This is a genomic window from Vibrio sp. 10N.247.310.23, from assembly GCF_041467155.1.
GTDB lineage: Bacteria > Pseudomonadota > Gammaproteobacteria > Enterobacterales > Vibrionaceae > Vibrio > Vibrio crassostreae_C.
The window spans coordinates 1-51,390 of the sequence record NZ_JBFSTZ010000033.1 but is presented as its reverse complement, the minus strand read 5'-3'; the positions used below and the strand labels follow the sequence as shown (position 1 = coordinate 51,390).

General features: G+C 44.1%; 42 protein-coding genes and 1 other annotated feature. Of the genes, 25 read left to right on the top strand and 17 right to left on the bottom strand.

What is annotated here, in order from left to right; genetic code table 11:
- Positions 1-230 precede the first annotated feature (230 nt).
- The 3 genes from vpsR to AB6D93_RS20805 all read left to right on the top strand — a co-directional run bounded on the left by vpsR (position 231) and on the right by AB6D93_RS20805 (position 2,985).
- Positions 231-1,565, top strand: coding sequence for a cyclic-di-GMP-binding transcriptional regulator VpsR (vpsR, locus tag AB6D93_RS20815; RefSeq protein WP_017062873.1), 1,335 nt, complete (start codon positions 231-233; stop codon positions 1,563-1,565).
- Between the two features lie 642 nt (positions 1,566-2,207).
- Positions 2,208-2,459, top strand: coding sequence for a hypothetical protein (locus tag AB6D93_RS20810; RefSeq protein WP_004735015.1), 252 nt, complete (start codon positions 2,208-2,210; stop codon positions 2,457-2,459).
- Positions 2,460-2,673: 214 nt separating this feature from the next.
- On the top strand, positions 2,674-2,985 hold the full coding sequence (locus tag AB6D93_RS20805; protein WP_004735016.1) for a DUF6482 family protein: 312 nt from the start codon (positions 2,674-2,676) through the stop codon (positions 2,983-2,985).
- A gap of 68 nt (positions 2,986-3,053) precedes the next feature.
- On the opposite strand, the gene mutH is transcribed toward AB6D93_RS20805, so the two are convergent.
- Positions 3,054-3,719 (bottom strand): DNA mismatch repair endonuclease MutH, encoded by a 666-nt coding sequence (gene mutH, locus AB6D93_RS20800; RefSeq protein ID WP_102332791.1) that lies wholly within the window; start codon positions 3,717-3,719, stop codon positions 3,054-3,056.
- Positions 3,720-4,335: 616 nt separating this feature from the next.
- On the opposite strand from mutH, the gene rppH reads away from it, so the two are divergent.
- Genes rppH through AB6D93_RS20775 form a run of 5 tightly spaced genes read left to right on the top strand, consistent with a single transcriptional unit; the run spans position 4,336 to position 9,646 of the window.
- Entirely contained in the window at positions 4,336-4,854 is a 519-nt protein-coding gene (rppH, locus tag AB6D93_RS20795) for an RNA pyrophosphohydrolase (protein WP_017059335.1), read from the top strand.
- A 2-nt stretch (positions 4,855-4,856) separates the two neighbouring features.
- Entirely contained in the window at positions 4,857-7,106 is a 2,250-nt protein-coding gene (gene ptsP / locus AB6D93_RS20790) for a phosphoenolpyruvate--protein phosphotransferase (RefSeq protein WP_017059336.1), read from the top strand.
- An 8-nt stretch (positions 7,107-7,114) separates the two neighbouring features.
- Complete coding sequence (locus tag AB6D93_RS20785) at positions 7,115-7,906, top strand: sulfite exporter TauE/SafE family protein (protein WP_017059337.1); 792 nt, start codon at positions 7,115-7,117, stop codon at positions 7,904-7,906.
- A gap of 57 nt (positions 7,907-7,963) precedes the next feature.
- Entirely contained in the window at positions 7,964-8,785 is an 822-nt protein-coding gene (gene lgt, locus AB6D93_RS20780) for a prolipoprotein diacylglyceryl transferase (protein WP_017059338.1), read from the top strand.
- A 9-nt stretch (positions 8,786-8,794) separates the two neighbouring features.
- Positions 8,795-9,646 carry a thymidylate synthase gene (locus AB6D93_RS20775; RefSeq protein ID WP_017059339.1) on the top strand — a complete coding sequence of 284 codons (852 nt, stop codon included), beginning with the start codon at positions 8,795-8,797 and terminating at the stop codon, positions 9,644-9,646.
- Positions 9,647-10,201: 555 nt separating this feature from the next.
- Here AB6D93_RS20775 and AB6D93_RS20770 read toward each other — a convergent pair.
- Entirely contained in the window at positions 10,202-11,347 is a 1,146-nt protein-coding gene (locus tag AB6D93_RS20770) for a Na/Pi symporter (RefSeq protein ID WP_017059340.1), read from the bottom strand.
- Between the two features lie 389 nt (positions 11,348-11,736).
- On the opposite strand from AB6D93_RS20770, the gene nhaR reads away from it, so the two are divergent.
- Together nhaR and AB6D93_RS20760 are read left to right on the top strand one after the other, a co-directional pair.
- A complete protein-coding gene (nhaR, locus tag AB6D93_RS20765) occupies positions 11,737-12,627 on the top strand; it encodes a transcriptional activator NhaR (RefSeq protein WP_017059341.1) in 891 nt (296 codons plus the stop codon).
- 100 nt (positions 12,628-12,727) lie between these two features.
- A complete protein-coding gene (locus AB6D93_RS20760) occupies positions 12,728-13,021 on the top strand; it encodes a metalloregulator ArsR/SmtB family transcription factor (protein ID WP_004735028.1) in 294 nt (97 codons plus the stop codon).
- 277 nt (positions 13,022-13,298) lie between these two features.
- On the opposite strand, the gene rpsT is transcribed toward AB6D93_RS20760, so the two are convergent.
- The gene (gene rpsT, locus AB6D93_RS20755; protein WP_004739529.1) at positions 13,299-13,559 is read right to left on the bottom strand and encodes a 30S ribosomal protein S20; all 261 of its coding nucleotides are present in this window, start codon (positions 13,557-13,559) and stop codon (positions 13,299-13,301) included.
- Between the two features lie 251 nt (positions 13,560-13,810).
- On the opposite strand from rpsT, the gene murJ reads away from it, so the two are divergent.
- The 6 genes from murJ (at position 13,811) to ispH (ending at position 21,671) form a co-directional block, all read left to right on the top strand.
- Positions 13,811-15,373: a murein biosynthesis integral membrane protein MurJ gene (gene murJ, locus AB6D93_RS20750; protein ID WP_032545655.1), complete on the top strand. Its 1,563-nt coding sequence runs from the start codon at positions 13,811-13,813 to the stop codon at positions 15,371-15,373.
- Positions 15,374-15,443: 70 nt separating this feature from the next.
- Positions 15,444-16,379, top strand: a complete 936-nt coding sequence (gene ribF, locus AB6D93_RS20745) for a bifunctional riboflavin kinase/FAD synthetase (protein ID WP_017062867.1) — start codon at positions 15,444-15,446, stop codon at positions 16,377-16,379.
- A 63-nt stretch (positions 16,380-16,442) separates the two neighbouring features.
- Positions 16,443-19,319 carry an isoleucine--tRNA ligase gene (ileS, locus tag AB6D93_RS20740; protein WP_017059344.1) on the top strand — a complete coding sequence of 959 codons (2,877 nt, stop codon included), beginning with the start codon at positions 16,443-16,445 and terminating at the stop codon, positions 19,317-19,319.
- A gap of 157 nt (positions 19,320-19,476) precedes the next feature.
- Positions 19,477-19,977 carry a signal peptidase II gene (lspA, locus tag AB6D93_RS20735; protein WP_004739521.1) on the top strand — a complete coding sequence of 167 codons (501 nt, stop codon included), beginning with the start codon at positions 19,477-19,479 and terminating at the stop codon, positions 19,975-19,977.
- Between the two features lie 149 nt (positions 19,978-20,126).
- A complete protein-coding gene (gene fkpB, locus AB6D93_RS20730) occupies positions 20,127-20,558 on the top strand; it encodes an FKBP-type peptidyl-prolyl cis-trans isomerase (protein ID WP_102332782.1) in 432 nt (143 codons plus the stop codon).
- 156 nt (positions 20,559-20,714) lie between these two features.
- Entirely contained in the window at positions 20,715-21,671 is a 957-nt protein-coding gene (gene ispH / locus AB6D93_RS20725; RefSeq protein ID WP_102332792.1) for a 4-hydroxy-3-methylbut-2-enyl diphosphate reductase, read from the top strand.
- Between the two features lie 139 nt (positions 21,672-21,810).
- On the opposite strand, the gene btsR is transcribed toward ispH, so the two are convergent.
- The 3 genes from btsR to AB6D93_RS20710 form a co-directional block, all read right to left on the bottom strand.
- Complete coding sequence (gene btsR, locus AB6D93_RS20720) at positions 21,811-22,542, bottom strand: two-component system response regulator BtsR (RefSeq protein ID WP_017070063.1); 732 nt, start codon at positions 22,540-22,542, stop codon at positions 21,811-21,813.
- Between the two features lie 105 nt (positions 22,543-22,647).
- On the bottom strand, positions 22,648-24,318 hold the full coding sequence (locus AB6D93_RS20715) for a sensor histidine kinase (protein WP_017080271.1): 1,671 nt from the start codon (positions 24,316-24,318) through the stop codon (positions 22,648-22,650).
- 261 nt (positions 24,319-24,579) lie between these two features.
- Positions 24,580-26,070, bottom strand: a complete 1,491-nt coding sequence (locus AB6D93_RS20710) for a carbon starvation protein A (protein ID WP_102332783.1) — start codon at positions 26,068-26,070, stop codon at positions 24,580-24,582.
- A 354-nt stretch (positions 26,071-26,424) separates the two neighbouring features.
- On the opposite strand from AB6D93_RS20710, the gene AB6D93_RS20705 reads away from it, so the two are divergent.
- Complete coding sequence (locus AB6D93_RS20705; protein WP_017059350.1) at positions 26,425-26,775, top strand: DUF2799 domain-containing protein; 351 nt, start codon at positions 26,425-26,427, stop codon at positions 26,773-26,775.
- A 103-nt stretch (positions 26,776-26,878) separates the two neighbouring features.
- Here the strand turns inward: AB6D93_RS20705 and murQ are convergent, their stop codons facing one another.
- Both murQ and AB6D93_RS20695 read right to left on the bottom strand, forming a co-directional pair.
- Positions 26,879-27,799: an N-acetylmuramic acid 6-phosphate etherase gene (gene murQ, locus AB6D93_RS20700; RefSeq protein ID WP_102332784.1), complete on the bottom strand. Its 921-nt coding sequence runs from the start codon at positions 27,797-27,799 to the stop codon at positions 26,879-26,881.
- Positions 27,800-27,844: 45 nt separating this feature from the next.
- Positions 27,845-28,960, bottom strand: coding sequence for an anhydro-N-acetylmuramic acid kinase (locus tag AB6D93_RS20695; RefSeq protein ID WP_102332793.1), 1,116 nt, complete (start codon positions 28,958-28,960; stop codon positions 27,845-27,847).
- 121 nt (positions 28,961-29,081) lie between these two features.
- Here AB6D93_RS20695 and nagZ point away from each other — a divergent pair, with 121 nt between their 5' ends.
- The 3 genes from nagZ to tyrA all read left to right on the top strand — a co-directional run bounded on the left by nagZ (position 29,082) and on the right by tyrA (position 32,636).
- Positions 29,082-30,071, top strand: coding sequence for a beta-N-acetylhexosaminidase (nagZ, locus tag AB6D93_RS20690; protein ID WP_102332785.1), 990 nt, complete (start codon positions 29,082-29,084; stop codon positions 30,069-30,071).
- Between the two features lie 246 nt (positions 30,072-30,317).
- Entirely contained in the window at positions 30,318-31,391 is a 1,074-nt protein-coding gene (locus tag AB6D93_RS20685; protein ID WP_017059354.1) for a 3-deoxy-7-phosphoheptulonate synthase, read from the top strand.
- Positions 31,392-31,508: 117 nt separating this feature from the next.
- Positions 31,509-32,636 (top strand): bifunctional chorismate mutase/prephenate dehydrogenase, encoded by a 1,128-nt coding sequence (tyrA, locus tag AB6D93_RS20680; RefSeq protein WP_017056144.1) that lies wholly within the window; start codon positions 31,509-31,511, stop codon positions 32,634-32,636.
- Between the two features lie 143 nt (positions 32,637-32,779).
- Here the strand turns inward: tyrA and AB6D93_RS20675 are convergent, their stop codons facing one another.
- The 3 genes from AB6D93_RS20675 to ettA all read right to left on the bottom strand — a co-directional run bounded on the left by AB6D93_RS20675 (position 32,780) and on the right by ettA (position 35,966).
- Positions 32,780-33,790, bottom strand: a complete 1,011-nt coding sequence (locus tag AB6D93_RS20675; RefSeq protein WP_029235086.1) for a M23 family metallopeptidase — start codon at positions 33,788-33,790, stop codon at positions 32,780-32,782.
- Positions 33,791-33,839: 49 nt separating this feature from the next.
- Positions 33,840-34,208 (bottom strand): PilZ domain-containing protein, encoded by a 369-nt coding sequence (locus AB6D93_RS20670; RefSeq protein WP_102332786.1) that lies wholly within the window; start codon positions 34,206-34,208, stop codon positions 33,840-33,842.
- 90 nt (positions 34,209-34,298) lie between these two features.
- Complete coding sequence (gene ettA / locus AB6D93_RS20665) at positions 34,299-35,966, bottom strand: energy-dependent translational throttle protein EttA (protein WP_017056147.1); 1,668 nt, start codon at positions 35,964-35,966, stop codon at positions 34,299-34,301.
- Between the two features lie 263 nt (positions 35,967-36,229).
- Between ettA and sltY the strand changes: the two genes are divergently transcribed.
- Together sltY and trpR are read left to right on the top strand one after the other, a co-directional pair.
- A complete protein-coding gene (sltY, locus tag AB6D93_RS20660; RefSeq protein ID WP_102332787.1) occupies positions 36,230-38,179 on the top strand; it encodes a murein transglycosylase in 1,950 nt (649 codons plus the stop codon).
- Positions 38,180-38,351: 172 nt separating this feature from the next.
- Positions 38,352-38,645: a trp operon repressor gene (gene trpR, locus AB6D93_RS20655; RefSeq protein ID WP_017059358.1), complete on the top strand. Its 294-nt coding sequence runs from the start codon at positions 38,352-38,354 to the stop codon at positions 38,643-38,645.
- 128 nt (positions 38,646-38,773) lie between these two features.
- On the opposite strand, the gene yjjX is transcribed toward trpR, so the two are convergent.
- The 6 genes from yjjX to AB6D93_RS20625 form a co-directional block, all read right to left on the bottom strand.
- On the bottom strand, positions 38,774-39,295 hold the full coding sequence (yjjX, locus tag AB6D93_RS20650) for an inosine/xanthosine triphosphatase (RefSeq protein ID WP_102332788.1): 522 nt from the start codon (positions 39,293-39,295) through the stop codon (positions 38,774-38,776).
- Positions 39,258-41,636, bottom strand: a complete 2,379-nt coding sequence (locus AB6D93_RS20645) for a bifunctional diguanylate cyclase/phosphodiesterase (RefSeq protein ID WP_102332789.1) — start codon at positions 41,634-41,636, stop codon at positions 39,258-39,260. The genes yjjX and AB6D93_RS20645 overlap by 38 nt, the downstream gene beginning before the upstream one ends.
- A 333-nt stretch (positions 41,637-41,969) precedes the next feature.
- Positions 41,970-43,145: a prephenate dehydratase gene (pheA, locus tag AB6D93_RS20640; protein WP_017059361.1), complete on the bottom strand. Its 1,176-nt coding sequence runs from the start codon at positions 43,143-43,145 to the stop codon at positions 41,970-41,972.
- A gap of 12 nt (positions 43,146-43,157) precedes the next feature.
- Positions 43,158-43,279: a sequence feature (Phe leader region), on the bottom strand.
- 110 nt (positions 43,280-43,389) lie between these two features.
- Entirely contained in the window at positions 43,390-43,725 is a 336-nt protein-coding gene (hpf, locus tag AB6D93_RS20635) for a ribosome hibernation-promoting factor, HPF/YfiA family (RefSeq protein WP_004735034.1), read from the bottom strand.
- A 424-nt stretch (positions 43,726-44,149) separates the two neighbouring features.
- Positions 44,150-45,574, bottom strand: a complete 1,425-nt coding sequence (locus AB6D93_RS20630) for a lytic transglycosylase F (protein ID WP_346393666.1) — start codon at positions 45,572-45,574, stop codon at positions 44,150-44,152.
- Positions 45,575-45,714: 140 nt separating this feature from the next.
- Positions 45,715-46,443 (bottom strand): outer membrane protein assembly factor BamD, encoded by a 729-nt coding sequence (locus tag AB6D93_RS20625; protein ID WP_017059363.1) that lies wholly within the window; start codon positions 46,441-46,443, stop codon positions 45,715-45,717.
- Between the two features lie 137 nt (positions 46,444-46,580).
- On the opposite strand from AB6D93_RS20625, the gene rluD reads away from it, so the two are divergent.
- From rluD to clpB, 3 genes are all read left to right on the top strand, one after another.
- Positions 46,581-47,555: a 23S rRNA pseudouridine(1911/1915/1917) synthase RluD gene (gene rluD / locus AB6D93_RS20620; protein WP_017059364.1), complete on the top strand. Its 975-nt coding sequence runs from the start codon at positions 46,581-46,583 to the stop codon at positions 47,553-47,555.
- A 2-nt stretch (positions 47,556-47,557) separates the two neighbouring features.
- Positions 47,558-48,298: a peptidoglycan editing factor PgeF gene (pgeF, locus tag AB6D93_RS20615; RefSeq protein WP_017059365.1), complete on the top strand. Its 741-nt coding sequence runs from the start codon at positions 47,558-47,560 to the stop codon at positions 48,296-48,298.
- A gap of 142 nt (positions 48,299-48,440) precedes the next feature.
- Positions 48,441-51,014, top strand: coding sequence for an ATP-dependent chaperone ClpB (gene clpB, locus AB6D93_RS20610; protein ID WP_017062851.1), 2,574 nt, complete (start codon positions 48,441-48,443; stop codon positions 51,012-51,014).
- Positions 51,015-51,390 lie beyond the last annotated feature (376 nt).

The following is a 51,390-nucleotide window of genomic DNA, read 5'->3' as shown; positions in this document are numbered from 1 at the left end:
CACTGAAGAGTGGCTTTTTCTGTTTTGGGGCTTCAAAACCTAGTCTGTACCGCACTCTTGATTCGAAAAATCGTTATTTCTGACATAGTCTTACTATTGAGACATAAAATCTAAGATAGTCTCACTACTATACGTCTCTGCGCTGAATACGCTCTCGCGGCATTTTGTCGAACGATGAAGCAGTGACTCGTATTAGTCTGATTTAAATAAAAATAGAATAAGGAAGAAGGATGGGAACTCAATTTAAGATGGATTCCTTACCAGGTTCTCTTATCGTCGTTGGTGGTGCGTACGAACCCTGGTTATCAGTGTTAGAACAAGTGGGTTGGCAGTGTACCCAGTGTGCAGATTTACGAAAAGCCGATGCCTTGATTGCTGATATTGGCCCATGTATTGGTATTGTCGATCTTAGTCATGATGAGTTCAGTCTCAACGGTATTGCTAACCTTGTGAGCAATAACAAGCAGGTGAGATGGCTCGCCTTTATCCGTGAATCTCAATTAAGCTCTGATACGATCTGCCAGTTTATCGTCAACTTCTGTATCGACTTTTTCACGGCACCAATCCCAGATGCTCAATTGCTGAGTACCATTGGTCACCAACTGGGTATGCTTAAGCTTGAGCAGAAGGTATGGCCAAACTACGGCATCAATAACAACATGGGACTGCTAGGCGATTCTGTGGCCGTGAAGCGCTTGAGAGACCAAGTAAAGCGTATTGGGCCGACTGATGTCAGTATCTTGATTTATGGCGAGAGTGGGGCTGGTAAAGAGACGATTGCACGCTCGATTCATCAAAATTCGTCGCGAGCACAGAAACCATTTTTAACGGTTAACTGTCGTGCCTTGTCTGAAATGAGAATAGAGGCCGAGGTGTTTGGCATATCAGCACAGTCAGCGACTGCGCCTTGTATGTTGGAAGAAGCCGATGGCGGAACCATCTTGCTTAATGATGTTTTAGCGATGCCACGCAATCAACAACTGAACCTGTTGCGCTTTCTACAAGAAGGTAAGATTGAAACTGCGAATGGACCTAAATCTGTCGATGTGCGTATTCTGGCCGCGAACTCCTCTGATATCGAGAAGGCGTTGATCGAGGGCGACTTCAATGAAGAGCTTTATCACTATATCAATGTTCTGCGTATTCATGTTCCAAGCTTAAAAGAACGTGTGAGCGATATTTCAGTACTGGCGAATCATTTTCTGCGTGAGTACTCGAAAGAGTTTAATGCTCAAGCGAAGAGCTTCTCAGACGATGCTATCCGTTCGATGAATCGATACCATTGGCCTGGAAATGTGCGTGAGCTGATGAATCAGATTAAGCGTGTTGTGTTGATGTCTGATGCTGTGATCATTGAGGATCACCAACTGGATTTACCAAAACAGAATGATGAGCGCCGCAGTCTCAAAAGTATCCGTGAGCGTTCAGAGCGAGATGCGTTGCTGATTGTTCTGGAATCTTATGGTGGTCAAGTATCGTTGGCCGCTAAGGAGCTTGGAGTTTCGCGTGCAACCATGTACCGATTGCTGAACAAACATAGCCTGATTTCTGAAGGTGTTGTTTAGAGCTCTCTATTCATTGATTCTATCCCGTTAGTGTCAATCTAAGAGCCACGCATGATGCGTGGTTTTTTTATATCCATTGCTGCAACTTCTCGTTGATCGTTGACTGCTGACAGATTGACAGATTGACAGATTGACAGATTTACAGGTTGATAGATTGAGCTATTAGAGGCTCGGTCTTTAAGAGAGATGTTCTGTGATTTTATATAATCATAGTGAATATGTTATATATAAAGTAATATGCAACTAATATTTTGGGTGAATCATTTGTTTTGAAATTGTTAATCAATTATCGGTTGAATAATATACTCACTTGGTTAGACTTTAACCGTGAAAGCAATGGTTTAACAAAGACTTATTTGCTTTTATTATCTCATTTCTTTTTGGATTTTTTAGTTAGTTTGGAGGCGCAAATGAAACATTTCGATTTTATACAGCATATTTGCGCGTCGTTTGATCCGTGTACTGACATGGTGACTGTTATGTCACAAACATCAGCCATGGCCGATCGAAACACCCAAGATAAACCTAACTAATAGATCCGTACCCTTATTTGGCTGCGGAAAAATAGCAGCTAAGTGAGAAGCCCTCATACTATTTAACACGCTATTTTTCCTCAGTTTATTTTACAACTGGAGAGTTATTATGCGTCACTCAGTATACTTAAAACTAGCAACAGTCCTTATCCGTGCAGACCTTCGTCGTGAAGAACGTGAATGGCAACGAAAAGTTCGTCGTAGTTCATACGATCTACCATGGAACAATACTCATTTATTGAGAGATATTGGCCTTGAAGCCGATGGTCGACCAATTGGTTTTTCTGAACCTGAAGTCGTTACGATTGAACGTCGAGTTCGTCACCTTCGTCGAGTCTTAAGCGCGCGAATACCGACGTAATCTTGTGGGGTGATAGCGCCTTTCACCCCTTAAGATAAATATCAGCGATAGTTGTGGCGTCGGAAGTGCAAGCTTTTGAACTAGAACTGGCCAAAAAAGAGAAGCACTTGCTTCTCTTTTTTGCTTTTTTAAGCCGTTATGTGTGCTTTTTTAAGTCGTTATCTAGTAAAGAAAAAGAGTTCTACTACGCTTTATAGAGCAAGGGAGGCTGGCTATGCAAAAGCATCAATTAGACATGTGGTTACATGGAGAGCACAAAGACTCGTATCAAACACCAAAGGTATACGTTATTGGCTGTTCCGATATCTCGGAATATCTATTAGCAGTGGAATATAAACACAAGCTAGAACCGGTAAAGCAAGACGGTGAGCCGCTTCACTTTGGATCCTTGGATCAAGTGAAAGAAGAGTTACTCCGGCTCGGCTTTGAAAAGGCGTATCTTCGCTTACACAACGCCTATGATGAGTTTGGTAATGAGCCAAGCCAAAGCTACTGTGATATTGAACTGGCGCTCAAACCTCATTAGAACTCGTTTCTTACTACCGACGGTTGATAACACACTGATCATCCTATCTTTGAAGTGCGTTAAGCGACCTATGCGTAGTGTGTCGTCAGCAATTTGTGGGTGAATTGAGTTCTTAGGTAAAAACCACGCGGTTTAGTCTTGATGGGCTTTCCACTTGCACCGTAGGCTTCCGTTAACACTCGGCTGTTGGCGGCTTTTGGTCGTAGATGCAGCGCTTCACCGTGCCTTGCTGTTATTTGTTCAACATTGCCTAACACGATCAATTCCATCAGTTCTTCCCAATCCCTTTTTAGAAGCTCGTTTTCAGCCTCGCTTGGTGTCCATAGCAAAGGGGATCCTACATGCCTCTCTGCTAGCGGGATCTCTCTTTCTCCCTCGACAGGGATCCACAACACCTTAGACAGCTTGTTTCGAACGTGGCTGGTTTCCCAAGTTATGCCTTGCACACCCATCAAAGGAGCAACACACACAAAGGTGGTTTCGAGTGGCTTGCCAGAGTAGCTAATCGGAATGCTTTTTAGCTCGATACCGAGCTTGGCAAAATCTTGTTCTGGCTTACTGCCTGCAGGTGCACCCAAGTGCCATTCCAATAGCTGCCCAACCCAGCCTTTATCACGCTTAAGGTCGTTTGGCATCACCATCTCAGCTTCGTCAGCGAGCTCTTTAAAGGTCATTCCGGCGATGGCATACGCGCGCTCTAACAGCTCTTGTTGTGTTTGTGGTTCTGGTTTCATAATAAAAGGCATGATCAAAAAAATGATTTTATCAGAAGTTATCACCAAATGACGACTGGTTAAGAAATGATCTCCTTGCGAGAAAAGGGATCAAACTCAGGGTTATCCACAGGACATAAAGGTAATTAATTGAAATATTAATTTAGTGGATAAATAAACAGGGGTTTATGGTGGATAAAATGCTTGCCAAATGGGGTTCAAAATGAATCTTTCACTTAGTAGTGTGGATAAACATCGGAGTGGTTGATCTTTAACCATGTCAGGTTTCTGAAAGATCTTTTACATTTCTAATGTTTTTTAAAACTAGAATGTTATTTTAATTTACTGATTTATATAATAATAAAATTATTTTGACTGATTTGTTGTTTTTGGTGTTGATGAATCTATGGATTAAAAAAAACGATTGCGGGTAATTCTTCACATAGTTATTCACAGAAAAGGTGAATAAATGTGGTCTATGTCTCACTATTGTGTGGGTAACTAGAATTTGAGCAAAACTTATCCATATTCCTAGTTATTATTCATAAATATAGCGCTTATCACGTCACTAAGTTTGCTCCGATTGGGGATATGTGGAAAAATCAGAGTAATTAAAAATTTAGATAGAGGTTGGCCAGTGATAGATGGCGATGGTTACCGATTAAATGTTGGTATTGTAATCTGTAACAACCATGGTCAGGTCTTCTGGGCTAAACGATACGGGCAACATTCATGGCAATTCCCTCAAGGGGGAATAGATGAAGGTGAGACTCCGGAACAGGCAATGTACCGCGAGTTGTATGAAGAGGTTGGCCTTACTAAAAAGGATGTAAAGATCGTCGCGACAAGTCGTCATTGGTTACGCTACAAGCTACCCAAACGACTGGTTCGGTGGGATTCTAAACCTGTCTGTATTGGACAAAAACAGAAGTGGTTCCTTTTGCGCTTAGATTGCGATGAATCGCATATCAATATGCAGCGTGGAAGTACACCTGAGTTTGATGGTTGGCGTTGGGTGAGTTACTGGTACCCAGTTCGACAAGTTGTTTCTTTCAAGCGAGATGTTTACCGTCGAGCGATGAAAGAGTTCGCATCTTTAGCAATGCCGTTTAAAGAGCGAAAAATAAAAGGAAAGCGCAAATTGCGTAGAGGTTAAGCATGCTCAGTCAACTAAGGGAAATAGTTGAACACGTATCAAGAGTTGAAGATGTGTCGACGGCTCTTGATATTTTGGTTAAAGAGACATGCAGTGCGATGCAGACGGAATGTTGCACCGTGTATTTGGCAAATAATGATATGCAGCGCCTTGAGTTGATGGCAACTCAAGGCCTGATCTTCAAAGGCAATAGCATTCACATTGGTTTTGACGAAGGTCTGGTTGGCCTTGTTAAAAGAAGTGCTGAACCTATCAACCTTGCACAAGCGTCTGCTCACCCTGCTTATAAGTTTTTTCCAGAGCTTGGAGAAAACGTCTATCACTCTTTTCTCGGTACTCCGATTATCCACCGCAAGCAAGTGCTCGGTGTATTGGTCATTCAACAGAAGACCCCACGTTTATTTAGTGAGATGGAAGAATCCTTCCTTGTCACGCTCTCTGCACAACTTGCCGTTATTGTGGCGCACGCCCAAACTCAAGGCCATTGGCTGTTAGAGCAACAGAAGCTACCGGCTACTAAAGGTATTGCAGCTTCATCGGGCGTGGCGATTGGTGACTTATGGTGGGACAACACTCAGCCTGAACTCACCGATGTTTATCCTGCTTCGACGCTCAATATAGAGAGAGAGCATGAGTTGTTGGCGGTAGCGGTTGAAAACGCCCTCAATGACTTTAAGCGCATGCGAAAGCGCTTAGATAGCGAAATCAATAAAGATGCGTTGGCGATCTTTGACCTGTTTACTCACTTACTCAACGATCCTATGCTGCGTAAGGATCTAAAAAGCCAAATCCAGAAAGGCGATAAAGCCGATTGGGCACTAAGACAGGTTGTAGAGAGTTATTCTAATCGCTTTGCTCGTATGTCGGACGTGTATCTTCGTGAGAGAGCACAAGACATCCGAGAGCTCGGACAAAGGCTGCTCTATTTCCTCCACAACTCTGAACATGAACTTCGCACGTTAGATAAGCCGATTATCCTAGTGGTTCGTGAGTTAACCGCTTCGGTATTAGCGTCTATTCCCAAAGAAAAGCTCTTAGCGGTGATTTCCTTGGAAGGGGCGGCGAACTCGCACGCAGCGATTTTATCTCGAGCGCTTGGCATACCTTCCGTCATGGGGGTAAACCTCAACCTAGCTCAAGCTAATGGCAAGCGAGCGATTGTTGATGGGTATAGCGGTGAGATCTTTATTGAGCCGACTAAAAGCCTGCTCAAAGAGTATCGAGGGCTGATTCTAGAAGAGAGTGAGCTCTCCTCTATGGTCAATCGCGAGCTGTACCTACCGGCAAAAACGCAAGACAACAAGCAAGTCGAGATTCTGCTTAATGCGGGTTTAAGTGCAGACACTAACATCGCTATCAACCAAGGCGTTGATGGCGTAGGGCTGTATCGAACTGAAATTTCTTTCTTGTTGCAGCAAAGATTCCCGTCAGAGGATGAACAATTCAAGCAGTATCGTTCTGTACTGGCAAGCTACCCAGAGAAACAAGTGGTGATGCGTACACTCGATATCGGTGGTGATAAGGCCTTACCGTATTTTCCTATCGAAGAGGACAATCCATTCCTTGGTTGGCGTGGTATTCGGTTTACGCTCGATCATCCTGACATCTTTATTATTCAGTTACGTGCCATGCTACGTGCGAGCTGTGAAAGCCATAACTTGAGTATTTTGCTGCCGATGATCTCTGGTGCACAGGAGTTGGATGACGCGCTACAGTTGATTGAACAAGCGTATGATGAAGTGCATGAGCTTGATAACCGAGTGCGTATGCCTCGCGTTGGTATCATGATTGAAGTGCCATCCATGCTGTACATACTGCCGCTGATTGCGCATAAGGTCGACTTTGTTTCAGTCGGTACCAACGACTTAACCCAATATTTATTAGCGGTTGATCGGAACAATTCACGAGTATCCGATGTCTATGAATCAATGCACCCTGCGGTGATCATGGCATTAAAACAAATTCATGATACTTGTAAGCAATATCAATTACCTGTTTGTATTTGTGGCGAGTTAGCCGGTGACCCGATGGGCGCGCTGCTATTGATTGGATTGGGGTATGAGACGTTAAGTATGAATACCTCGAATGTCGCAAGAACCAAATATTTGATTCGTCAATCGAACTTGGCTGAATTACAGGATTTGGCAAATAAGGCACTTTCAAAACCGTATGGTAGTGACATCTATAGTATGATGCTGAACTATTTCGAAGAGCGTGAATTTACAGGCTTCATTCGAGCAGGTAAAAAATAGGATTTAACGTGTCATATGAACTGATAGGCTTGTTAGCGGGCCTTGGTGCTATTGTTGGTGTTTTAGCAGGCTTGCTAGGCATTGGTGGTGGTTTGCTGGTTGTTCCTGCCTTACTGTTTTTGCTTCCTAAAGCGGGTATCCCCCAAGAGTTTGCGATGCAAATGGCATTGGCTACTTCGCTATCAACCATCATCGTTACGTCGGGATCGTCTGCGATTAACCATCTAAAGTTGGGTAACGTAGAGATGTTTGTCGTTAAATGGTTGATGCCAGGTGTGGTGATAGGTGGCTTCCTCGGCTCTTTCGTGGCCGATGTAATTCCAGCTCAATACTTACCAAAAGTCTTTGGTGTGATTGTTTTGGTGTTGGCGTTGCAAATGCTATTGTCGATTCGCTCCAAGAGCCAAAAATCGATGCCGGGTTCAGCTAAAACCGTGTTGTGTGGCGGCGGGATTGGTTTGGTATCAAGCTTAGCGGGCATTGGCGGTGGGTCTTTATCGGTACCTTTCCTTAACCATCACGGTGTGGAAATGCGTAAAGCCGTCGGCTCATCTTCGGTATGCGGTTGTGTTATCGCGATTTCGGGAATGCTAGGTTTCATTTGGCATGGATCTTCTGTCGATGATCTTCCTGCGTATAGCTTGGGTTATGTTTATCTACCGGCTTTGATCGCGATATCTTGTACCTCAGTTTTGACCACTCGAGTGGGTGCGAAACTGGCCACTCAATTGCCAACCCCTGTGCTGAAGAAATTCTTTGCGGTATTTTTAATGTTTATAGCAGCCACAATGCTGCTGTAGTGTCTTTTCTGTTAGTCATTGAGCTAACCGTTAATTAATTTAGATAGAGAGCCAAGTATGTCTCAGGGTTTTATCGAATTCCCAAATATCGATCCTGTTCTTATTGAACTAGGACCAATCTCAGTTCGTTGGTACGGCCTAATGTACCTTGTCGGTTTTATGTTTGCTCTTTGGTTAGCAAATCGCCGAGCTGATCAACCGGGTAGTGGTTGGACTCGAGAGCAAGTATCAGACTTACTGTTTGCTGGCTTTCTAGGTGTGGTGTTGGGTGGTCGTATTGGCTACGTACTTTTCTACAACTTTGACCTTTTCCTAGCAGACCCACTGTACCTATTTAAGGTATGGACTGGCGGTATGTCTTTCCACGGTGGCTTGCTGGGTGTTATCACCGCAATGTTCTGGTATGCGAAAAAGAATGGTCGCACCTTCTTTGGCGTGGCAGACATGATTGCACCACTCGTCCCATTTGGTTTAGGTATGGGCCGTCTAGGTAACTTCATGAACAGCGAGCTTTGGGGCCGTGTGACTGATGTGCCATGGGCGATTGTGTTCCCTAACGGTGGTCCACTTCCTCGTCACCCATCTCAACTTTACGAGATGGCGCTTGAAGGTATCGTGCTGTTCTTCATCTTGAACTGGTTTATCAAAAAGCCGCGTCCTCTTGGTTCTGTATCAGGGTTATTCCTAGCTGGATATGGTACATTCCGCTTCTTAGTAGAATACGTACGTGAACCTGATGCTCACCTAGGTTTGTTCGGTGGATTTATCTCTATGGGACAAATTTTGTCACTGCCAATGGTTATCATCGGTGTGCTGATGATGGTGTGGGCATACAAGCGTGGTCACTACAAAGACGAATTACCACAACAAACGAAGTAAGGAATTGGTGTGAAACAGTATTTAGATCTCTGTCAGCGTATCGTTGATGACGGTACTTGGATTGAAAATGAACGCACGGGCAAGCGTTGCCTAACCGTGATCAATGCTGACCTTGAATATGATGTTGGTAATAACCAATTCCCACTGGTAACAACGCGTAAGAGTTTTTGGAAAGCCGCAGTTGCTGAGCTGCTTGGCTATATCCGTGGTTACGACAATGCTGAAGATTTTCGTAAGCTAGGGACTAAAACTTGGGATGCGAATTCTAACCTGAATGAAGCATGGCTGAATAACCCTTACCGCAAGGGTGAAGATGACATGGGCCGTGTTTATGGCGTTCAAGGACGTGCATGGGCAAAACCTGACGGCGGTCATATCGACCAACTGAAGAAGATTGTTGATGATCTAACTAACGGTATTGATGACCGCGGCGAGATCTTAAACTTCTACAACCCAGGTGAGTTCCACATGGGATGTTTGCGTCCGTGTATGTACAGCCATCACTTCTCACTACTTGGTGATACTCTGTACCTAAACAGCACTCAGCGCTCTTGCGATGTACCCCTAGGCCTGAACTTCAACATGGTTCAAGTGTATGTCTTCCTAGCTATCATGGCGCAAATCACGGGTAAGAAAGCTGGCGTGGCTTACCATAAGCTAGTAAATGCTCATATTTACGAAGATCAACTTGCACCTATGCGTGATATCCAGTTAAAGCGTGAGCCGTTAGCTGGCCCAACATTCCATATCAATCCTCAGATTAAGTCTCTAGAAGATTTGGAAACATGGGTAACGATGGATGACTTCTGGGTTGAAGGTTACGAATGCCACGAAGCGATTAAGTACCCATTCTCGGTTTAATCTCACTCGCTTTGTTTGATTGAAAGGCTGCCTCTGTGCAGCCTTTTTTGTATCTAAGTTACAGTGACGAGTAATCGAGATTCGAAGAGCAGAGAAATCATATGCTGTGTGATGCTTTATGTTACTCGTATACTCTCAACGCGCATTGGCTCTTTCTCTTCGATACTCGCTTACACGCATCTCGAATCTTTTTTCGATTCATCATTCCCTAGACTGACGAAGGAAGGAGTTGGGAGTCTCTTTCGTGGTGTGTTTGTGGGATTCCCTATCACGCTCGTTCCTCGCTGTAGGGAATGACGGAAATATATAGATGCGGGTAAACGAGATGCGGGATACGAAGAGCTAGAACGGACTTCTTTGGTGAGTAATGCTTACCTTACCGATTTACTCTTATATCGTATCAGTTTCAGCTCTTGTCACAAGCTTACTCATATCTCGAATTTGATTTTAGCTCTTCGTTACTCGTTTACCCGAATCCCGTATCTGCTCTTAAAAAGAAAAAGCCCGCAACCTAGGAGGTAGCGGGCTTTGCTATAAGCGATGTTTATTTTGCTATTAAGCGGTAAGAGCTAACACGCTACCAGGCAGTACAAGGAATACCGCAACAAGGTAACCAGCCACTACAGCTTTGTTCTTCACAGCCATGTCTGAAATCATGTCTGCCGCTTTAACTGGAAGTTCACGTAGGAACGGGATACCGAAGATGAATACCGTTGACATGATGTTGAACACCAAGTGTACTAGAGCAATTTGTAGTGCGAATACTGCGAACTCACCAGACACTGCTGTAGCTGCAAGTAGAGCCGTAATACATGTACCGATGTTTGCACCCAGAGTGAATGGGTAAACGTCACGTACTTTAAGAACACCTGAACCTACTAGTGGAACCATCAAGCTTGTTGTCGTAGAAGAAGACTGAACAAGGATAGTCACGATAGAGCCAGAAGCGATACCGTGGATTGGACCACGACCGATTGCGTTCTTTAGAATCTCACGAGCACGACCAACCATTAGGCTCTTCATCAGCTTACCCATTACAGTAATAGCTACGAAGATAGTTGCGATACCTAGAGCGATAAGCATGATGCCGCCAACAGTGTCGCCAAACGTTGATAGTGGTTCTTTAATCGCACTTACAACAGGCTTAGTGATTGGCTTGATGAAGTTAAGACCACCCATGCTCATATCACCTGTTGCTAGCATCGGTGATACTAACCAGTGAGAAATTTTCTCTAGAATTCCAAACGCCATCTCTAGTGGTAGGAAGATAGCAACGGCTAATAGGTTAAAGAAGTCGTGGATTGTCGCACTTGCGAATGCACGTTTGAACTCTTCTTTACAACGAACGTGACCAAGGCTAACTAGAGTATTGGTTACCGTAGTACCAATGTTAGCACCCATGATCATAGGAATTGCTAGCTCAACAGGTAAACCACCTGCCACAAGGCCAACGATAATTGAAGTAACTGTACTTGATGATTGAATAAGCGCTGTTGCTACTAAACCAATCATTAAGCCTGCAACTGGGTGTGAAGCAAATTCGAAAAGAACCTTTGCTTGCTCGCCTGTTGCCCATTTGAAGCCTGTACCAACCATTGAAACTGAAAGTAATAGTAGGTAAAGCATGAATGCCAAGTTAGCCCAGCGTAGCCAACGAGTAGTGCTCGAGATAGGCGCTGCTGCAGTAGTAGCTTGGTTCATAATGTTTTCTCCATTGGACCGTTTAAGTCTGTGTTTGGTCTGTTTGTTTAATCTGAGCGTGATGTTAGAGGGGAAATATTTCAGTAATATTACATTTTGGTTTAGGTGCGACTTTTTTGTGATGATTTACTCTTTAAATATTCCAATTGCTAATGTGGTTGTTTTAAGTTGTTGTTTTAAATTGTTTTTTAATGGAAATTCTATAGGTGATATAGATCTTAAAAGTTAGAAAAAAATTGAAAATAATCGATGAAATATTACATTATGAAATCAGACACTTCGAAAAAATAAGTGGTAAATCTATGTTTGGTTAGGTTTTTCCGAGTTTGTTGAGTGGCGGTGTCATATTTGATATAAAAGGGTATCTACTCTTTTATTACGGCACATCTATGTCGCATCTCAACTACAACCATCTGTATTACTTCTGGATGGTTTGCAAGCAAGGCTCTGTTACTAAAGCTGCAGAAGCCCTATTCCTAACACCACAAACGGTAACGGGGCAGATAAAAGCCTTAGAAGAACGCATGGATGGTAAGTTGACCAAGCGTAATGGCCGAAGTGTTGAGCCTACAGAGCTTGGGCAACTGGTCTTTAAATATGCCGATCGTATGTTTGGCCTGAGTTACGAGATGCTGGACATCGTGAATTACAGCCAACACTCCAATATTCTGTTTGATGTTGGCGTCGCGGATGCGCTCTCTAAAAGACTCGTCAGTAAGATACTGATGTCGACCATCCCTCCAGATAACAGCATTCACTTGCGCTGTTTTGAATCGACCCATGAAATGCTACTTGAGCAACTCTCTCAACATAAGCTCGATATGATTTTGTCTGACTGTCCGGTGGACTCTAGTCAAAGCCCGGGCCTGTTCAGTAAAAAGCTGGGTGAGAGTGGAATGAGCTTTTTTAGTTCAGGTCAGGTTGAAGGGGTTAATTTCCCTGCTGTATTGGAGCAAAGAAAGCTTTTGATCCCTGGCAGCCGAACCTCAATGGGTCGTAAAGTGCTGCAATGGTTTGATAGACAAGGGCTTAAGCCAGATATTTTAGGTGAGTTTGATGATGCCGCATTGATGAAGGCTTTTGCTCGTTACCATCATGACGTAATATTTTTAGCACCGACGATTTATATGTCTGAAGTGGAAGACGACACATCACTGCAACTATTAGGCGGTATTGAAGAGTTAAAAGAGGAGTACTACGTCATATTTGCTGAGAGGATGATCCAACATCCAGCAGTAAAAAACGTATGTGACGCAGATTTTAGCAAATTGTTCGAGTGAGATAGTTTGTTAATGAATTGATATCGATTATCATAACTCCGCAATATGCCGGAAATACTGATAGCCCGTAGTTGGCGTAAAGGTTGTAGGGAGCCAAACTATGAACTTAAAAGAGATGGAGAAGAACTCAGCACAAGCTGTGATTCTACTCAAAGCCATGGCTAACGAGCGTCGCTTACAGATTTTGTGCCTATTACATGGCACTGAACTGTCGGTTGGGGAGTTGTGTGGCAAGTTGGAACTGAGTCAGTCTGCTTTATCTCAACATCTTGCTTGGTTGAGAAGAGATGGTTTGGTCGAAACTCGCAAAGAAGCTCAAACTGTGTATTACACATTGAGTAGTGAAGAAGTAAAAGCGATGATTAACCTACTGCATGGTATTTACTGCAAGTAGCTTATTGCTGGTGGGAGGGGGATTTCTTATCAGCGATAGAATGACACAAGGAAGTGTTAGCATTTCACATTGAACGTTAGTGTTTACCTATCTATCTACGTACCAATTTGCTTCTCTATTTATTTTTCTGATTGTTTGTTTTATCTATCTGCTTAAATTGTTTATCGGTCAGAAAAACGGCTGTTAGCACGTAAAATAAAAGCGTTACTCAAAATTTAGATATAAAAAAACCGGCCTAGGCCGGTTTTTTTCGTTTTGCGTTGTAATCAAATTTCTATTAAAGAGCTTTGATTGCAGCAGCGAAACGAGACTTATGACGTGCAGCTTTATTCTTATGAATAAGGCCTTTAGTCGCCATACGGTCAAGAAGTGGTGTAACTTCTACAAGAGCAGCAGTTGCAGCTTCTTTATCACCAGCTGCGATAGCTGCGATAGTCTTTTTCATGTAAGTGCGCATCATAGAACGACGGCTAGCATTGTGCTGGCGACGTTTCTCAGCTTGGATAGCGCGCTTCTTAGCAGATTTACTGTTTGCCAAGGGTCTAACTCCCAAAAACTTAGTTCGGTGACAATTTAAGGGCGAGGACTATCCCTCATTAGCGCTTAATTGTCAAATGATTTGTGCAAAAACCAATCGTAGCCAAACAAACTTTGGTATGGAAAGGTCATCGCGGTTAAGATGGCGGGGATTCTAACAGCATTTTTAGACCAATGCTAATAAATATGCTTCTTAGGACAGGATAGTATTTATCCTCGCTTGAAAGTAATCAACCAGTGTCAGAGGTTTCTGTGAGTAAACGACTATTAAAGTCAGGCCTGATTGTCAGCGCAATGACTTTTGTTTCCCGTGTATTGGGGCTAGTACGTGATGTAGTAGTAGCAAATTTGATGGGGGCAGGAGCGAGTGCCGACGTATTTTTCTTCGCTAATAAAATTCCTAATTTCTTACGTCGACTTTTTGCAGAAGGTGCGTTTTCTCAAGCGTTTGTTCCTGTATTAACGGAATATCACGCCGCAGGTGATAAAGATAAGACACGAGATTTAATTGCTAAGGTGTCGGGGACGCTCGGGGTTTTAGTTTCTATTGTCACCGTCATCGGGGTATTGGGCTCTGGCGTGATCACCGCGATGTTTGGTGCGGGTTGGTTTATCGACTGGCTAAATGATGGCCCATCAGCACCCAAATTTGAGCTAGCGAGCTTTATGCTCAAGATTACCTTTCCTTATTTATGGTTTATCACCTTCGTCGCTTTATCTGGTGCCATTCTTAATACATTAGGTAAATTTGCGGTCTCTTCTTTTACTCCTGTGTTCTTGAACGTGATGATCATAGGCGCTGCATGGTTTATCTCACCTAATTTAGAACAACCAGAAATTGGTTTGGCTATTGGTGTGTTTCTTGGTGGCTTAGTCCAATTCCTTTTCCAAATGCCTTTCTTGATCAAAGCGGGTGTGTTGGTTAAGCCGAAGTGGGGATGGAGAGACCCGGGTGTGGTTAAGATCCGCACATTAATGATCCCTGCTCTGTTCGGTGTATCGGTCAGCCAAATCAACTTATTGTTTGATACCTTTATTGCCAGCTTCCTCGCAACAGGCTCTATCAGTTGGTTGTACTACTCAGACCGACTGCTTGAATTTCCTCTCGGTTTATTCGGTATCGCGATTGCGACTGTGATTCTTCCTGCTTTGTCTCGTAAACACGTAGATGCTCAAGGGGAAGGGTTCGCGCATACCATGGATTGGGGCGTGCGCATGGTGTTGCTGCTTGGTATTCCTGCGATGTTAGGTCTTATCGTTTTAGCTAAACCCATGTTGATGGTGCTATTTATGCGTGGTGAGTTCTCTCCACACGATGTACAGCAAGCATCGATGTCATTGGTAGCTTACGCATCAGGCTTGCTTAATTTCATGCTGATTAAAGTTTTAGCTCCGGGCTATTACTCTCGCCAAGATACCAAAACACCGGTTAAGTACGGCATTATCGCTATGGTGACCAATATGGTGTTTAACGCGATCTTTGCTTATTTTTATGGCTATGTGGGTTTGGCGATTGCGACGGCACTGTCTGCCTTTGTGAATATGGCCTTGTTATATCGAGGATTGCACCTTGCGGGTGTGTATCAATTAACTAAGACAACCTTGTTGTTCAGTGCCAAATTAATTATCTCAGGTGTGGTGATGGTAGCGGCTATTTTATGGCAGCTGGATAATATGCAACATTGGCTTGAATGGAGCTTTAGCCAGAGAGCGCTGACATTAACTGGCTTGATTGGACTTGGTGGCTTTGTTTATATTGTTTCGGTACTGATTTTAGGTATCCGAGTAAAACATTTAAAAGCAGCGACAGATTAATACTGATTAGTATATAATCCGTCGGTTTCACACAATAAATGATGCAAATAACAGGTTTTAGCTGATCATAATGGAACTGATCCGAGGTATACACAATATTAAAGCGCAGCATCATGGCTGTGTATTAACCATAGGTAACTTCGATGGTGTTCATTTAGGACATCAAGAGGTTTTGAGTCAGGTTTCTAAACAAGCTGCAGCATTAGGGCTACCTTCTGTTGTTATGACGTTTGAACCGCAGCCTATGGAGCTGTTTGCCCGAGATAGAGCGCCAGCACGTTTAACTCGTTTACGAGACAAATACGTGCAACTGAGTAAGCTAGATATCAGTCGCTTATTGTGTGTTAATTTTAATCAGTATTTTGCAAGTTTATCCGCGGAAGCATTCATTAAGGATCTTTTGGTTGATAAGCTTGGTGTGAAGTTCTTGGTGGTTGGTGACGATTTTTGCTTTGGTAAAGGTCGTACCGGTAATTTCGCTATGCTCAAAGAGGCGGGCGAGAAGTACGGTTTTGAGGTGGTCAGCACCCAAAGCTATTGCTTAAACCAATTACGAGTAAGCAGTACTGAGATACGAAATGCATTAGCGGTCGATGACTTGGCTGCAAGTGCTACCATGTTAGGACGTGATTACAGTATTAGTGGTCGAGTGTCCCATGGTCGAAAACTAGGGAGAACTATCGGTTTCCCTACCGCTAATATTCCATTAAAGCGTTGTGTTTCTCCTGTATCGGGAGTGTATGTTGTTGAAGCTTTGGATATCGACGGTGTTCCTGTCGGTGGCGTTGCTAATATTGGACAACGACCAACAGTTAATGGGGTAAGGCAGCAATTGGAAGTGCATTTTTTTGACTTTAAAGCCAATTTATATGGTAAACAGTTAGAAGTACGACTTTTGCACAAACTGCGCGACGAGATAAAATTTGAATCGTTCGACGCACTAAAGAATCAAATAGAATTGGATGCTGAAGCCGCAAGGGTGTGGCTGCTTCAGCTAAAGAATTAATCGGATGATTCCACCGATTAACATAATGTCTAACTTCGCCCAATATAACGGAATTAAGAATCGATGAGTGATTATAAAGATACCCTGAACTTACCAGAAACAGGGTTCCCAATGCGCGGCAATCTGGCAAATCGTGAGCCAGAAATGCTGAAGCGTTGGTACAAAGAAGATCTTTACGGCGAAATCCGTAAGGCAAAGAAAGGTAAAAAATCTTTCGTACTGCATGATGGCCCTCCATACGCGAACGGCGATATTCACATTGGCCACGCGCTGAATAAGATTCTTAAAGACATTATTATCAAATCTAAGACCCTTTCTGGTTTTGATGCACCGTACATCCCTGGTTGGGACTGTCACGGTCTTCCAATCGAGCTAATGGTTGAGAAGAAGAAAGGTAAGCCTGGTCAGAAGATTTCGGCGGCTGAATTCCGCGAAGAGTGTCGAAAGTACGCTGCGGGTCAAGTTGAAGGTCAGAAAGAGAGCTTCAAACGTCTTGGCATCATGGGCGAGTGGGACAAACCTTATCGCACTATGGATTTTGGCACAGAAGCGAACATCATTCGTTCTCTTGGCAAAATCGCAGACAAAGGTCACCTTCTTAAAGGTTTCAAACCCGTTCACTGGTGTACTGATTGTGGTTCTGCTCTGGCTGAAGCTGAAGTTGAATACAAAGATAAAGTTTCTCCATCTATCGATGTGAAATTTACAGCAGCTGACGAAGCGGCGCTTCTAGAGAAATTTACTCTAGCTGAAGGTCATGCGGGTCAAGGCGAAATTTCTATCGTTATCTGGACAACAACACCATGGACTCTGCCCGCTAACCGCGCAGTATGTCTACGTGATGATCTTGAATACGTGCTTATCCAAGTTGAAGCGAATGGCGACCAGCCTGCTCAACGTATCGTTGTTGCTTCTGAACTAGCAAAAGACGTAATGGATCGTGCAGGTATCGAGCACTTCCACAACCTTGGTTTTGCTACAGGTGCTGATCTTGAGCTTTCTCAGTTCAACCACCCGTTCTACGACTTTACTGTTCCTGCAGTTCTTGGCGATCACGTAACAACAGATTCAGGTACTGGTGTGGTTCACACTGCGCCTGGTCACGGTCAAGAAGATTTCGTGGTTGGTAAAAAGTACAACCTAGAAATCGCTAACCCAGTTGGTTCTAACGGCGTTTACCTGCCAGATACAGAGCTATTTGCTGGTCAGCACGTATTCAAAGCGAACGACTCTGTTTTAGAAGTTCTAAAAGAGAAAGGTGCACTTCTGCATCACCACGCTTACGAGCACAGCTACCCACACTGTTGGAGACACAAAACTCCAATCATCTTCCGCGCAACACCACAATGGTTCATCTCTATGGATCAAGCTGGCCTACGTGCTAAAGCACTAGAGTCAATCAAGAGTGTTGAGTGGTTGCCTGAATGGGGTCAAAGCCGTATCGAAGGCATGGTTGAAGGTCGTCCTGAGTGGTGTATCTCTCGTCAACGTACTTGGGGTGTGCCAATTGCTTTGTTTGTTCATAAAGAAACAGCAGAACTTCACCCAGAAAGCCCAGCGCTTATTGAAAAAGTTGCGAAGCTAGTTGAAGAGAAAGGCATTCAAGCTTGGTGGGATGTAGACGCTGCTGAACTTATGGGCGCAGAAGACGCTGATAAGTACGAAAAAGTAATGGATACGCTAGACGTATGGTTCGACTCAGGTGTTACGCACTTCTCTGTTGTTGATTCTCGTGAAGAGTACAACTTCCCGAACGAAGAGCGCACTCACAGTGCTGATCTTTACCTTGAAGGTTCAGACCAACACCGTGGTTGGTTCCAGTCTTCTCTAATTTCATCTATCGCGATGAAAGACGAAGCACCGTACAAGCAAGTACTAACGCACGGTTTCGTAGTGGATGGTAACGGCCGTAAGATGTCTAAATCTATCGGTAACGTTGTTGCTCCTAAAGACGTAACCAACAAGCTAGGTGCAGATATCCTGCGTCTATGGGTTGCTTCTACAGACTACACGGGTGAAGTTGCGGTTTCTGATGAAATCCTGAAGCGTTCAGCGGATGCTTACCGTCGTATTCGTAACACGGCTCGTTTCTTCCTAGCGAACTTGAACGGTTTCAACCCTGAAACTGACCTAGTTCCTGCTGAAGAGATGGTTGCACTTGATCGCTGGGCTGTTGGCCGTGCTCAAGCTGCACAAGAAGAGATTGTTAAAGCATACGGCGAGTACAACACTCACGGTGTGACTCAACGTCTAATGCAGTTCTGTTCTATCGAAATGGGTTCTTTCTACCTAGACGTAATCAAAGACCGTCAGTACACAGCGAAGCAGGGCAGCCATGCTCAACGTAGCTGTCAAACGGCGCTTTACTACATCGTAGAAGCTCTAGTTCGTTGGATGGCACCTATCATGTCGTTCACTGCAGATGAAATTTGGAACGAAATGCCAAGCTCTTTACCAACTGGAGAGCAGCGCGACACGTTCGTATTCACAGGTGAGTGGTTCGAAGGTCTATTTGGTCTTGCAGAAGGCGAAGAGCTAAGCAACGAATTCTGGACTGAAATCCAGTCTGTTCGTGGCGCAGTGAACAAGCTTCTTGAAGATGCTCGTAAAGAGAAAACGATCGGTGGTGCACTGCAAGCTGAAGTTACTCTATACGCTGACGATGCACTAGCGGCTAAAATCAACAAGCTAGAAGATGAGCTACGTTTCGTACTTATCACCTCTGCAGCTGTTGTTAAGCCACTGAGCGAGAAGTCTGATGCAGCGCAAGCGACAGACGTTGCTGGTCTATTCGTTGAAGTTGCGGCTACTGAAGCTGAGAAGTGTGACCGTTGCTGGCACCACACTCCAGATGTAGGCACTATCGAAGGTCACGAGAAAGTTTGTGGTCGTTGTGTGTCGAACATCGACGGTGAAGGCGAAGTGCGTAAGTTCGCATAACGACTCAGAGAAAGACTGAACTTTTTGTAAAAATCATAGCCCCAGTATCAACTGGGGTTATTTTTAGTTATAGGAAATGTGTTTAACCAAGTTGGTAATCAAGGTCACGTAAGGTGACTAACAATGAATACCAACTTCGTAAATACTAGGAATAGAAATGAGTGAAGTTTCGTTAAAACAATCTGGTGTACGTTGGTTATGGCTGGCTCTATTGGTCTTCTTGGCTGATATCGGCATTAAACTCTTTGTCATGGACAATATGGGTTATGGTTGGGCAAACCGTATTGAGGTGCTGCCATTCTTTAACTTTTTGTACGTGCATAACTACGGTGCAGCGTTTAGCTTCTTGAGTGATCAAAGTGGTTGGCAGCGTTGGTTATTTACGGGTATCGCATTTGCGGTAACAGGTATGCTGACGTACTGGATGAGCAAACTACCAGCAACAGAGAAGTGGAATAACATTGCTTATGCGATCATCATTGGTGGTGCAGTAGGTAATGTGTTTGACCGAGTCGTACATGGCTTTGTTGTCGATTACTTAGACTTCTACTGGGGCACTTACCACTGGCCTGCATTTAACTTAGCGGATATGGGAATCTGTATCGGTGCTGCGATGATCATCTTAGATGGTTTCCGTAAGAAAGACGAAAGCAAATAGCTTGCTTCAAAGTCAGTCTATGACTCACAGAATAGAATAGCCCTAAGCGCTGTCGGTTGATTCCGACGGCGCTTTTTTTTATGCTTCAGTCAACAAGGAAGCAAAGCACAGCGCATCCTCAAATAATAAAGAAGTCTAAGGAAAGTAACGTGGCAGCAATTAAAAATGATTCAGCAGTAACTCTACATTTTACGATTAAAATGAAGGATGGTTCAGTTGCCGATAGTACGGAGAACATGGGCAAACCAGCGAAGTTCGTCATGGGTGATGGCAGCCTAAGTGAGAACTTTGAAGCGTGCTTACTTGGACTTGAAGCCGGCACTGAAAAGTCTATCGAACTGAAGGCGGAAGACGCGTTTGGTATGCCAAACCCAGATCATATTCACTATATGGATCGTGCTAAGTTTGTTGGCGACTCTGAAGTTGAAGTGGGCACTATCATGGCATTTTCAGGTCCTGACGGTATTGAAATTCCAGGTATTATTACTGAGATCGCAGGTGATTCAGTGACGGTTGATTTTAATCACCCACTCGCTGGTCAAGACGTTAGCTTTGACGTCAATATCTTAACGGTAGAATAACTCTCTTAACGTTAGAATAGCTGTCTTCACGCTAGAATAAGATAGCCTTACAGCTGTGATCTCACCCAGAGCTTCACTGTCTAGACGCTTCACTGTAGAATGCGAACCTCGCTGACGGCGAACTCTATAGAAGCAACCTTAGTACCGCGGTAAATGATGAGCAATGAAATGAAAATAATGTTAGCTAACCCTCGTGGCTTTTGTGCCGGTGTCGATCGTGCGATCAGCATCGTAGAGCGTGCACTCGAAATGTATCAGCCACCGATCTATGTTCGCCATGAAGTGGTACACAACCGCTTTGTTGTTGAGGGGCTCAAGCAGCGTGGTGCTATTTTTGTCGAAGAACTGAGTGAGGTGCCAGACGACAACATCGTGATCTTTTCGGCTCACGGTGTTTCTCAAGCGGTTCGTAAAGAAGCGAAAGAGCGTGAGTTAACGGTATTTGATGCGACGTGTCCTTTGGTGACTAAAGTTCATATGGAGGTTGCTCGTGCGAGCCGCAAACATATGGAAGTGGTACTGATTGGCCACGTAGGTCACCCTGAAGTGGAAGGCACTATGGGTCAGTACGCGAGCCAAACTGGTGGTATGTACTTGGTTGAAAGACCAGAGGACGTACAGAACCTCGTGGTGAATGATCCAAGTAACCTGCACTATGTTAGCCAAACTACGCTATCAGTAGATGAAACTGCAGATGTGATTGAAGAGCTACGTCGAGTGTTCCCTGAGATTCAAGGCCCACGTAAAGACGACATCTGTTACGCGACTCAAAACCGTCAAGACGCTGTGCGTGAGATGGCGAATGACGTTGATGTGGTGATAGTGGTTGGTTCTAAGAACTCATCGAATTCAACTCGTCTAAAAGAGCTAGCTGAGAAACTAGGCACACCAGGCTACCTAACTGACTGTCCTGAAGACATTCAAACCGAGTGGGTTGAAGGGAAAAAGAAAATCGGTGTAACAGCCGGTGCTTCTGCTCCTGAAGAGCTGGTAAACCAAATTCTAGATCGTATTCGTGAGCTAGGTGCGACTGACGTTGAAGAGATTCAAGGTCGTGAAGAGAACATGTTCTTTGAAGTACCAAAAGAGCTACAGATTAAGCAAGTCGACTAATCTCTATTGATTGGTGACAAGATCGATGCGTAACACTATCGATTTGCAAACACTATTGATTTGTAAACAGCAGGAAGCCAACGTTGATACGTTGGCTTTTTTGATCGTGCTTTGGAACAAGGCGTCTAATTCTAACGCGTTACTGGAGACCGAGTTGCTCTTTTAAAGTCTTTAAATAACGACGACTCACCGGGACTTCAAAGCCAGTCAGGGTAATGATCTCTGCTAATCCATTTTCTAGCAGTTTGATCTCTTGGATCGATTTTATGTTGATCAAATACTGTCGATGACAGCGGATCAAATCGGTCTTTTCTTCCAAGATCTTTAGTGTTAACTGTGAGGTTGCGGTTTGCGATGAGCTACGAACATGCACACCACTGATATCGGAATAGGCGCACTCTACCGTTTGGCTTGCCATGATCACAATGCGGTTATGACCAATACATGGGATTTGCTCTAAGTGACAGGGAGCAATCGCTGAGATGTTCTGTTCTGGTGCTTTCTGATTTTGTTTGATGACCTTATTCAGGCGACAAACGCTCTTGTTTAATCGACAAGGCTCGACTGGCTTAAGTAGGTAATCAAAAGCGTTATCTTCAAAGGCTTGAATCGCATATTGGTCGTAGGCGGTGACGAATACCACGTAGGGCATGGTATCTGGGTCAAGCATGCTTAACAGCTCAATCCCAGTAACCTGCGGCATTTGGATATCCAAATACACGACATCAGGCTTGAGTAGGTTGATCTGTTTCAGTCCTTCGATCGCGTTACTCGCTTGGCCTATGATTTCCACTTCTCCGGTTTCGGTCAGCAGCTCAATCAGCTCTTCGCGAGCAAAAAGCTCATCATCGATAACTAGTGCCTTTAACATCCTACAATCTTCATCTTGGTTCTATCCCTGCTTGGTTCACGCTTATCTTTTAAATGTCTGCTTCTAAATGTTTCAACTCGGAGCGATCCGTCTCCGAAAATACCATTATTTGAGTATAGGTATGATAAAGCTCATTCGAGTAAATTGCTGTGGTTGAGATTCTATTTTTAGTGCTGAATCTTGTCCAAAGAAATTAGTGAGTCGTTTATCAACAATTTCCATCCCTAATCCTACATGATCTTGAGATGGCTTCTGATAATTACCTGCATTGTCTTCAACGGTTAACTTGAACCCACCCTCGAAAGCCTCGCTAGAGATCTTTACTTTACCGCCTTCCAACATATTAGATATCCCATGTTTGATGGCGTTTTCTACCAGCGGTTGCAGGGTAAAGCTCGGCAATTGAGATTCATATAACTGCGGGTCGATATCCCATTCCACTTCTAGTCGATCGGTAAAGCGTGCTTTCTCTATGGTCAGGTAAGCGTTGACGTGTGCCAGTTCGTCTTTGAGCTTCACGGTGTTAATGTTCTGCTTTAGGTTGCTTCTAAAGAAGTGAGACAGGTGTTGAATCAACTCTCGAGCTTTATCTGGGTCACGACGTGTTACTGCGCTGATAGTATTAAGCGCATTGAACAAGAAGTGCGGGTTCACTTGAGCGTGCAGCAGTTTGATTTCTGCTTGTGTCAGTAGCGTTTGCTGCTGCTGGTAGTTGCTAAATAGGATCTGGCTCGATAATAGTTGAGCGATACCTTCACCCATCGACATATTGATAGTTGAGAATAGTTTCAGCTTTGGCTCATAGAGCTTGATGGTGCCGACCACTTCGTTACCCGCGCGCAATGGAATAATCAACGCAGAACCCAATTTACAATCCTGCGACAAGGAGCATTGGTATGGGTTCTCTTTGCCATCAAGGTAGATGATGTCGTTCTGTTCCATCGAAGTGAGCGTGCTTTGCGATGAAATCGGGGTGTTCGGAATATGGTGTTCATCACCAATACCAACGAACGCGAGGATTTTCTCTCGGTCGGTAATCGCTACCGCCCCTACGTTGGTCTCTTCATAAACGATACGTACGATTTTTTGTGCGTTATCGGAATTGAACCCACCATGCAAAATACCCACCGAACGTTCGGCAATGGTCAGTGCGCGGCGTGAGAAGGTAGCCGAGTACTTTTCGAAGATGGTTTTTCTGTCTTGGATGATGCTCATGAACAGTGCTGCACCGACCGAGTTAGCGATGATCATTGGCGCCGCAATATCGGAGACCAGAGCATAGGATTGTTCGAAGGGTTTTGCGACCGCCAGCAGAATCAGCATCTGAATGATCTCTGCAAACAGGGTTACCGAGAAAACCACTAACGGATTAAACAGTTGGCTGGCTTTGTTCTTTCTCACGAGATAAACGTGTAACAGGCCGCCAATCAAGCCTTCTGCTGTGGTTGAAATCGCACAAGCCAAGTCTGTGAAGCCGCCTAATGAGTAACGGTGAATTCCACCAGTAAAGCCGACGGCAAAGCCAACGACAGGGCCGCCAAACAGACCTCCCATTACCGCACCCATCGCACGCGTGTTGGCGATGGCATCATTGATCTGCAGTCCGAAATAGGTACCCATAATGCAGAACAGGGAAAACAGAACGTAGCAGCTGATCTTATGGCTTAAGCGAGATGAGATGCTCAACAAAGGGAGAATCAGTGGGGTTTTACTCAGCATGTAAGCAATCACTAAGTAGACGCAGGTTTGTTGCAGCAGAGAGAGAATGAGTTCCATATTTTCACCTATTGAGACGCTTGTTAAGTGTAAAGCTCATTGCTTGGTAACGGTAGCTTTGCTTGTGTTTTCGTAGGTTATATTCGCTTCCCAGAGTCGAAAGCACTAACGCCTGAAAACACTAAAGCCCATCACAGAGGACGGGCTTTAGTCTTAATTTCCACGAATCACTGGGTGATACGGGAGCAAGCGAAGTGTGTTTGGCTTGTTCTTTTGTCTCTCTATGAAGACGTGTCTCTTGTTCTCAAGAGTCTGAAAGAACTAGGCGGTTTTGGTGACGCCTTTTGCTTCTTTTTCTTCTTCATCAGCAAGGTCGATATCGCCTTTGCCTTTTGAAATTTTGATAACGTAAGCCGCAATTCCGAATGCACTCACCACGCCGATGATGGTTGAAAGCTGCATTGGTAGACCGAAGCCCAGTTGGCTGTTGTTCAGGATGAATGTGATACACACAGATGTCATGAACACAGCTGGAACCGTTGTTACCCAGTGCAGTTTATTGTGACGAAGTAGGTAAGCCGAAGCTGTCCATAGCATCATGACTGCTGTTGATTGGTTAGCAAAACCGAAGTAGCGCCAGATGATACCGAAATCAACTTGAGTCAGGATGCCACCGATAACGAACAGTGGTAACGCCATTAGTAGACGGTTACGCAGTGTTTTCTGTTCCATGTTGAAGTATTCAGCAAGGATAAGACGGCTTGAACGGAACGCTGTGTCACCAGAAGTGATTGGTAGGATAACCACGCCAAGGAAAGCAAGGATACCGCCAAATACACCCAGTAGACCAAATGAAGCGCTGTATACTACGTTACCTGGGCCGCCGTTTGCAATTGCGTCAGACAGAGACTCAACCGAACCGAAGAAAGACAGAGCAAGTGCACACCAGATTAGAGCGATGATGCCTTCACCAATCATTGCGCCGTAGAATACGAAGCGACCGTTCTTCTCGTTTTCCATACAACGCGCCATCAGAGGAGACTGAGTGGCGTGGAAGCCAGAGATAGCACCACATGCGATAGTGATGAAGAGAGCAGGCCAAAGTGGTAGGTCATTCGGGTTCATGTTGGTGAACATGTCGCTGATCTCAAAGCCCCCCATGATTTGGTGTTTGTCAGATAGACCAATCGCAGTGATTAGGCCAACAGACATAAAGATAAGCAGTGCACCGAACAGTGGGTAGAAGCGACCAATGATTTTATCGACAGGGACAATCGTTGCGATGATGTAGTAAGCAAAGATGATAACAACCATCGTAGTTGCAGACATCGCGAAATCAGTTTGGTCGTTCACTAGGTTAGTGATCATACCTGCTGGAGCAGATACGAATACCACACCAACAAGAAGCAGTAGAACAATGGCAAAGATGTTCATAAAGTGTTTTGCGCCATTGCCTAGGTAACGTCCAGTGATGGTTGGAACCGAAGCTCCGCCATTACGGATAGATAACATACCTGAGAAGTAGTCGTGTACTGCACCTGCGAAGATACAACCTAGAACGATCCAAAGCATTGCTGCTGGACCATAAAGGGCACCCATGATAGGGCCGAAGATTGGACCTACACCTGCGATGTTAAGCAGCTGAACTAGGTAAACCTTTGGTGTCGACATTGGAACGTAGTCCACGCCATCTTGCTTAGTGTGAGCAGGTGTTTGGCGTTTTTCATTGATACCGAAAATCTTCTCGATAAAGGTTCCGTAAATAAAGTAGCCACCAATGAGTGCTGCGACACAGGTAAGAAACCACATCATAATTTGTTATCCCTGAATGTATTAATTAAGTCAGGGTGTATATTAAAGGAGTCGATGAGAAGAAACTTCCGCTACGAGAGTGAGTGGTCGAATAGCCAATTTAGCGGTGTTATAACTGATTTAGTGGTTTGTTCACTGTGCTGAGTGGCCGATATTTCTATCGAGAGGCCTATTAGCTCTATAGAGAGGTTGTTTGAGTTGGCTTAACGGCGACTATTGATTCTGAGTGGTCGGAATGAACCTAAAGTGGCGAACATTAGACAATAAGTGGACATCTATAGGCGTTCAGCGGAGAATCACCACAAAGGCAGCGCTTCGTCAGAAAGTGGTGAAGTAACAATATAAAGGATTGAAATGAAAAAAATAATCGTACTATTCGCCGTGGCATTTAGCCTTGCAGGATGCAGCGCCAATGTTCAAGATTTAGCAGCTGAAGGCAATTGGCAAGAGATTGGCTATCGTGATGGTATCAAAGGCCACACTCAGCGTTCGTATTCAGAGATGACTGAGCTTGGCGCAGTCGATCAAGCGAGTTACACAGAAGGTTATCACCTAGGTGTGACTGAATATTGTAATCCGAACCATGCTTATCAGATTGGTTTATCTGGTCAGGTGTATGAAGGCGTGTGTTCTGGTACGGAAGACGCTCAACGTTTCCGTATGGAATGGCAACGCGGCTGGGACGAGTTCTCAAACGACTACTAAGCCCAAGCTAGCGATGATAAATTAAAACTAAAAAAGACCAGTACCGCGTGTGTACTGGTCTTTTTGTCGGTAGCCGGAGTAACACTCAACAGCAGAGTCTAGGTTACTGGTTATTCTCTACAGCTTTTCTTAAAAAGCCGTTTTGCTTATCAAGCTGAGCCTTGGCTAACTCTAAATCTAGCCCTGTTAGAATCATCAAAATAGATAACTTCACATCGTAATCAGTCGCTTTAAGTGTCGACACCGCCAGTGCTTTATCGCACTCCGTTGCTTGGATAACGATACGAGCGGCGCGGGCAACCAACTTTTCATTGGTCGCTTTTACGTCGACCATAAGGTTTTGGTAGCTCTTACCAATGCGAATCATGCTGGCAGTGGTCAGCATATTAAGCACCAGCTTTTGTGCTGTACCTGATTTGAGTCGTGTTGAACCAGTCAATGCTTCTGGGCCAACCACCGGGCTAATTGCGATTTGAGCGATTTCAGCAATTGGAGAGTCAGGGTTACAAGATAATGCAACCGTTACTGCGCCAAGCTGATTGGCATAGTTGAGTGCACCAATCACGTAAGGTGTGCGACCGCTCGCAGCAATACCTACCACGACATCATTTTCTGTAAATTGAATGGCTTTCAGGTCTTCAATACCGAGAGTCAGCGAATCTTCCGCTCCCTCTTTGGCTTTTAAAATCGCTTCTGGTCCGCCAGCGATTAAGCCGATAACCATTTTGTCTGAAACACCGAAAGTCGGAGGGCATTCTGATGCATCTAAAACACCCAATCGACCACTGGTGCCTGCGCCCATATAAATCAGTCGACCACCGTTTTGAAAGGCATGAGCAATTTTATCGACCGCTTTCGCGATCTGTGGCAGTTCCGCTTCAATCGTCAGTGGGACTTGTTTGTCTTGTTGGTTAATCTTTTCAACCACTTCGAGAGAGGTGAGCAGATCAATATCCATAGTGTCAGGGTTTCTCCCCTCCGAAACGAGGTGCGAGAGCGCTGATATGAGAGCGTCGTTACTCATAATGATCCTTAAATGGTGATTCTAAAATGATGGTTCTAAAGTTGTTTAGTCAGCTCGATAGAGAACGCCTAGAGAGGCCGCTCTGCTTGCGCCAGTCACTTCTGGTAAATTGCTTGGCAGTTTATGAACATGACGCTGAGCAAGCCACGCAAAGGCCATTGCTTCCATGTAATCGGCATCCACGCCTTTACTGGTGGTTGAGTCAACCTCCCAACTTGGAAGCAGTTCAGACAGCCTCTTCATCAACAATGGGTTTCTTGTACCACCGCCACACACATACAGTGCAGGCTGGTTACCCAAGCGATAAGTCTCCACTTCATTGGCTATCGTCAATGCGGTGTATTCACAAAGCGTGCGCTGAACATCTTCTACTGCAAGATCTTTAAATTCTGTTAATTGTTGCTCTAGCCAAGGTAGGTTGAATAGTTCTCTACCAGTACTTTTCGGTGGCATTTGAGATAGATAAGACTCATTTAACAACTGTTCGAGTAAAGCTTGATTGAGTTGACCTTTAAGCGCAAATTGCGCATCACGGTCAAACTTCTCACCCGTGTGTTTATCAACCCAAGCGTCCATCAACATATTGCCCGGACCTGTATCATAACCAAGCGTTGGCTGATTAGGGCGCAGCACTGAAATATTCGAGATACCACCAATATTCAACACCACAACCGAGCTGTCTTGCGGGTGGAAAATCGTATGGTGGAAGGCGGGGACTAATGGCGCACCTTGTCCGCCTAATGCCATGTCTTTACGTCGAAAATCGGCAACCGTTTGAATCTGTGTTTTAGCGGCAATGATGTTGGCATCACCCAACTGCATGGTAAATGGCGAATCGCCTGTTGGCTGGTGGAACACTGTTTGACCATGATTACCTATCGCAGTTACAGAAGGTGCTGGTGTGCCTGACTTTTCGAGAAGTTGCAGAACCGCATCAGCAAACAGATGGCCAAGCTGGTGGTCGAGTTCGCCAATGGCAATCAAATCGGTTTTCTGACCAATACAGACTTCAAGTAGACGCGCTTTGAGGTCGTCAGGCATTGGGAACTCATCATGAGCAAGCAATGTGATGCGCGTATCTTCAATCGACACTAAGGCAGTATCAACACCGTCCATACTCGTCCCTGACATCACACCGATATACAGTTCTTTATGATCTATTTCTAAGCTCTTGCACTGCATTCTTAAAGTCTTCCACAGATTGGTTTAAAAACATTGTAAAGCAAATTTAAAGAGAATAATCTCGGGAAGTTTATGAAATTAGGTTTAATAAGGGATAAATATGGGACCGTTGTGGGTTGATGTTGCAGGCTACGAGCTGACAGCTGAAGACAGAGAAATTTTAGAGCACCCAACTGTTGGTGGTCTCATCTTATTTGCTCGAAACTACCACGATAGCAAACAGTTATCGGCGTTAAACAAAGAAATTCGTAAGGTAGCGAAACGTCCTATTTTGATTGGTGTTGACCAAGAAGGTGGTCGAGTTCAGCGCTTCCGCGATGGCTTTTCAATTATCCCAGCTGCTCAAGAATTCGCGACTAAGAATAACGGTGAACATTTAGCAGAACAGGCTGGCTGGCTGATGGCGGCAGAATTGATTGCCCACGATATCGATCTGAGCTTTGCGCCAGTATTAGACAAAGGCCATGACTGTAAAGCGATTGGTAGCCGAGCGTTTGGCGAAGATATTGATACTATTGTTCGTCATAGCAGCGCTTTCATCAAAGGCATGAAGTCGGTTGGCATGGCGACGACAGGCAAGCACTTCCCTGGACACGGTGGCGTGATTGCTGACTCACACTTAGAGACGCCATATGACCCTAGAGACGACATCTTTGAAACAGACATGGCAATCTTCAAGGCGCAAATTGAAGCTGGAATATTGGATGCCATGATGCCAGCTCACGTGGTTTTCTCTCACTATGATGATCAACCTGCGAGTGGTTCACAGTATTGGCTACAGAAAGTATTGAAGCAGCAGCTTGGGTTTAAAGGCTTGGTATTCTCTGACGATTTAACGATGGAAGGCGCTGCCATTATGGGCGGACCAGCCGACAGAGCGAAAGCGGCCTTGAATGCAGGTTGTGACATGGTGTTGATGTGTAATAAACGAGATGCACAAATTGAAGCTCTGGATCACTTAGCGATTCAAGAGGTGCCTTTAGCCAACTCATTGCTTAAAAAACACAGCTTTGATTTGTCGACACTTCACTCGGATGCTAGGTGGAAAAAGACCTCAGAGACGATTAAGCGAATGCTAGGCAGTGAGTGATAAATAAACACATTATAATTTTAGATAAGGCGATATGATAAATATCGCCTTTTTTGTATGTGTGATCCGTGGTTTAAACCTATTTATCTCTTAGAGTGAGTTAAATTTAATATGTAAAATAAAATTTACACCCAATGTTTTTTATTGTTTACACTTGCAATCGATTTTTTAGCTGTTATTGTGTTTTTAAAGATTGTTAACCCAAACGGAAATGTTGGGTGTAAAAATAAATATACAGGTTGAGTTATGCAGAAAAGTGAATTAAGCAATGTCAATATCATCGACGAACAGGTACTGATTACTCCTGAGGAGTTAAAAGCAAAACTGCCTTTGAGTGATAATGCTCGTCGTTTCATTCAAGAGTCTCGTCAAACTATCGCAAACATCATTCATAAGAAAGATCATCGCATGCTTGTTGTATGTGGCCCATGTTCTATCCATGACATTGAAGCTGCGAAAGAGTACGCGAAACGCCTTAAAGCCTTATCTGAGCAACTTAGCGATCAACTGTATATTGTTATGCGTGTTTACTTTGAGAAACCTCGTACCACTGTAGGTTGGAAAGGTTTGATCAATGACCCGCATCTAGACGGCACTTTCGATATTGAGCATGGTCTGCATGTGGGTCGTGAGCTACTTGTTGAACTCGCTGAGATGGAAATTCCATTGGCGACTGAAGCATTAGATCCAATCAGCCCGCAATACCTAGCAGATACCTTCAGCTGGGCGGCAATTGGCGCACGTACGACTGAATCTCAAACTCACCGTGAGATGGCAAGTGGTCTTTCAATGCCAATCGGTTTTAAAAACGGTACCGATGGCAACCTAGGCACTGCAATCAATGCAATGCAGGCGGCTTCTTCTAGCCACCGTTTCATGGGTATCAGCCGCGAAGGTCAAGTTGCACTACTAACAACGCAAGGTAACCCAAATGGTCACGTGATTTTACGTGGCGGTAAGCAGACGAACTACGATTCAGTATCGGTACACGAATGTGAGCAAGAGCTGGGTAAATCTGGCTTAGAGGCAGCGCTAATGGTCGACTGTAGCCACGCGAACTCTCGTAAAGATTTCCGTCGCCAACCTTTAGTTGCAGAAGATGTGATTCACCAAATTCGTGAAGGCAACAAATCGATTATCGGCCTTATGATTGAAAGCCATATTAACGAAGGAAACCAATCTTCGGATATACCTCTCAATGAGATGAAATACGGCGTTTCTATTACCGACGCGTGTATCAATTGGGATTCAACTGAGGCACTATTAAAACATGCACATACGGAATTAGTCCCGTTCTTAGAGAACCGCTTGAAAGGTTAGTCAGAGTTTAAATTTAAGTGCCTCATCTAATGAGGCATTTTAAGATCTGTTGCTAGCGAACCTACGTGATTGTGGGCTTATAGATTGGCACGGGCTTATAGATTAGTAAGGAATAAAATGGCCGTTGAACTGAACGAATTACGCGACCAAATCGATGCTGTCGATAAACAAATGTTGGATTTACTGGCTCAACGCCTTGCTCTAGTAGAGAAAGTAGGCGAAGTAAAAAGTGAACATGGTTTACCTATTTATGTACCAGAGCGTGAAGCTGCGATGCTGGCATCTCGTCGTCAAGAAGCTGAGAAAATAGGGGTTCCACCACAGTTAATCGAAGATATTTTGCGTCGTACTATGCGTGAGTCTTATGCCAGCGAGAAAGATTCTGGCTTTAAGTGTCTTAACCCAGAGTTACGTTCAGTGGTTATCGTTGGTGGTAATGGTCAACTTGGTGGCTTGTTTGGTCGTATGTTCAAACTGTCTGGCTACGAAGTAAAAATCCTTGGCAGCCAAGATTGGGATAAGGCCGACGAAATCTTAGATAATGCTGGGCTTGTGGTTGTTACGGTTCCAATTCACCTAACGGAAGGTGTGATTGCGAAGCTAGGTAATCTACCAAGCGATTGTATTCTATGTGATTTGACGTCAATTAAATCTAAACCTCTACAAGCAATGATGAACATGCATCAAGGCCCAGTAGTTGGATTGCACCCAATGTTTGGCCCTGATGTTCCTAGCCTTGCTAAGCAGGTGATTGTTTACAGTGATGGTCGTGGTTCTGAAAGTTACCAATGGCTACTGAATCAATTTGGTATTTGGGGCGCGAGCCTTTGCCAGATGGATGCAGCTGAACACGATCACGGCATGACCTTGATTCAAGCACTTCGTCACTTCACCTCTTTTGCTTACGGCTTACACCTGAGTAAAGAGAACCCGAATATTGATCAGCTTCTGAAGCTAAGCTCACCAATCTACCGACTTGAGATTGCGATGGTTGGTCGTCTATTTGCTCAAGACCCGAACTTGTACGGTGATATCATTCTGTCTTCGGATGAGAATATAGAGATGATTCGACGCTTCCATAGCTGTTTCGGAGAAGCGTTAGAAATCCTAGATGGCAAAGATAAGGCTAAGTTTGTTGAGAGCTTCAACCAAGTGAGTGATTGGTTTGGTGACTACTCACAACAATTCTTGCAAGAGAGCCAAAGTCTTCTAAAACAAGCACATGACTCGATTCATCGTGGTTAATACTGATTTGAAATCATAAAAAAGAGCGACCATCTGGTCGCTCTTTTTGTTTGTGCTGAACGCTATGAAAGCATTTTGCCTACAGTAGACTAAAAGCAATTAGACCATCATAGGCCAAATCAACAGGTCTTAGCTATTAACAACTAGTTAGTCGTGATAGGTTTTTTGCTATCTTCACTCGATACGGTGTCGATGGTCGAGCTAATGTAAGGCACGTTAGTCAGGTTGATCTGCAAGCGAACCACATTATCAATCAGCTGAACTAGTGGGCCCCACTTAACCTTTTTCTCTTTCTCGAACACGTAGTTGAAGTTTTCCGGTGTCCAATCCATCAAGTATTGAGGGTTCAATGAACGACCAAGGAAGCGTACTTCATAATGCAAGTGTGGGCCGGTTGAGTTACCTGAGTTACCACAGCTCGCAATCACATCGCCTTTACTCACAAACTGACCGCTACGTACCTTGAACTTCTGTAGGTGCGCATAAGAACTCATGAAACCAAACGAGTGACGCATAGTAATAAAGTTGCCGAAGCCTTTTTTACTTGGGCGTACCGTTTCAATGACTCCATCTGCGGGCGCGACAATATCTTCACCACGCTTACACGTTAGATCGATACCAGTATGTACATGGCGTTTCCCTGAAATAGGGTTAGTGCGGCTACCATAAGAAGAAGATATACGTTGATAAGCCATCGGACTGTCGTTTGGAATCAAGCGGAACATTGTGGCTCTTACTGCTGAATCGACTGCAGCCGCATCAATGCGATCTTCTAAAGAAATATCATCGGTAAGCAGATCTTCATCAGCAAGACCCAGTACTGATTCCACATCGAATACACGCTTACCAAGTAGCTGAATCGTGCCTTCTTTCTCGGTCAGTGTTTGCGATAGCGAATGGTTGGTTTCTACTTGCTCAGCATAAAGAAATTCTGTTTGTTCTTTTTCAACAATCAGTGTTTCAATCAACTGTTGGGCATCACCCGCTTGCAGTGCGAGTTCTTGTTTACTCTCGAAGTGCATGTACGCCGCTCCGCCAATCAATAGCGGTACTGAAAAAATGGCAGTAGTGCAAATGAGCACGGCTTTACGGCCGAAGTAAAACGTCTGTTCCCCCTGACTGGAGGGAATAGTAATGGATAGTTTTTTAGACATGGTTCTGTATTAACTAAATGCTTCTAATAGAAAAAGGGTAATGGAGATGTCACTTACTACCTAAGTCGGTAAGGTGTTCAATCTCTCTATAAAGCAGTTCATCGTCGCCAACATTAAGCTCCACAAGTCGCTTAAGGTGGCTGATACTATCAATATCTAAATGCTCTATGCGTAAACGCATTGAGGTATTGATGGTAGAGACTATCGTTGCTTCTAACTGAATATTGATATCACTGTTTTCGAGCTTAAAGCTCACTTGAACAGGGACATCATGGCTAAGTTGTTTTGATTCATTGCATTGAATGAGTAAACCATGGAGTGATAAGTCTTGCACTGAGCCTGATATATTTACTTGTCCTTGTGAGACCTCAGTAGGGACTTGATAAATAACTCGTGAAAATTGACGTCTTTCAACCATAAGTAATCTCTCTATATCGATGCATTACACGTAAGCCAGATATATCAAAGGCCGCTATTATCGCGGCCTTTGTTCAAAATACAAGCTTATTTACTTAGCTATACGCTTGTACTTGATACGGTGCGGCTCTGCCGCTTGTGCGCCTAGAGTCTGCTTAAGCCACTCAGTGTACTCAGTATAGTTACCTTCGTAGAAGTTAACTTGACCTTCATCACGGTAGTCTAAGATATGGGTCGCAATACGGTCAAGGAACCAACGGTCATGCGAGATAACCATTGCACAGCCCGGGAATTCAAGCAGTGCTTCTTCAAGAGCACGTAGCGTTTCAACGTCAAGGTCGTTGGTAGGCTCATCGAGTAGCAGTACGTTACCGCCCGCTTTTAGCAGTTTCGCTAAGTGAACACGGTTACGTTCACCACCAGAAAGCTCACCGATGATCTTCTGTTGGTCGTTGCCTTTAAAGTTGAAACGAGAACAGTAAGCACGCGCAGGGATTTCGAAGTTGTTGATCTTAATGATATCAGCGCCTTCAGAGATCTCTTGGAATACTGTCTTAGTGTCGTCCATGCTGTCACGGAACTGATCAACAGAAGCAAGCTTAACGGTTTCGCCTAGTTCAACTGTACCTGAATCTGGCTGTTCTGCACCGCTTAGCATCTTGAATAGTGTTGATTTACCTGCACCGTTGGCACCAACGATACCGACGATTGCGCCCTTAGGCATGCTGAACGATAGGTCGTCGATAAGAACGCGATCACCAAACGATTTAGTCAGGTTGTTCACTTCAAGAACTTTATCACCTAGACGCTCACCTGGCGGGATGAACAGTTCGTTGGTTTCGTTACGCTTCTGGTATTGGCCAGTTGTCAATTCTTCAAAACGAGCCATACGAGCTTTAGACTTAGCTTGACGGCCTTTAGGGTTTTGACGAACCCATTCAAGTTCTTTCTCGATTGTCTTTTGACGTGCGCTTTCGCCCGCTTTTTCTTGCTTAAGACGCTCGTCTTTTTGCTCTAGCCAAGACGTGTAGTTACCTTCCCATGGGATACCTTCACCACGGTCAAGTTCTAGAATCCAGCCAGCTGCGTTGTCTAGGAAGTAACGGTCGTGGGTAATCGCCACAACAGTACCACTGTAATCAACAAGGAAGTGCTCAAGCCATGCTACTGATTCTGCATCCAAGTGGTTGGTTGGTTCATCAAGAAGCAGCATGTCTGGCTTTTCAAGAAGTAGACGACAGATAGCAACACGACGACGCTCACCACCTGATAGGAATTCAATTTTCGCATCCCACTCAGGAAGACGAAGTGCATCAGCAGCACGCTCTAGAGCAGTCTCTAAGTTGTGACCGTCTTTTGCTTGAATCAGAGCTTCTAGTTCGCCTTGCTCTTTTGCCAGTGCATCGAAGTCTGCATCTGGTTCTGCGTAAGCTGCGTAAACCGCATCAATACGCTTAAGTGCGTCAGCAACGTCAGAAACCGCTTCTTCTACGATTTCACGAACAGTTTTTGATTCGTCTAGCACAGGCTCTTGTGGTAGATAACCTACTTTAAGGCCTTGTTGTGCACGTGCTTCACCATCAATATCAGTATCAATACCAGCCATGATACGTAGTAGGGTAGATTTACCTGAACCATTTAGACCCAAAACACCGATTTTAGCGCCAGGAAAAAAGCTAAGAGAAATGTCTTTAAGAATTTGACGCTTAGGTGGAACAGTTTTGCTCACCCGAGACATGGTATATACGTATTCAGCCATTGCCGATCGATCCTAATTATTGTTCAAAATTGTCTGCTATTTTATACCAATATCCTCAAAGATGTTACTCCTAGGGCAGAAAAGCCACTCTTGAACAAATCCTTACCTATTATTGTCACATTGGTCATTAAAACTATATTTAATGGGCTTCTGAGGCGAAGTGTTAAATATTAATAATATTTACACTCAAATCCTTTACATTTGATGTGATGTCGGGCGTAAATAGACTTCACGTATTCATACACGCACTAAGGAAAGAGCGAATGTTTTTCCGCATTGGTAATACGAAAATTGCTGTGGCTGCATCGGCAATTTTGTCTTCGGTTTCACTGGCTCCGGTCGCTATGGCTAGCAATGCATCCGAGCTTGAAATGCAGCGTGACGTTTATGACAAAGCGCAAGAGGTTTTAGACAGCCGTGATCTAAAAGCTTACTCCGCGCTGCGTAACAAAATTCAAACATACCCTTTAACACCTTACACCGATTATCGGGCCTTTCTGATTGGCTTAGGTGATCGCACACCTGCTGAGGTCGATGCTTTCATTGAAGAGAACAAGGCATTGCCTTTATCCAATCGAATGCGCGCACCTTATTTGGACTCATTGGCTTCTCAAAAACAGTGGAAGACGATCCTTGAGTTTCAAACCAAAGAGCCTGTCAGTGAAAAATACCAATGTATTTATTATCGAGCGCATTACGAGCAAGGTAACCAAGAGCTTGCCTTTAAAGGAGCTAAACAACTTTGGTTGAGTGGTAGTGGTGTTGATGACGCTTGTGACCCTTTATTTAAAAGCTGGGATCAAGCTGGGCTAAGAACTGATGAGCTGATTCTGGATAGAATGCTGCTAGCGTTCGAGGGCCGTAACGGTAAGTTAATGAGCTATCTGATTAAGCAATTGGATCATGATGAGTCAATTGCTCAAGCGAAGCAGATGAAGGCGTTGTACAACAAGCCTGAAAATGTACTCGCGTTTGCTAAAAAACATCCAGCGAATGAACTCTACCAAGCTCAAACCGAGTTTGCTTTCGAGAAGCTAGCAAGGAAATCATCAAGCAGTGCTCAAAAGGTGTTTGATGATGTCATCAAGGCTCAGAAGTTTTCGAAAGAGAAATCTCAAGAGCTCGCTGATTACCTAACGTTTCGTCTGATCAACACTGACTCTGAAGAGTTAATGGTGTGGCGCGACAAAATGCTCGCGAGTTCATCAAAGCAAGTTCTGCTGGAACGACGTGCTCGCTTAGCAATTCAACATGCCGATTGGACGGGTTTGAAAGAGTGGATAGCGCGCTTGGATGATAAACATCAGGCTTCGCTTCGTTGGCAATATTGGCAGGGCAGAGCTGAAATCGCGACGGGCGATACTGACAAAGGCAATAAGCGACTGTCAGATATCTTGGGTCAGCGTAATTTCTACAGTGTGGCTGCGGCTAAGCAGTTAGGTAAGCCAGTTCAATATCCAACATCGACACTTAAATACAATGCTGAAACAGTGAAGCCATTCGACACCTCTTTGGTGCGTATTGGTGAACTGATTGACCGAGACAAAATTGCGGCAGCGAAAAGTGAATGGCGCTGGTTACTGACCAATGCAGATAAAGAGCAAAAAGAGATGCTTGCCGCTTACGCTGCGACACAGCGTTGGAATCACTTTACCGTAACAGCGAGTATCTCTGCGAAGATGTGGGATAACATTGCGCTGCGCTTCCCTGTAGCTCATAAGTGGTGGTTTAACTTCTACGCTGAAAAGCACGATCTCGATCCAATCACTTTGATGTCTTTAGCAAGACAAGAGAGTGCGATGGATTCAGAAGCTCGCTCTCCAGTTGGCGCGCGTGGCATTATGCAAATTATGCCCAAGACGGCGCAATACACAGCGAACAAACATAAGATTAAGTATCAGGGCAGCGATGATCTTTATGATGTCGGCAAAAACATTGAGATTGGCAGTCACTACTTAGATGGTTTACTCGCTCAATATGATGACAACCGTATCTTTGCGTTTGCGGCTTATAATGCTGGACCTAGCCGTGTGAAACAGTGGCGTTCACGCAGCGATGAAAAGCTCGATGCCTTTGCATTTATCGAAATGATCCCATTCAAAGAGACACGTGGCTACGTTCAGAATATCTTGATGTTTGAGACCTACTATCGAGATATCTTGGGTGAGAAAGGGACGTTTTTAGCGCCCCATGAGGCAAAAACGAAATACTAAGCCTTCGGCATTTGGCCCGAAACTGAGTAAGAATAAAGGCAGTGAGTGCTAACCATTTCCACTTACTGCCTTTTTACATTGGATCGCATCAAGTGTTTCGGTATAAAGTGTTAAACGCTTTCAATCGTTAAGCGACTCTTTAAAGTCAGAATTTAAAAGTAAGTGTAGAGATATGGCATCACAACCTGAATATGATAATTGGCAACAACTGATGGACTTGGTAAAGACGGCTGTCGAAAAAGATCAGCACGAGCTGTTGTTGACTATGATGATGACACCAGACGAGCGAGATGCTCTGGTTGCTCGAATTAATATCTTCTGTGAGCTGATGAAAGGCGATATGTCTCAACGACAGGTGAGTCAAATGCTGGGCGTAGGCGTAGCGACGATAACCAGAGGCTCAAATGAGCTAAAGGCCAAATCTGAGCAAGAGAAAGTCGTGATCGCCGACCTATTGCTAAAGTAATAATGGAATTAAGCTATCACGCGATAGTATGAATACGAATTCGATAAAAAACGCTAACTGGATGTTAGCGTTTTTTGTTTCTGAAGATTGTTCTTGGAATCTTTTGAAGTTTAAGGAAGCCTCAAATACTAAATAGGAAAGTGTTCAGGATTCACAAATGGGATCAGAGCCAAAATTAAAGCTTGATGATAGACCGAACTGCGTGACAATTGGTTATGTGTCAGTAGGCCAATGGCACCACCTTTCTGTTTGATATTGTCGGTACCAAACACTTCATCCATCACATCCCCTAACTCGTTTGCATACTCTAGTTTATCAAGCACAACAGGTGGTAGCATTAAGCTTGCAGAGCGAGACTCGCCACGTTGACCATTTGCTTCAATTATCATCCAAGCAAAGGTAACGTTGCCTTCAATTCCAGATTCTAACCCAACATGAAAATCTGCATTTGGCAGTTCTTGGATTGCATTGTTAACGCGATTTAGAGCGCCTTGATAAGTCTCATCATTGCTCATCGGTTGATCGGACACTCCACTAGGGACGCTGATACCTTTGAATTCGAATTCAGAATCAGGAAAGGCAGAAAGGAATGCACTTTTAACGGCGTTTATTTTAGCTGGGTTCAGCGACGCAATGACGACGGATTTCATGTATTGGATTCTTTTTGTTGTCGATTAAATTGAGTTGGTGTAGTCGATACCATTCGTTCAGTTCTTCCAATGGCATCGGTTTACCGAAGTAATAGCCTTGCAGCATATCGCACTGCGCATCTTGCAACCAGTGATGCATGCTTTCGGTTTCGATGCCTTCGGCTGTGACCTTTTTGCCTTGAGCATGGCATAGCCCGATAATCGGTTTTACTATGTTCTGATTATCGGTTTCAATTAAGGTGTCTAAAAAGACTTTATCTAGTTTGATTTTTTGAGTCGGATACTGCACCAGTTGAGTGATCGAAGTATATCCAGATCCAAAGTCGTCAATCGCTAATCGATAGCCCATTAGTGAGAGTTGGTTGAGCAACGGAAAGCCTTGTGAATCTGAGTAAAAGGTTTCAGTGATTTCAAAATCGATTAGGCTTGGTGGAATTCGATTTAACTCCGCGTGTTCTTTAATGAAACCCGCAAGATGAGTGGTTTCAATGCCAGCAGAAGATAGGTTGATCGACAATTGAATTGAGTGATCAAATTGAGCCTGAAGTCGATGGAATGAAGCAAACGCATTCTGTATTACCCAGCGGTCAACATGTTCAAACAGCCCGGTTTGTTCGGCTATTGGAATGAACTCATCTGGTGGAACCAAACCAAGTTGCTTTGAATTCCAACGCAATAACACCTCAACGCCAATAACATCAGTCCCGGTGGAATCCATGTAGGGCATGTAAACGAGCCTGAATTCATCATCAAAATTCTTACCTCTAAGCGCACGTTCAATATCTGCTTGGCGCTGAATGGCTTTGTCTAAATCCCGTGAATAGTCAGCAAATTGGTTTTTACCGGCACGCTTGGCTTGGTACATCGCAGTATCCGCGTTGGACAGTAGCTTCTCGATTGAGTTGCCATCATTAGGGTAGGTCGCAATACCAATACTGACCGTGATCGGAAAGCTGCCTGATTCGGTGACAAAACCTTTTTGCAGTGGAGTCAGTAAATCATTCGAGAATCGATGCGCGACATTTCCTCGGTGACTAGGAGCGTTAATGTAGACAACGAACTCGTCTCCAGAAAGTCGGGCTGGCATACAATGAGCGTCGAACTCCTCTTTATAGTGACGACAAATATCTGAAGTACGCTGAGCAAAAGAGACCAGAATCGAGTCGCCGATTTGATGTCCGTATTTGTCGTTCACAAACTTGAAGTTGTCCAAGTCAAAATAGAGAACCCAGGTTTCGGTATTCGAACTCGGTTTTGGCAACGATTGCTGAACGAAGGTTTGAAACTGATGCCTATTGGCTATTTGGGTTAACTGATCATTTTCGGCCAAGAGCTTGGTCTGTTGGTAGGTGTTATCTAACTCTTGGTACATGTCATAAAAACGCTGTGATAGGCGGCCAAGCTCATCACGAGTGCCCAAGCGTTCGATGTTCTTACGTTGTTTTTTTTCGACTTGCTGTAGCTGTCGATCGAGCCGCGTTATTGGAGTAATCACAGTGCGAGACAGAAGCATGAGTAGCAGAGCGACAGTCACAAACGCAGACAGGGCAAACGACAAACTCAGCTTGTTCCAAATTGAATCGAGCTTGTTTTCTAATAGGAATTGCGCCGGATCGACTGTGGCGTACAGTTCTGGAGCAAGCTTGACTGAGTGGGTGACATCATTTTCCAAAGAAACCGCTATGGATGTGAAGAATAAACTGGTTTGGTAGTCGAACTCTATCTGTTTTCTCAGCGCATTAAATTTGTCGAGAGAGACAGAGACAACAACAAAGAACACATCGTCGGGTTGATTGTTAACGGTTGGGAAAATCGCTTTTCTATCTACCTTGTCATAGTGAACCAACATCCCTTCGCCTTGGGAGTTTTGAATATAGTTGGTACTCGATGTTGCTAAGGTGTCTTGATAGTGCAGGTCAACATACTCCAATATCTTACTGTCAATCTGAGTGCGTGAGTCATTGCTATTATCCGCGTAATAACGCAGTTTTCGATCACCATTAAGAAGCGCTAAACCTGTATAGCTTTCATCGTCATCTTGCAGGAAATGAATGGCTTCTCGAAGATTACTGACCAGTTCAAGATCGCGAGATAGATTTTGATCAGTGAGAAAATAACGCTTCACCATATCACTCTGGGTCAAGGTGTAAGAGTAGCTATTGAGGAACGAACGAGATTGGCGAAAGTATCCGGCTAGTTTTTCCATGTTCAGTTGAAGTGCGTTGTCTTCGCGTTTGATGAAACTGCTTTTTTGCGTCGAATAAATAATATAGCTAGAAGCCGCGGTACTGATCAGTATCACAGGGGCTATTAGTAGTAAGATTTTAGTACTTAGCTTCATAGTTAATGACAACACTATTTATAAATTAAGCGCATAAGTTTATGTTACTTAATGCTTACTCGCTATTAATTATACGTAGTTCGATGATTTCCTGTGAAGGGGGTAAGGTTTTGTCTTTATTGATAAAAAAAGCCACTAATGAGTTTTTGTTAGAAAGGCTCAAGTAGTGGAGAGAGTAAGCGTGCCGAATGTGCGAAACAAGTGAATTGTGTTTCAGGCATGCTAGGGTGAGTTTTCTTAGCGAGAATAGTACTCGACTAGAGGGTGATTTAAGTATTTGGCCTGCTGTAGGCCAAATACTTATGTTAGCTAAAAGCTGATACTCACTTTCAGCTATGACAACTTAACTTGAGTCGCTTTGATGTTCTCACTTGGGTAGCAACCCAACACCTTAAGGTGGCGAGTAATGGCTGTTAGTTCCGTTATCGCTTGTTGCATATTATCTGAATCCAGATGCGCCTCTAAATCGACATAGAACATCTCTTCCCAAGGGTTACCCATGATAGGACGAGATTCTAGCTTAGTCATGTTGATGCCTAAGCGTTGCAGGATCAGTAGTGTTTCTACCAAAGAACCCGCCTCTTGAGATGTCGACATGATGAGCGTTGTTTTCGCTGGTATTTGAGTCGATACTTCAACAGGCTTACGCGCCACAACGATGAAACGAGTGTGGTTCTCTGTTTGGTTTGCAATATTGCTCTGGATTGGCTGTAGTCCATAAAGCTTACCGCTCGATGCATTACCAATAGCAGCTACGTCATTACCACCCAATTCTTTAACTTTTTTCATTGCATCAGCGGTGCTTGCGCAAGACTCAAGGTTGACACCCTTAAGGCGGCTCAAGAACTCACTGCATTGTTGATGAGGTTGTGGGTGCGAGTAGAGTGTTTTGATGTCTTCTAAACGGATATCACTTTTAGCAACAAGGCAGTGCTCAATCGGTTGAGAAAGTTCGCCAACAATGTATAGAGTCGTATGCTGTAACAGGTCGTAGACCTCGTTAATTGACCCTGAACTGGTGTTCTCAATCGGCAGGACACCGTAGTCGGCATGGCCAGACTCTACTGTTGATGCGACTTCTTTGAAGTGATTACAGTTCAGCTCAATCAATTCCATATTCTTGCGGCTGAAGTATTCGCGGCTCGCAAGGTGAGAATACGATCCCTTAGAACCTAAGAATGCAACGCGAGCCAATGGTTTACGGCTTTGCGGGTTCGCTAGGTTTTGTAAGTATGACTGTTGTAGTAAAACGGAATCTTCGATGATGGTGTGAAACAGCTTGGTAATGTACTGCGCATCAAGTTCGTATTTATCTTTGCCGTTGTTGATCAGCTTAACTAATAGTTGTTGTTCTCGTACTGCATCACGAACTGGTTTTGATGTCTCTACTTTGCTTTTAGCGACTTCGATACTTAGCTTGCGACGCTCTGAAAGTAACTTCAGGAGTTCGTCGTCTAAATCATTAAGACGAAGGCGGATATCATCCAGTGAAATTGAGCGGTCAGTCATAAATGTGTCCTTATAAAAAAGCCTCCCTAGTGTGGGAGGCTTCTTGTTCGTTTTTGACTTGTTTTTCTAAAACGACTTAGCCTCCGATTTACGGAAGAAAAAAGAAGTCAAAAATAAACAAAGATTGAGTGTGCATAAAAAGTGATTGTTTTATGAATGTTTAGACACAATAAGCAAGCGAGCTACGAGCGTCAAGCAAAAAAATAGCGCCCTGAGGCGCTATTTTTTAATCTGTTCTCTTTCCTTATTCTACTTCAGCTTCTAGCTCTTCGATTTCAGGCTTTTCAGCGCGGCGCGCTTCTGGTTTATGGCGTAGCTTGTTGAGTTGACGCTCTAGTTTTTGTTCTACTTCGTTGATCGCTACGTAGAGGTCGTCATGGATTGATGAAGCAACAAGTTGGCCTTTTGGTACGGTTAGTACCGCTTCAAATTTCTTCTTCTTGTTTGGTTCTTCGCTAAAGCTCGCTTGGCAGCCAATGATGTCTACTTGCCATTTATCTAGCTTTTTAAATTTGCTTTCTATGTGATCACGGATTGCAGAGGTAATGTCGATGTTTTTACCAGTGATGTTCATTTTCATAGAAGTTTTCCTCTGTTGTATCCCTCATGGGTTAACTTCAGATTACGACTTTTAGGAATAAAGAATGTGATCTAGATCTTGTTTTGGTTGGGTGGGATAAGCATTAAAATCAAATGTGATCTTACGCAAGTCTTAGTATCTTTTTGGCGAAAAATGCTTGTTATCCTTATGAAAAACGATAACTTGGAGGCAAGGCTTCGCTAAAAATTAAATCAGTTTTTAGGGGTGTCCTACAGCCTATGGAAAGTACTTGATTGAAATTTACTCAATAGTGTTTTGTGATATAGGTCTTGTAATATAGGTCGCTACATAAGCTTCTTCAGAATTAGATAAACAAAAGCCGCATAAGTATTCTTATGCGGCTTTTGTGTTTTTTAGCTTTACCTAATACCTTTGGCTCCCCAGCTCTGGGATGGAGGCGATCCTAGTCGTTAGTGTTCAGTAATCTCGCTGTGCCGTCCTCTCGGATAGCATTGATAGCTTGTAATTGTTTATAGATTACGAAGTAACGATTGATGTTGGCAACATAGGTTACGGGTTCTTTACTCACGTATTTGCGAGTGATGATTTCTACGTTTTTAAACCAGATGTTTGGGTTGTAACCTTTCTGCTTGGCAATGCTCCTCATCTTTCTGATCTTAGCAGGACCAGCGTTGTAAGAAGCCAAGGTAAAGTAGATTTGATTGTCGGGTGATATTGCCGGGTCGTCAAAATATCGGTCTTTGATAAAGCGCATATACTTCACACCCGCATGGATGTTGTTATCCACCTTATGGATGTTCTTGATGTTGACGTTTTTATCTTTGGCGGTACTCGGTAATACCTGCATCACACCAATAGCCCCGCGATGAGAAATCCGGCTCTGATCCAGTCCTGATTCTTGGAAACCTTGAGCTGACATCATTAAAGGATCAAATTCATACTTGCTCGAATACTTTTCAAAGACATCTGAGAGTTTAGCTACTCGGTCTACTTTATTGGGGTTGAGTGCTCGGCCTAACCAGCGAGTATTGTCGATGTATTTCTGGTAGATGACATTCCCAAGCAGGGTGCCTGTTCGTGCGGTCTTGACGTATTTGTTTATCTCTTTCTTCAGTTGAGGGCTGTCTTTTCTTAAAGCCCAAGCAATACGACCATTTTCTCGTAAAGGTAAGTCGTTATGGACTTGAATGTTTTCCATTACATCGATCCAGAGCTTGGCTTTATGGTTATCCAGAATTGTGCCTTGTATATAACCTTGGTTAACCAGTTCTATCAGCTCGTAGTCTTGTAATGACTCCTCGATAAAGTGGACATGCAGTGGTGGTAAACCTAGCTCGTTAAGCTCCTTATTAACTCTTTGTACACTCTCGAAGTAACTCGAGCTTGCTCGTATCCACACCTCTTTGCCACTCAATTGCTTGATTTCGGTGATAGGTTCGGCCTTTTTCCCTGTGATAATGAGTTCTTTACCATCTTTAATCATCGGATCCGAAAAATCGATGGTTCGTAATCGTTTATCGGTGATCGTTAGGTTAGCGACAGCGACATCACCATAGCCAGACTCTAAAGAGGGAAGTAGATCATCTCGTTGCACGGGGATGATTTGAACATTGAGATAGGGATGTTTCTTACGAAGGCTTTTCTCAAAGTGGTAGAGCATTTCTGCCACGATGCCTTTTGGCTTGCCATCCTCGATGTAATAGAAACCAAGATCGGCAGACACTAGCACTCTAACCGTTCCTTTGGTTTTGAGCACATCCAAGTCACCCATGTAAGGCTTATTGCTTAATGGAGACAGTTCTAATGCGTAGGATAAGTGGCTAAATAGCGATATCCAGATAAATAATAACAACCTACTCACATCCACACTCCATGTTGATGTTTTGTTAAAAGTTATCTTTTGAAGATACCGTGTATTATGCGATCCATCAAGTTTGCGATATGTAGATGAAAAAAAGCGCGCTAGTAAATTAGCGCGCTTTTAGGATTGAGATGTAAGAGGTTTGATTAAGGTAGTGGGTTTAACTCAATCAACTTTTCTGTTCTTAACACAGCGTCATCTAGGCCGAGTTGTTGATAAGCTTTTAGCTGGATATCTAAAGACTTACGCGCAGCAATGGTGTCTGGGTAAGTTTTTTGCAGCTCTTGCGTTCTGTTGATCGCAGCAATCCAAGCTTCGCGGCGTAGGTAGAAATCAGCGGTTGCTAAGTCATACTCTGCTAGGCGGTTCTTAAGTGCGAACATGCGTTTTTGTGCATCTTCAGCATAAGGGCTACTAGGGAAACGTTCGAGTAGTCGCTTGAAGTCAGCAAACGCAAGTTTCACTGGTTCAGGATCTCGGTCACTACGGTCGATATTAAAAATATCGTGCATGAAGTTTCGGTCTTGCGCCATGTGCGTTAAGCCGCGCATGTAAAGAACCCAGTCTTGTTTCTCATGCGTTGGGTTCAAACGTAGGAAACGTGAAATGGTAGCGAGGCCAAGTGCCAAGTCATCATTTTTGTAGTAAGCGTAAATCAGATCGAGCTGTACTTGCTCAGAATAGGCGCCGAATGGGTAACGTGAGTCTAGGGCTTCTAGCTTTTCTATTGCTGAAAGCCAGCTACCGCTCTGCAGTGATTCTTGAGCGTCAGAGTAGAGAACCGATGGTGGTACATCTGGCACTATCTCTTCACTACTTGAACAACCAACCAAGAGTGATACGGCTAATAGACCCGATAAAGTAAGGTGTTTCATGTCAGGCGTCGATTCCTTGAATTAAATATTTCGTAAGCTTCCGTTACTTTCTAACCAGTAACAGATACAATGATGCAATTATTCTATTTTATCCATACTAATGGGTATTAGTCTCACGGTTTTTAAAAAAGTTCGATATGGCTCAGCAGATCACATTAACAGACACAGTAAAAAGCAGCCAGTTAGGTCAACGTTTAGACCAAGCTGTCGCTGAACTATTTACCGATTTTTCTCGCTCTCGCATTAAAGAGTGGCTTCTTGACGGCAAAATCCAAGTGGATGGCGAAGTTATTACAAAGCCGCGTGTTAAGGTTTTGGGCGGTGAAGAGATCATCTTGCAAGCTGAACTTGCAGATGAAGAGCGCTGGGAAGCACAAGATATTCCTCTAAACATTGTCTACGAAGATGATGACTTATTGGTTATCAATAAGCCTCGCGATCTGGTTGTACACCCAGGCGCAGGCACACCGGATGGAACCATACTAAACGCATTGCTTTTCCATTACCCACAGATTGCAGAAGTGCCTCGTGCAGGTATTGTGCACCGTCTTGATAAAGACACAACAGGCCTTATGGTTGTGGCTAAAACGGTTCCAGCTCAAACTCGTCTTGTGCGTGCGCTTGCTAAGCGTCGTATTACTCGTGAGTATGAAGCAATTGCAATTGGCAAAATGACCGCTGGTGGTGTGGTAGAAAAAGGCATTAGCCGTCACGCAACTAAGCGTACTCTAATGGACGTAAATGAATTAGGGAAACCAGCGGTAACTCACTACCGTGTTGCTGAGCACTTCCGCGAGCATACTCGTATTCGTCTACGCCTAGAAACGGGTCGTACTCACCAAATCCGTGTTCACATGTCATACCTTCAGCACCCGCTGCTAGGTGACGTTGCATACGGTGGCCGTGCTCGTATTCCAAAAGGTGCATCTGAAGAACTAACGACCATGATTCGTTCTTTTGATCGCCAAGCGCTACACGCTGTTATGCTTAAATTTGTTCACCCAATTACAGGTGAAGAAGTTGAGTTCCACGCTCCTGTGCCAAATGACATGGTTGTGATGGCTGAAGCGTTACGTGTTGATGCTCGCGAAAACTTGGAAGACGACATTTAATCATGTCGATGATCATCCCTAACTGGAATGCACCAAAAAACGTGAAAGCATTTGCTTCGACACGTTTTGATGGTTTTTCTACTGGTGCGTATCAAGGATTAAACCTAGGTACGCATGTTGGGGATGATACTTCGCTTGTTGAAAACAACAGAGCCTGGCTCAAGCAACACGCTAATATGCCTGCCGCTCCGGTATGGCTACATCAAACTCACTCAACAGATGTCGTTACGGTTTTACACCCTACGGCAGATATTCTTGATGCTGACGGTACGTTTACCACAGCTAAAGGTGTTGTTTGTTCTGCGATGACAGCCGATTGCTTACCTGTAATCCTTACTGATACCAAAGGCACTCAAGTTGCAGCTGTTCATGCTGGTTGGCGTGGTCTTGCTGGTGGAATTCTTGAAAATGCCGTCGCAAAGTTTTCAAACTTAGGTTCAGAGAATAAGATCATTGCTTGGCTTGGTCCTGCAATAGGCAAACAAGCTTTTGAAGTAGGCGATGATGTGTTGGAAGCTTTCGTTAGTTTTGACTCTCAAGCTAAGCTCGCATTTGAAGCCAAAGCTGAACCAGGCAAATGGCTAGCGAATATGTCTCAGCTTGCAACGCAACGACTGAACAAAGTTGGTGTAACTTCTGTGACAGACTCTAATCTATGTACCTTCGCTGATGCCGATGCGTTCTATTCTTATCGTCGTGATGGTATTACTGGACGCCAAGCTACTTTTATTTGGTTAGAGTAACCTTTAACTAGTGCAACCAGTCATCCAGCTCATTTATATTTTTATAACAGCTCTATTCTTCATTCTTATCCCTTGAAAATCCGCGTTACCGTATCCATCTTCTAACCATAAGATAAACATATCTAAGAGTAGGAAGGTTGGCATGCGTCTCGATCGATTCACTAGTAAATTCCAAATTGCGATATCTGATGCTCAGTCGCTCGCATTAGGTCGTGATCACCAATATATAGAGCCTGTGCACCTAATGGTGTCTTTGCTTAATCAAGATGGTAGTGCAATTCGTCCATTGCTCACCATGCTGAATATTGATGTGGTTCAATTGCGTTCAAAGCTAAGCGAAATATTAGACCGTGTACCGAAAGTAAGTGGTATCGGTGGTGATGTTCAACTGTCGAATGCAATGGGTACTTTGTTCAACCTATGTGACAAGGTCGCACAAAAGCGTCAAGACACATACATTTCTTCGGAAGTCTTCCTACTTGCCGCAATTGAAGATAAAGGCCCTTTAGGTAACCTGCTTAAAGAGCTAGGTCTTACTGAGCAAAAATTATCTCAAGCTATCGAGCAGGTTCGTGGCGGTCAAAAAGTTGATGACCCAAATGCCGAAGACCGACGCCAAGCGTTAGAGAAGTTCACCATCGATCTGACTGAAAGAGCGGAGCAAGGCAAGCTGGATCCGGTAATTGGCCGAGATGACGAAATCCGCCGTACTATCCAAGTACTTCAGCGTCGTACTAAGAACAACCCAGTCATTATCGGTGAACCTGGTGTTGGTAAGACAGCTATCGTTGAAGGTTTGGCTCAGCGCATTATTAACAATGAAGTGCCAGAAGGTTTAAGAGGCCGACGCGTACTTTCATTAGACATGGGTGCTTTGGTAGCTGGCGCTAAATATCGTGGTGAGTTTGAAGAGCGTTTGAAGTCAGTCCTCAATGAATTGTCTAAAGAAGAGGGCAATATCATTCTCTTCATCGATGAAATTCATACTATGGTCGGCGCTGGTAAAGGTGAAGGCTCTATGGATGCCGGTAACATGCTAAAACCAGCGTTGGCTCGTGGTGAACTCCACTGTGTTGGCGCAACGACTCTTGATGAATACCGTCAATACATAGAGAAAGATCCAGCGTTAGAGCGCCGCTTCCAAAAAGTGCTTGTCGATGAACCAACGGTTGAAGACACGGTGGCGATTCTTCGTGGTTTGAAAGAGCGCTATGAACTTCATCATCATGTAGAAATTACCGACCCAGCAATCGTGGCTGCAGCAACACTATCTCATCGATACGTTTCTGATCGTCAACTGCCGGATAAAGCGATTGATCTGATTGATGAAGCGGCTTCGAGTATCCGTATGCAGATCGACTCAAAACCTGAGTCGCTAGATAAGCTCGAGCGTAAAATCATTCAATTGAAGATCGAGCAGCAAGCTCTTACCAATGAAAATGATGAAGCCAGTGAAAAACGCCTTCGAACATTACAAGAAGAGCTTTCTGACAAAGAACGAGATTTCGCAGAGCTTGAAGAAGTGTGGAATGCAGAGAAAGCCGCGCTTTCTGGCACGCAACACATCAAGTCAGAGCTAGAACAAGCTCGTATGGATATGGATTTTGCGAGACGTGCTGGTGATCTTAACCGAATGTCTGAATTGCAATACGGTCGAATCCCAGAATTAGAGAAGCAGTTAGATCTTGCGACTCAAGCTGAAATGCAAGAAATGACGCTGCTGCGTAATAAGGTCACTGATGCAGAAATTGCAGACGTGCTATCGAAGCAAACAGGCATACCTGTTTCTAAAATGCTAGAAGCCGAGAAAGAGAAGCTTCTTAACATGGAAGGTGTTCTACATAAGCGAGTTATTGGCCAAGCGGAAGCAGTCGAAGTGGTATCGAATGCGATTCGTCGTAGCCGTGCAGGTTTATCTGATCCAAACAAGCCGATTGGATCTTTCTTATTCCTTGGTCCAACTGGCGTTGGTAAAACGGAGTTGTGTAAAACACTCGCGAACTTCATGTTTGATAGTGACGATGCAATGGTGCGTATCGACATGTCTGAGTTTATGGAGAAACACTCTGTTGCTCGTTTGGTTGGTGCTCCTCCGGGTTACGTTGGATATGAAGAAGGTGGTTACTTAACAGAAGCAGTGCGTCGCAAGCCTTATTCAGTGATTTTGCTAGATGAAGTAGAGAAAGCGCATCCTGATGTTTTCAATATCTTATTGCAGGTGCTTGATGATGGACGCTTAACTGATGGACAAGGTCGTACAGTCGATTTTAGAAACACGGTAGTGATCATGACATCCAACCTTGGCTCTTCGAGAATTCAAGAGAACTTCAATACGCTCGACTACCAAGGAATAAAGAATGAAGTGATGGAAGTGGTAGGTAAACATTTCCGTCCTGAGTTTTTGAACCGAGTTGATGAAAGCGTGGTGTTCCATCCATTGGGTCAAGAGCACATTCAGTCGATAGCCGCTATTCAGCTTGAGCACCTTAAGAAGAGAATGGAAGACAATGGTTATGAGCTTGAAGTTTCGGATAAAGCACTCAAGTTAATTTCTCAAGTTGGTTTTGATCCAGTATATGGTGCACGACCTTTGAAAAGAGCGATTCAACAAAGTGTCGAGAACCCGTTAGCGAAAGCGATACTGGCAGGAAAAATTAATCCAGATAAGAAAGTGCAGCTATTAGTAAACAACGACCGCATTATTGCTCACCAATAGTTGAAGTAAGAACGGTAGGTACGATTGGCCGAAATTAAGGCTTAATCGTACCTATTTTAAACGCTTTGTGTGAATAGTGTTCGAACGGTCGCCGGTGGCGGCTTTTTTTCGTTTTTAGCCTTGTACAAAGGATTATTCTCTCTATAATGCGCCTCCGTTGCCAAGGATAACCAAGCGGTTTGAACTGAGTAACAAGACGGTGATAAGCATTTAAGATGCTTTGAAAAATTAGCTGGAAAAAGTGTTTGACACTGGAATCTAATCCGCTAGAATGGCCGTCCACTTCGAGAGGCTCCTTACTAAAAGGAAGGCTCAACAAGTAAAGCTCTTTAACAATTTAAACCTATCAATCTGTGTGGGCACTCGTTGATGAATA

Excerpts from the sequence above, each read along its gene's own strand:
- vpsR (WP_017062873.1), top strand. The coding sequence starts at position 231 with ATGGGAACTCAATTTAAGATGGATTCCTTACCAGGTTCTCTTATCGTC.
- AB6D93_RS20810 (WP_004735015.1), top strand. The coding sequence starts at position 2,208 with ATGCGTCACTCAGTATACTTAAAACTAGCAACAGTCCTTATCCGTGCA.
- AB6D93_RS20805 (WP_004735016.1), top strand. The coding sequence starts at position 2,674 with ATGCAAAAGCATCAATTAGACATGTGGTTACATGGAGAGCACAAAGAC.
- mutH (WP_102332791.1), bottom strand. The coding sequence starts at position 3,719 with ATGAAACCAGAACCACAAACACAACAAGAGCTGTTAGAGCGCGCGTAT.
- ptsP (WP_017059336.1), top strand. The coding sequence starts at position 4,857 with ATGCTCAGTCAACTAAGGGAAATAGTTGAACACGTATCAAGAGTTGAA.
- lgt (WP_017059338.1), top strand. The coding sequence starts at position 7,964 with ATGTCTCAGGGTTTTATCGAATTCCCAAATATCGATCCTGTTCTTATT.
- AB6D93_RS20770 (WP_017059340.1), bottom strand. The coding sequence starts at position 11,347 with ATGAACCAAGCTACTACTGCAGCAGCGCCTATCTCGAGCACTACTCGT.
- nhaR (WP_017059341.1), top strand. The coding sequence starts at position 11,737 with ATGTCGCATCTCAACTACAACCATCTGTATTACTTCTGGATGGTTTGC.
- AB6D93_RS20760 (WP_004735028.1), top strand. The coding sequence starts at position 12,728 with ATGAACTTAAAAGAGATGGAGAAGAACTCAGCACAAGCTGTGATTCTA.
- ribF (WP_017062867.1), top strand. The coding sequence starts at position 15,444 with ATGGAACTGATCCGAGGTATACACAATATTAAAGCGCAGCATCATGGC.
- ileS (WP_017059344.1), top strand. The coding sequence starts at position 16,443 with ATGAGTGATTATAAAGATACCCTGAACTTACCAGAAACAGGGTTCCCA.
- lspA (WP_004739521.1), top strand. The coding sequence starts at position 19,477 with ATGAGTGAAGTTTCGTTAAAACAATCTGGTGTACGTTGGTTATGGCTG.
- ispH (WP_102332792.1), top strand. The coding sequence starts at position 20,715 with ATGAGCAATGAAATGAAAATAATGTTAGCTAACCCTCGTGGCTTTTGT.
- btsR (WP_017070063.1), bottom strand. The coding sequence starts at position 22,542 with ATGTTAAAGGCACTAGTTATCGATGATGAGCTTTTTGCTCGCGAAGAG.
- AB6D93_RS20715 (WP_017080271.1), bottom strand. The coding sequence starts at position 24,318 with ATGGAACTCATTCTCTCTCTGCTGCAACAAACCTGCGTCTACTTAGTG.
- AB6D93_RS20710 (WP_102332783.1), bottom strand. The coding sequence starts at position 26,070 with ATGATGTGGTTTCTTACCTGTGTCGCAGCACTCATTGGTGGCTACTTT.
- AB6D93_RS20705 (WP_017059350.1), top strand. The coding sequence starts at position 26,425 with ATGAAAAAAATAATCGTACTATTCGCCGTGGCATTTAGCCTTGCAGGA.
- murQ (WP_102332784.1), bottom strand. The coding sequence starts at position 27,799 with ATGAGTAACGACGCTCTCATATCAGCGCTCTCGCACCTCGTTTCGGAG.
- nagZ (WP_102332785.1), top strand. The coding sequence starts at position 29,082 with ATGGGACCGTTGTGGGTTGATGTTGCAGGCTACGAGCTGACAGCTGAA.
- AB6D93_RS20685 (WP_017059354.1), top strand. The coding sequence starts at position 30,318 with ATGCAGAAAAGTGAATTAAGCAATGTCAATATCATCGACGAACAGGTA.
- tyrA (WP_017056144.1), top strand. The coding sequence starts at position 31,509 with ATGGCCGTTGAACTGAACGAATTACGCGACCAAATCGATGCTGTCGAT.
- AB6D93_RS20675 (WP_029235086.1), bottom strand. The coding sequence starts at position 33,790 with ATGTCTAAAAAACTATCCATTACTATTCCCTCCAGTCAGGGGGAACAG.
- AB6D93_RS20670 (WP_102332786.1), bottom strand. The coding sequence starts at position 34,208 with ATGGTTGAAAGACGTCAATTTTCACGAGTTATTTATCAAGTCCCTACT.
- ettA (WP_017056147.1), bottom strand. The coding sequence starts at position 35,966 with ATGGCTGAATACGTATATACCATGTCTCGGGTGAGCAAAACTGTTCCA.
- sltY (WP_102332787.1), top strand. The coding sequence starts at position 36,230 with ATGTTTTTCCGCATTGGTAATACGAAAATTGCTGTGGCTGCATCGGCA.
- trpR (WP_017059358.1), top strand. The coding sequence starts at position 38,352 with ATGGCATCACAACCTGAATATGATAATTGGCAACAACTGATGGACTTG.
- yjjX (WP_102332788.1), bottom strand. The coding sequence starts at position 39,295 with ATGAAATCCGTCGTCATTGCGTCGCTGAACCCAGCTAAAATAAACGCC.
- AB6D93_RS20645 (WP_102332789.1), bottom strand. The coding sequence starts at position 41,636 with ATGAAGCTAAGTACTAAAATCTTACTACTAATAGCCCCTGTGATACTG.
- pheA (WP_017059361.1), bottom strand. The coding sequence starts at position 43,145 with ATGACTGACCGCTCAATTTCACTGGATGATATCCGCCTTCGTCTTAAT.
- hpf (WP_004735034.1), bottom strand. The coding sequence starts at position 43,725 with ATGAAAATGAACATCACTGGTAAAAACATCGACATTACCTCTGCAATC.
- AB6D93_RS20625 (WP_017059363.1), bottom strand. The coding sequence starts at position 46,443 with ATGAAACACCTTACTTTATCGGGTCTATTAGCCGTATCACTCTTGGTT.
- rluD (WP_017059364.1), top strand. The coding sequence starts at position 46,581 with ATGGCTCAGCAGATCACATTAACAGACACAGTAAAAAGCAGCCAGTTA.
- pgeF (WP_017059365.1), top strand. The coding sequence starts at position 47,558 with ATGTCGATGATCATCCCTAACTGGAATGCACCAAAAAACGTGAAAGCA.
- clpB (WP_017062851.1), top strand. The coding sequence starts at position 48,441 with ATGCGTCTCGATCGATTCACTAGTAAATTCCAAATTGCGATATCTGAT.